Origin of the sequence: Hydrogenophaga sp. IBVHS2 (genome assembly GCF_002127215.1) — a bacterium.
In the GTDB taxonomy this organism is placed as follows: Bacteria; Pseudomonadota; Gammaproteobacteria; order Burkholderiales; family Burkholderiaceae_C; genus Hydrogenophaga.
The window spans coordinates 56,932-108,646 of record NZ_NFUT01000007.1 but is presented as its reverse complement, the minus strand read 5'-3'; the positions used below and the strand labels follow the sequence as shown (position 1 = coordinate 108,646).

Annotated in this window: 48 protein-coding genes and 1 pseudogene (1 of these 49 cut by a window edge); 22 read left to right on the top strand and 27 right to left on the bottom strand. The window is 69.0% G+C overall.

Features of this window, described 5'->3' with window-relative positions:
* Positions 1-188: pseudogene (locus CAP38_RS15095) on the top strand (AMP nucleosidase); the annotation flags it as partial.
* Between the two features lie 20 nt (positions 189-208).
* Positions 209-2,485 carry a xanthine dehydrogenase family protein molybdopterin-binding subunit gene (locus CAP38_RS15090; RefSeq protein ID WP_086122257.1) on the top strand — a complete coding sequence of 759 codons (2,277 nt, stop codon included), beginning with the start codon at positions 209-211 and terminating at the stop codon, positions 2,483-2,485.
* Between the two features lie 3 nt (positions 2,486-2,488).
* On the opposite strand, the gene CAP38_RS15085 is transcribed toward CAP38_RS15090, so the two are convergent.
* The 5 genes from CAP38_RS15085 to asd all read right to left on the bottom strand — a co-directional run bounded on the left by CAP38_RS15085 (position 2,489) and on the right by asd (position 6,633).
* Positions 2,489-3,196, bottom strand: coding sequence for an anti-sigma factor domain-containing protein (locus CAP38_RS15085; protein ID WP_086122256.1), 708 nt, complete (start codon positions 3,194-3,196; stop codon positions 2,489-2,491).
* Positions 3,193-3,789, bottom strand: a complete 597-nt coding sequence (locus tag CAP38_RS15080; RefSeq protein ID WP_086122267.1) for a sigma-70 family RNA polymerase sigma factor — start codon at positions 3,787-3,789, stop codon at positions 3,193-3,195. Before CAP38_RS15080 ends, CAP38_RS15085 begins: the two co-directional genes overlap by 4 nt.
* 48 nt (positions 3,790-3,837) lie before the next feature.
* Positions 3,838-4,380: a DUF3455 domain-containing protein gene (locus CAP38_RS15075; RefSeq protein WP_086122255.1), complete on the bottom strand. Its 543-nt coding sequence runs from the start codon at positions 4,378-4,380 to the stop codon at positions 3,838-3,840.
* A gap of 135 nt (positions 4,381-4,515) precedes the next feature.
* Positions 4,516-5,718, bottom strand: coding sequence for a formate-dependent phosphoribosylglycinamide formyltransferase (purT, locus tag CAP38_RS15070; protein ID WP_086122254.1), 1,203 nt, complete (start codon positions 5,716-5,718; stop codon positions 4,516-4,518).
* Positions 5,719-5,754: 36 nt separating this feature from the next.
* Entirely contained in the window at positions 5,755-6,633 is an 879-nt protein-coding gene (asd, locus tag CAP38_RS15065; RefSeq protein WP_218776587.1) for an archaetidylserine decarboxylase, read from the bottom strand.
* Positions 6,634-6,681: 48 nt separating this feature from the next.
* Between asd and CAP38_RS15060 the strand changes: the two genes are divergently transcribed.
* The gene (locus CAP38_RS15060; protein WP_086122253.1) at positions 6,682-7,617 is read left to right on the top strand and encodes an ATP-binding cassette domain-containing protein; all 936 of its coding nucleotides are present in this window, start codon (positions 6,682-6,684) and stop codon (positions 7,615-7,617) included.
* On the top strand, positions 7,614-8,450 hold the full coding sequence (locus CAP38_RS15055; protein WP_086122252.1) for an ABC transporter permease: 837 nt from the start codon (positions 7,614-7,616) through the stop codon (positions 8,448-8,450). Before CAP38_RS15060 ends, CAP38_RS15055 begins: the two co-directional genes overlap by 4 nt.
* 15 nt (positions 8,451-8,465) lie before the next feature.
* On the opposite strand, the gene CAP38_RS15050 is transcribed toward CAP38_RS15055, so the two are convergent.
* From CAP38_RS15050 to CAP38_RS15035, 4 genes are all read right to left on the bottom strand, one after another.
* Positions 8,466-8,723, bottom strand: a complete 258-nt coding sequence (locus CAP38_RS15050) for a hypothetical protein (RefSeq protein WP_143435844.1) — start codon at positions 8,721-8,723, stop codon at positions 8,466-8,468.
* 160 nt (positions 8,724-8,883) lie between these two features.
* A complete protein-coding gene (locus CAP38_RS15045) occupies positions 8,884-10,017 on the bottom strand; it encodes a YbdK family carboxylate-amine ligase (protein WP_086122250.1) in 1,134 nt (377 codons plus the stop codon).
* A gap of 3 nt (positions 10,018-10,020) precedes the next feature.
* A complete protein-coding gene (locus tag CAP38_RS15040) occupies positions 10,021-11,205 on the bottom strand; it encodes a cation:proton antiporter (RefSeq protein ID WP_218776586.1) in 1,185 nt (394 codons plus the stop codon).
* 135 nt (positions 11,206-11,340) lie between these two features.
* Positions 11,341-12,240: an SAM-dependent methyltransferase gene (locus tag CAP38_RS15035; protein WP_086122248.1), complete on the bottom strand. Its 900-nt coding sequence runs from the start codon at positions 12,238-12,240 to the stop codon at positions 11,341-11,343.
* A 38-nt stretch (positions 12,241-12,278) separates the two neighbouring features.
* On the opposite strand from CAP38_RS15035, the gene CAP38_RS15030 reads away from it, so the two are divergent.
* The 3 genes from CAP38_RS15030 to CAP38_RS15020 all read left to right on the top strand — a co-directional run bounded on the left by CAP38_RS15030 (position 12,279) and on the right by CAP38_RS15020 (position 14,344).
* A complete protein-coding gene (locus CAP38_RS15030) occupies positions 12,279-13,313 on the top strand; it encodes a serine/threonine protein kinase (protein WP_086122247.1) in 1,035 nt (344 codons plus the stop codon).
* A 79-nt stretch (positions 13,314-13,392) separates the two neighbouring features.
* Positions 13,393-13,851: a MarR family winged helix-turn-helix transcriptional regulator gene (locus CAP38_RS15025; RefSeq protein WP_086122246.1), complete on the top strand. Its 459-nt coding sequence runs from the start codon at positions 13,393-13,395 to the stop codon at positions 13,849-13,851.
* Between the two features lie 64 nt (positions 13,852-13,915).
* Positions 13,916-14,344 carry an organic hydroperoxide resistance protein gene (locus CAP38_RS15020; RefSeq protein WP_086122245.1) on the top strand — a complete coding sequence of 143 codons (429 nt, stop codon included), beginning with the start codon at positions 13,916-13,918 and terminating at the stop codon, positions 14,342-14,344.
* 9 nt (positions 14,345-14,353) lie between these two features.
* On the opposite strand, the gene CAP38_RS15585 is transcribed toward CAP38_RS15020, so the two are convergent.
* From CAP38_RS15585 to CAP38_RS14980, 8 genes are all read right to left on the bottom strand, one after another.
* Complete coding sequence (locus tag CAP38_RS15585; protein ID WP_086122244.1) at positions 14,354-14,707, bottom strand: hypothetical protein; 354 nt, start codon at positions 14,705-14,707, stop codon at positions 14,354-14,356.
* An 81-nt stretch (positions 14,708-14,788) separates the two neighbouring features.
* The gene (locus CAP38_RS15010; RefSeq protein WP_086122243.1) at positions 14,789-15,730 is read right to left on the bottom strand and encodes a response regulator; all 942 of its coding nucleotides are present in this window, start codon (positions 15,728-15,730) and stop codon (positions 14,789-14,791) included.
* Positions 15,731-15,746: 16 nt separating this feature from the next.
* Positions 15,747-16,913 (bottom strand): hybrid sensor histidine kinase/response regulator, encoded by a 1,167-nt coding sequence (locus tag CAP38_RS15005; protein WP_256924475.1) that lies wholly within the window; start codon positions 16,911-16,913, stop codon positions 15,747-15,749.
* 8 nt (positions 16,914-16,921) lie between these two features.
* On the bottom strand, positions 16,922-18,259 hold the full coding sequence (locus tag CAP38_RS15000; protein WP_086122241.1) for a sensor histidine kinase: 1,338 nt from the start codon (positions 18,257-18,259) through the stop codon (positions 16,922-16,924).
* Positions 18,259-19,662, bottom strand: a complete 1,404-nt coding sequence (locus tag CAP38_RS14995) for a class I SAM-dependent methyltransferase (protein ID WP_256924474.1) — start codon at positions 19,660-19,662, stop codon at positions 18,259-18,261. Before CAP38_RS14995 ends, CAP38_RS15000 begins: the two co-directional genes overlap by 1 nt.
* A gap of 176 nt (positions 19,663-19,838) precedes the next feature.
* Complete coding sequence (gene htpG, locus CAP38_RS14990; protein ID WP_086122240.1) at positions 19,839-21,713, bottom strand: molecular chaperone HtpG; 1,875 nt, start codon at positions 21,711-21,713, stop codon at positions 19,839-19,841.
* Between the two features lie 80 nt (positions 21,714-21,793).
* Positions 21,794-22,690, bottom strand: coding sequence for a pseudouridine synthase (locus tag CAP38_RS14985; protein WP_086122239.1), 897 nt, complete (start codon positions 22,688-22,690; stop codon positions 21,794-21,796).
* A 7-nt stretch (positions 22,691-22,697) separates the two neighbouring features.
* The gene (locus CAP38_RS14980) at positions 22,698-23,453 is read right to left on the bottom strand and encodes a Crp/Fnr family transcriptional regulator (RefSeq protein ID WP_086122238.1); all 756 of its coding nucleotides are present in this window, start codon (positions 23,451-23,453) and stop codon (positions 22,698-22,700) included.
* A 146-nt stretch (positions 23,454-23,599) separates the two neighbouring features.
* Here CAP38_RS14980 and CAP38_RS14975 point away from each other — a divergent pair, with 146 nt between their 5' ends.
* The 9 genes from CAP38_RS14975 (at position 23,600) to CAP38_RS14935 (ending at position 34,244) form a co-directional block, all read left to right on the top strand.
* Positions 23,600-25,546, top strand: a complete 1,947-nt coding sequence (locus CAP38_RS14975) for a long-chain fatty acid--CoA ligase (protein WP_086122237.1) — start codon at positions 23,600-23,602, stop codon at positions 25,544-25,546.
* An 8-nt stretch (positions 25,547-25,554) separates the two neighbouring features.
* Positions 25,555-26,352: an ABC transporter ATP-binding protein gene (locus CAP38_RS14970; RefSeq protein ID WP_086122236.1), complete on the top strand. Its 798-nt coding sequence runs from the start codon at positions 25,555-25,557 to the stop codon at positions 26,350-26,352.
* A 17-nt stretch (positions 26,353-26,369) separates the two neighbouring features.
* Positions 26,370-27,299: a branched-chain amino acid ABC transporter permease gene (locus CAP38_RS14965; RefSeq protein ID WP_086122235.1), complete on the top strand. Its 930-nt coding sequence runs from the start codon at positions 26,370-26,372 to the stop codon at positions 27,297-27,299.
* A gap of 12 nt (positions 27,300-27,311) precedes the next feature.
* Positions 27,312-28,388: a branched-chain amino acid ABC transporter permease gene (locus CAP38_RS14960; RefSeq protein WP_086122234.1), complete on the top strand. Its 1,077-nt coding sequence runs from the start codon at positions 27,312-27,314 to the stop codon at positions 28,386-28,388.
* A 56-nt stretch (positions 28,389-28,444) separates the two neighbouring features.
* Complete coding sequence (locus CAP38_RS14955; protein ID WP_086122233.1) at positions 28,445-29,782, top strand: ABC transporter substrate-binding protein; 1,338 nt, start codon at positions 28,445-28,447, stop codon at positions 29,780-29,782.
* Positions 29,783-29,939: 157 nt separating this feature from the next.
* Positions 29,940-30,749 (top strand): ABC transporter ATP-binding protein, encoded by an 810-nt coding sequence (locus CAP38_RS14950; RefSeq protein WP_086122264.1) that lies wholly within the window; start codon positions 29,940-29,942, stop codon positions 30,747-30,749.
* A 28-nt stretch (positions 30,750-30,777) separates the two neighbouring features.
* On the top strand, positions 30,778-32,025 hold the full coding sequence (locus CAP38_RS14945; protein WP_086122232.1) for a phenylacetate--CoA ligase family protein: 1,248 nt from the start codon (positions 30,778-30,780) through the stop codon (positions 32,023-32,025).
* A 143-nt stretch (positions 32,026-32,168) separates the two neighbouring features.
* On the top strand, positions 32,169-33,152 hold the full coding sequence (locus CAP38_RS14940; protein WP_086122231.1) for a tripartite tricarboxylate transporter substrate-binding protein: 984 nt from the start codon (positions 32,169-32,171) through the stop codon (positions 33,150-33,152).
* Between the two features lie 81 nt (positions 33,153-33,233).
* A complete protein-coding gene (locus tag CAP38_RS14935) occupies positions 33,234-34,244 on the top strand; it encodes a tripartite tricarboxylate transporter substrate binding protein (protein WP_086122230.1) in 1,011 nt (336 codons plus the stop codon).
* Positions 34,245-34,474: 230 nt separating this feature from the next.
* Here the strand turns inward: CAP38_RS14935 and CAP38_RS14930 are convergent, their stop codons facing one another.
* The 4 genes from CAP38_RS14930 to CAP38_RS14915 are packed head-to-tail and all read right to left on the bottom strand — an operon-like array spanning position 34,475 to position 38,037.
* Positions 34,475-34,987, bottom strand: coding sequence for a YcnI family protein (locus tag CAP38_RS14930; protein ID WP_086122263.1), 513 nt, complete (start codon positions 34,985-34,987; stop codon positions 34,475-34,477).
* A gap of 11 nt (positions 34,988-34,998) precedes the next feature.
* Positions 34,999-37,290, bottom strand: coding sequence for a TonB-dependent receptor (locus CAP38_RS14925; RefSeq protein ID WP_086122229.1), 2,292 nt, complete (start codon positions 37,288-37,290; stop codon positions 34,999-35,001).
* Between the two features lie 46 nt (positions 37,291-37,336).
* A complete protein-coding gene (locus tag CAP38_RS14920; RefSeq protein WP_086122228.1) occupies positions 37,337-37,723 on the bottom strand; it encodes a hypothetical protein in 387 nt (128 codons plus the stop codon).
* The gene (locus tag CAP38_RS14915; protein WP_086122227.1) at positions 37,711-38,037 is read right to left on the bottom strand and encodes a DUF1840 domain-containing protein; all 327 of its coding nucleotides are present in this window, start codon (positions 38,035-38,037) and stop codon (positions 37,711-37,713) included. Before CAP38_RS14915 ends, CAP38_RS14920 begins: the two co-directional genes overlap by 13 nt.
* 93 nt (positions 38,038-38,130) lie before the next feature.
* Between CAP38_RS14915 and CAP38_RS14910 the strand changes: the two genes are divergently transcribed.
* Genes CAP38_RS14910 through CAP38_RS14885 form a run of 6 tightly spaced genes read left to right on the top strand, consistent with a single transcriptional unit; the run spans position 38,131 to position 45,115 of the window.
* Complete coding sequence (locus CAP38_RS14910) at positions 38,131-40,512, top strand: bifunctional salicylyl-CoA 5-hydroxylase/oxidoreductase (protein ID WP_086122226.1); 2,382 nt, start codon at positions 38,131-38,133, stop codon at positions 40,510-40,512.
* Entirely contained in the window at positions 40,509-41,030 is a 522-nt protein-coding gene (locus CAP38_RS14905; protein ID WP_086122225.1) for a MarR family winged helix-turn-helix transcriptional regulator, read from the top strand. Before CAP38_RS14910 ends, CAP38_RS14905 begins: the two co-directional genes overlap by 4 nt.
* Positions 41,031-41,032: 2 nt before the next feature.
* The gene (locus tag CAP38_RS14900) at positions 41,033-41,884 is read left to right on the top strand and encodes an enoyl-CoA hydratase family protein (RefSeq protein WP_086122224.1); all 852 of its coding nucleotides are present in this window, start codon (positions 41,033-41,035) and stop codon (positions 41,882-41,884) included.
* Positions 41,884-43,068, top strand: coding sequence for an acyl-CoA dehydrogenase family protein (locus tag CAP38_RS14895; RefSeq protein WP_086122223.1), 1,185 nt, complete (start codon positions 41,884-41,886; stop codon positions 43,066-43,068). Before CAP38_RS14900 ends, CAP38_RS14895 begins: the two co-directional genes overlap by 1 nt.
* Positions 43,065-44,720 carry an AMP-binding protein gene (locus tag CAP38_RS14890; RefSeq protein ID WP_086122222.1) on the top strand — a complete coding sequence of 552 codons (1,656 nt, stop codon included), beginning with the start codon at positions 43,065-43,067 and terminating at the stop codon, positions 44,718-44,720. The genes CAP38_RS14895 and CAP38_RS14890 overlap by 4 nt, the downstream gene beginning before the upstream one ends.
* The gene (locus tag CAP38_RS14885) at positions 44,717-45,115 is read left to right on the top strand and encodes a RidA family protein (protein ID WP_086122221.1); all 399 of its coding nucleotides are present in this window, start codon (positions 44,717-44,719) and stop codon (positions 45,113-45,115) included. Before CAP38_RS14890 ends, CAP38_RS14885 begins: the two co-directional genes overlap by 4 nt.
* Before the next feature lie 12 nt (positions 45,116-45,127).
* Here CAP38_RS14885 and CAP38_RS14880 read toward each other — a convergent pair whose 3' ends face one another.
* The 6 genes from CAP38_RS14880 to CAP38_RS14855 all read right to left on the bottom strand — a co-directional run.
* Positions 45,128-47,134 carry a PAS domain-containing protein gene (locus CAP38_RS14880; protein WP_179188567.1) on the bottom strand — a complete coding sequence of 669 codons (2,007 nt, stop codon included), beginning with the start codon at positions 47,132-47,134 and terminating at the stop codon, positions 45,128-45,130.
* Between the two features lie 125 nt (positions 47,135-47,259).
* Positions 47,260-49,209: an ATP-binding protein gene (locus tag CAP38_RS14875; protein ID WP_086122219.1), complete on the bottom strand. Its 1,950-nt coding sequence runs from the start codon at positions 49,207-49,209 to the stop codon at positions 47,260-47,262.
* A complete protein-coding gene (locus CAP38_RS14870; RefSeq protein ID WP_086122218.1) occupies positions 49,175-49,882 on the bottom strand; it encodes a response regulator transcription factor in 708 nt (235 codons plus the stop codon). Before CAP38_RS14870 ends, CAP38_RS14875 begins: the two co-directional genes overlap by 35 nt.
* The gene (locus CAP38_RS14865; RefSeq protein WP_086122217.1) at positions 49,879-50,694 is read right to left on the bottom strand and encodes a 2OG-Fe(II) oxygenase; all 816 of its coding nucleotides are present in this window, start codon (positions 50,692-50,694) and stop codon (positions 49,879-49,881) included. Before CAP38_RS14865 ends, CAP38_RS14870 begins: the two co-directional genes overlap by 4 nt.
* A gap of 53 nt (positions 50,695-50,747) precedes the next feature.
* The gene (locus CAP38_RS14860; RefSeq protein WP_373271421.1) at positions 50,748-51,368 is read right to left on the bottom strand and encodes a flavin reductase family protein; all 621 of its coding nucleotides are present in this window, start codon (positions 51,366-51,368) and stop codon (positions 50,748-50,750) included.
* A gap of 19 nt (positions 51,369-51,387) precedes the next feature.
* A protein-coding gene (locus tag CAP38_RS14855) for an ABC transporter substrate-binding protein (RefSeq protein ID WP_086122215.1) crosses the window boundary here: on the bottom strand, positions 51,388-51,715 show its 3' portion. 821 nt of this gene lie beyond the right edge of the window; the window shows 328 of its 1,149 coding nt (coding positions 822-1,149); its start codon lies beyond the right edge, outside the window; the stop codon is at positions 51,388-51,390.

Here is a 51,715-nt window from a genome sequence, read left to right as displayed (position 1 = left end):
TGTGCGTGAGCGACAAGCCGCTGCACGGCGAGATCAAGCTGCCCGGCATGGCCAACCATTTCTACCGCGAGCGGGTCGACCAGCACCTGCGCATCGGCATCCGCGCCATGGAGCTGCTGCGCCAGGGCGGGGTCGACCAGCTGCACAGCCGCAAGCTGCGCAGCTTTGCCGAGGTGGCCTTCCAGTAACCCTGCTCCCGACACCGCCCATGACCACCCGCCGCCGCTTCATTCTGGGAACCCTCGCCGCCGGTGGCGCGCTGGTGCTGGGCTGGACCGCCCTGCCCCCGCGCCAGCGCCAGCAGACCGCCACGCCCCTGCCCGTCGTCGCCGGTGAACATGCCTTCAATGGCTGGGTGAAGATCGGCGAGGACGACCGCATCACCGTGGTGCTGGCCCGCAGCGAGATGGGTCAGGGGGTGAGCACCTCGCTGGCCCTGCTGCTGGCCGACGAGCTCGATGCCGACTGGGCACAGGTGCAGGTGCAGGCCTCCGGCATCGACGGCATCTACAACAACCTGGCCACGGTGGTGGACGGCCTGCCCTTCCACCCGGAGGCCGCCGGCGTGCTGGTGGATGCGGCCCGGTGGCTCACCGCCAAGACCATGCGCGAGATCGGCGTGATGATGACCGGCGGCTCCTCCAGCGTGAAGGACCTCTGGCTGCCCATGCGCCAGGCCGGCGCTGCCGCACGGCAGATGCTGGTGGAGACCGCCGCCAGCCGGTGGGGGGTGACGGCGGCCGACTGCCGGACCCAGGCCGGCACGGTGGTGGCGCCGGATGGCCGCACGCTGCGGTATGGCGCGCTGGCCGCCGAGGCGGCCACCCGCGCGGTGCCCAGCCGCCCGCGCCTGAAGACGCCCGAGCAGTTCCGCCTGATCGGGCGGCCCACGCCCCGGCTGGATGCCGCGGCCAAGACCGATGGCAGCGCCCGATTCGGCATCGATGTGCAGCTGCCCGGCCTGCTGCATGCCGCCATCCAGTTCTGCCCGACCCGGCTGGGCCGGGTGCAGGCCTGCGACGAGGCCCCGGCCCGTGCCCTGCCCGGCGTGCAGGCGGTGGTGCGGCTCGATCCCATGGCCGGCGGCAGCGGCGGCATGGCGGTGGTGGCGACCCGCTGGTGGCAGGCGCGCCAGGCGGTGGAGGCGCTGCAGGTGCAGTGGGACCACGGACCGCTGGCCGGTTTCGACAGCGACACCGCCCTGGCCGGCCTGGCGGGCCTGCTCGATCGGGAAGACGGCTTTGCCTTCCACCGTGAGGGCGATGTGGATGCGGCCCTGGCAAGCGCCACCCGGCGCATCGAGGCCGAGTACCGGGCCCCCTGGCTGGCCCACAGCACGCTCGAACCCATGAACTGCACGGTGCAGCTGGCCGAGGACGGCCGCAGCGCCACCGTGTGGGCTCCCACCCAGGTGCCGGGGCTGGCCCGGCGCGCGGCCGCGCAGGCGCTGGGCCTGGACAGCGATGCGGTCACGGTGCATGTGACCTTGCTGGGCGGCGGCTTCGGCCGCCGGCTGGACGTCGATTTCGTGGCCCAGGCCGCCGCCATCGCCAGGGCCGTGCCGGGCCGCCCGGTGCGCACGCTCTGGACCCGCGAGCAGGACATGCGGCACGACTTCTACCGCCCGGCCTGCGTGGCCCGCTTCAGTGCCGGGCTGGATGCCTCGGGCCGGCTGGTGGCCTGGAAGAACACCAGCGCCGGCCAGGCCATCGTGCCGCAGGTCCTGGGCCGGATCTTCGGCCTGCCCGGCGGCGGTCCGGACAAGACCACGTCCGAGGGCGCCTTCGACCAGCCCTACGAATGGCCGGCCGCCCGCATCGCCCATGTGAACGCCGACCTGCCCCTGCCGGTGGGTTTCTGGCGCGCGGTGGGCCATTCGCACCAGGCCTTCTTCAAGGAATGCTTCCTGGACGAGGTGGCCCATGCCGCCGGCACCGACCCGCTGGCGCTGCGCGAATCGCTGCTGCAGGACCATCCGCGCGAGCGCGAGGTGCTGCAGACCGCCGCGCGGGCGGCCGGCTGGGGCACGCCGGCACCCGCTGCACCCGATGGGGCGCCGGTGGCCCGGGGCCTGGCCCTGCACCGCTCGTTCGGATCGACCGTGGCCCAGGTGGCCGAGGTGTCGCTCGGGCCCGACCGCAGCATCCGGGTGCACCGGGTGGTGTGCGCCATCGACTGCGGTTTTGCGGTCAACCCGGCGGGCGTGAAGCAGCAGATGGAAAGCGGCATCGTCTTCGGCCTGAGCGCGGCGCTGTACGGCCAGGTGGACATCCGCAACGGCCAGGTGCAGCCGGGCAACTTTCACGAACAGCCGGTGCTGCGGCTGACCGAGATGCCGGCGGTGGAGGTGCTGATCATGCCCAGCCACCATGCGCCCGAAGGCGTGGGCGAACCGGGCCTGCCGCCGCTGGCGCCGGCCGTGGCGAATGCGGTGTTTGCGCTGACCGGGCAGCGGCTGCGCAGCCTGCCGCTCCAGCTGGCCTGAAGCTCAGGTGTTGAGCTTGACCGAGCGCCCGATGTAGAGGATGGGCCCGGTGGGCTTGCCGGTGGGCGAGCCGTTGTAGGGCTCCAGCGTGATCTCGAACAGCTGGTTGGGCTGCAGCGGCGGCAGTTGGTCCAGCGGCACCTCCAGCGGCTGCCCCGGCTGCACCAGACCCAGCGAGAGCGGTGCGGCCCAGCCGTCGGCCTTGGTCCAGAACTGCAGTGAGCGCTCCTGCGGCACCTCGGTGCTGGACAAGGGCTGCAGGCGCAGGGTGCGCTGGCCGCTGGTCTGCACCACCCAGCCCGGCGCGGTGTTGTTGGGCGCCACCAGCACCACCAGGTACTGGCTGCGCGGGGCGGCGGTGTTCATGGGCACGGCGGCCAGGAAGACGGCAGCGGCCACACCGGCAGCCGCCACACCCCGCCACAGGGCCAGGTTGTTCCACAGGGCACGCCAGCCGGTGGCCACCGGTGCGGCCGGCACGGCGGCGCGGCGCGGGGCCACGCTGGCCTCGATGCGCGACCAGAGTTCGGGCGAGGGCTGCACCGGCTCGACCAGATCGGTCAGCGGCTGCAGGCGCTGCTCCCAGAACTGCACCGCCTCACGCAGGGCGGCATCGTGCGGCAGGCGCTGCTGCACCTCGGCGCGGCGGCTGGCACTCAGGGTGCCCAGCACATAGTCGGACGCAAGCTGCTGGAGGGCTTCGGGTGTCATGCCAGACACTCCTTGAGCGAGGCCACACCGCGCCGTATCCAGGCCTTGACCGAGCCCAGCGGGGCTTGCAGGCGCTCGGCGATCTCCACATGGGTGCAGCCGTCGAGGTATGCGAACAGCACGCAGTTGCGCTTGGCCACGTCCAGGCGGGCCAGGCATTCGTCCAGGCGGCCCAGCGAGGCGCGCAGGGCGAAAGCATCCGTCATGTCGGGGGCGACGCCGGCTTCGGCGTCCTGCAGGTGTTCAAGGGTTCCGTCGTCCACGTCGACGTGGCGCTGGCGGGAACGCATCAGGTCCAGCGCGCCATGACGGACGATGCTGCACATCCAGCCCCGACCGTTGCCCCGGGCGGGGTCGAAGCTGCCGGCCTTGGTCCAGATGGCCACGAAGGCATCGTGCAGCACGTCTTCGGCCAGGGCGCGGTCGCGCACGATGCGCAGGGCCACACCCAGCAGGAAACGGCTCTCCTGCTGGTAGAGCCGGTTCAACGCGGCCTGGTCGCCGCGTGCGCAGGCGGCCAGGTCGGCGTTGTGGTCGTAGGTCTGGGGCGGTCGGGCGGTCACGGGACGGTGGGCGGACACGCCGGGGAGCATCCCGGCGGCGGCCATGTTAACCGAGCCCATGGCGCCCGCCCCGGGCCATCACATGGCCTTGTAGAAGATGTAGTCGGACTTGTACTGCACGATCTGCTTCTGGCCCTTGGTGGCCGGGGTGCAGGGAGCGGCCGGGGCCACGCCGCCGGCGGTGGCCACGCGCTGGATGTAGGTGATGCCGGTCATGGCGCCGTTGCCGGTGGCCGGGTTGGCCTTGACCAGCTGCAGCGGGATGTTGCCGGCGCCGCCCGGGGCGATGGCCAGCTGGGCACCGGTCACCTTGGAGCCGTCGTTGGCTTCCCAGGTGGCGGGCGGGCCGTAGTACTTGCCGACCTGCTTGCCGGCGCGGTCCAGCAGCTTGGCGTCGGGGCCGACGAACACCCACTCGGTCTGGCCGGCGGCGTCCTTCTTGTCGCGGCACTCATAGGTGATCTCGCCCACACCCACGGTCTCCAGGACCACCTTGTGGCCGGCCGGCACCTTCACGGCATCGGGCAGGCTGGCCTGCGAGAACATCGGTGCGGGGGCGGTGGAAGCGCAGGCGGCCAGGGTGAGGGCAGCAGCTGCGGCCAGGGCGGACTTGATGAACATCGTGTGACTCCTGAATGGAATGGATCGGGTGATGAAGGCAGCGGCATCGATCGACGCCACTGCCTGCATTACTCGCCAGGAGCGCAGATGGATGCAGCCGGATGCGGCCCGGCTGCAAAAAAATGTTTCAGCCGCTCAAGCGCGGCGCGGCCGCACCTTGGCCGCCGCCCGCTTGGCCACCACCCGGGCCTGCTCCACGTCGGCATCGAAGGCCAGGGCCACGCCCATGCGGCGCTTGGCAAAGCTCTCGGGCTTGCCGAACAGGCGGATGTCGGTGTTGGGCTCGCGCAGGGCTTCGTCCACGCCGTCGAAGGCGATGCCGGTGGCGTCCATGCCGCCATAGATCACGGCGCTGGCCCCCGGGCTCTTGAGCGCGGTGTTCACCGGCAGACCCAGGATGGCGCGGGCATGCAGCTCGAACTCGTTCTGCCACTGGGTGATCATGGTCACCATGCCGGTGTCGTGCGGGCGCGGGCTGACCTCGCTGAACCACACCTGGTCGCCCTTGACGAACAGTTCCACCCCGAACAGGCCCTGGCCGCCCAGGTTCTCGGTGACGGCGCGGGCGATGTCGCGGCTTTTCTGGAGCGCGGCCGGGCTCATGGGGTGCGGCTGCCAGCTCTCCACATAGTCGCCGCTCACCTGCACATGGCCGATGGGATCGCAGAAATGGGTCTCGATGGCGCCGGTGGCACCCTTGGCGCGCACGGTGAGCTGGGTGATCTCGTAATCGAAATCGATGAAGCCTTCGACGATCACGCGGCCGTGGCTGACCCGGCCGCCGGCCATGGCGTAGTCCCAGGCCTTCTGCACATCGGCCGGCCCGTCGATCTTGCTCTGGCCCTTGCCCGAGCTGCTCATCACCGGCTTGACGATGCAGGGGTAGCCGATGCCCTGGTCGATGGCGGCCTGCAGCTCGGCCAGCGAATCGCAGAACCGGTAGGGGCTGGTGGGCAGGCCCAGGGTCTCGGCGGCCAGACGGCGGATGCCTTCGCGGTCCATGGTCAGGCGGGCGGCGCGGGCGGTGGGGATCACCGTGACCACGCCGGCGGCTTCAAGCTCCTGCAGGGCCGGGGTGGCAATGGCCTCGATCTCGGGCACCACCAGGTGCGGCCGCTCCGATTCGATCAGGGCCTTGAGCTGGGCCGGGTCGCTCATGGCGATCGTGTGCGCGCGGTGGGCCACCTGGTGGCCGGGCGCGTTCTCGTAACGGTCGACCGCAATCGTCTCCACCCCCAGGCGCTGCAGCGCGATCAGCACCTCCTTGCCGAGCTCGCCGGAGCCGAGCAGCATCACCTTGGTGGCGGAGGGAGACAGGGGCGTGCCGAGGGTGGTCATGGCGGAATCCTTGAAGGCGTTGGAAAGGTGGGAGGGTCAGGCCATGTCGCGCGTGGTTTCGCCCATGGCCTCGCCCAGCCGCACCGGCGCACCGGGCGCCCAGTGCGGATTGAAGGCGATCACGTCGTGCGGCCACAGCATGACCACGGTGGAACCCAGCAGGAAGCGGCCCATCTCGGCGCCACGGTCCAGCCGGATGTCCTGGTCGTCGTAGCGCCACTCGCGCACCGCGCCCGGGCGCGGCGGGTTGACCACGCCGTGCCAGGTGGTGGCCATGCTGCCGACGATGGTGGCACCCACCAGCACCAGCACGAAGGGCACGGTGCCGCCCTTGTGCGGCATGTCGAACACGCACACCACCCGCTCGTTGCGGGCAAACAGACCGGGCACGCCGCGCGCCGTGGCCGGGTTGACCGAGTACAGGTCGCCCGGCACATGGATCATGCGGCGCAGCCGGCCGGCCACCGGCATGTGGATGCGGTGGTAGTCGCGCGGGCTGAGGTAGATGGTGGCAAACGAGCCGTTGTCGAACGGCGCGGCCAGCTCGGCGTCGCCGCCCACCAGGGCGCGGGTGCTGTAGAGGTGGCCCTTGGCCTGGAAGATCTGGTCGCCCGCGATCGGACCGAACTGGCTGATGGCGCCGTCCACCGGACAGACGAAGCCGGCGTCGGCCAGCGGCCGGGCACCCGGCTTGAGCGCGCGGGTGAAGAAGTCGTTGAAGCTGGCGTAGGACGTTATGTCCGGGTTGGCCGCCTCATTCATGTTGACCTGATAGCGCCGCACGAAGCGGCGGATCATGGCGTGGGTGATGGCGCCGGCCTGGGCACGGGCGATACGCCCGGCCAGTTCGGTCAGGGCGCGCTGGGGCAGCCAGTGCTGCAGGGTGACGGATAGGGGTGTGGACACGGGGCGCATTGTAGGTGGCACCCCTGCCCCGGCAGGGTGGGCAGGCACAATCCCGGGATGCTTCAACCCCTGTTTTCGGTCCAGCACCTGGTCAAGCGCTACGGCGACGCCACGGTGGTCAACGACCTGAGTTTCGACATCCAGCCCGGCGAGTGCCTGGGCGTGATCGGGCCGAACGGCGCCGGCAAGACCACCACCATCCGCATGTGCCTGGGCCAGACCGCCCCCGACGGCGGCCGCATCGACGCCTTCGGACTGGACATGCCGCGCGACGCGCTGGCCATCAAGGCCCGGCTGGGCGTGGTGAGCCAGATGGACACGCTGGACCCCGACTTCACCTGCGCCGAGAACCTGCTGGTGTACGGCCGCTACTTCGGACTGAAGGACCGCGACATCCGCGCCCGCGTGCCGCAGCTGCTCGAATTTGCCGCCCTCTCGCACAAGGCCGGTGCCAAGCCGGGCGAGCTCTCGGGCGGCATGAAGCGGCGCCTGTCGCTGGCCCGGGCCCTGGTCAACGACCCGCAGCTGCTGATGCTCGACGAGCCCACCACCGGCCTGGACCCGCAGGCCCGCCACCTCATGTGGGAGCGCCTGCAGCTGCTGCTGCAGCAGGGCAAGAGCATCCTGCTGACCACCCACTTCATGGACGAGGCCGAGCGCCTGTGCAGCCGCCTGCTGGTGCTCGACCACGGCCGCAAGATCGCCGAGGGCAAGCCCCGCGAACTGATCGCGCAGCACCTGGAGCCCGACGTGGTGGAGGTGTACGGCCCCGGCGCGCTCGATCTGGCCCAGGCCGATGCCCATGCCGGCCTGCGCGCCCTGGCCGCCCGGGTGGAGATCAGCGGCGAGACCGTGTTCTTCTACACCGAGCAGGCCGCGCCGCTGCTGCAGGCCCTGGGCCACCACCCGGCCCTGCGCACGCTGCACCGTCCGGCCAACCTGGAAGACCTTTTCCTCAAGCTCACCGGTCGCCAGATCCGGGAGGACGCATGAACACCCGCACCCTCAACACCCCGAATGCAGCGTCGCACTGGTCACGCCCCCGCCTCTCGCTGCGCTGGTGGCCGGTGTTCCAGCGCAACCTGCTGGTCTGGCGCAAGCTGGCTGTGCCCAGCCTGGTGGGCAACATCGCCGAGCCGCTGATGTGGCTGGTGGCCTTCGGCTACGGCATGGGCGCCCTGGTGGGCGAGGTCAAGGTCATGACGCCCGAGGGGCAGCTGGCGGTCCCCTACATCCTGTTCCTGGCCAGCGGCAGCATCTGCATGAGCGCCATGAACGCCGCCACCTTCGAGGCGCTGTACTCGGCCTTCTCGCGCATGCATGTGCAGAAGACCTGGGACGGCATCATGAATGCGCCGGTGGCGCTGGACGATGTGGTGCTGGCCGAGATGCTGTGGGCATCCTTCAAGTCGCTGTTCACCGTGACCGCCATCCTGGGCGTGATGCTGGGCCTGGGCATCTCGCACTCGCCCCTGCTGCTGATGGCCTGGCCGGTGCTGTGGCTGGTGGGCATCACCTTCTCGTGCATTGCCCTGGTGTTCAATGCCCTGGCCAAGGGCTATGACTTCTTCACCTACTACTTCACGCTGTTCCTGACCCCGATGATGTTCCTCTCGGGCGTCTTCTTCCCCCGGGAACAGCTGCCGGGCTTCGTGCAGTCGGTGGCGCAGTGGCTGCCGCTGTCGCACGCGGTGGACCTGGTGCGGCCCCTGTTCATGAACCAGTGGCCCGATCGCCCCTGGCTGCACCTGGCGGTGCTGGTCGGCTATGCGGTGGTCGCTTTCTGGATCGCGCTGGCGCTGACCCGCAAGCGTTTCGCCCGCTGACCCGGTTGCCCGGGATCAGTGCATGCGCTGCTGGACGGCGGGCTGGGCATCGGCGTAGAGCTCGATGCCGCTGTCCATGAAGGCTTCGCTGTCGATCTGGGCGTCGAAGTCGCGGGCGCTGTCGAACAGCTTGGGGATCAGCGGCTTGTCCAGCGGGCGGCAGACACGGCCGCGCAGCTGGCGCAGATCGACGCTGGCCTCCATGGCATTGATGACGGTTTCCGGGTCGAGCATCAGCACGAAGGGATTGAGGCGGGTGGCGGTGGTTTTCATGGCGGGTTCCTGGGTGTGTGGCATGGTGACAAGTCCGTTGTCGATGAAACAAACTGTATCGATCCTGTTTCAAGCGGTTAAGTCGGCGCCTTGCCATTCGCCTTGTAGGAAGTTGCCTGACAGCCCTTCCGATCCACCTACACGCCCGGCGTGACGTCGGTCACGGCAGGCCGGCGCCATGCCGCAGGGCCTCGACCGCCGAACGCACCACCGACTGCACGCTGCCGCTCTGCTGGTAACGCTGGCGCAGGAAGCTGGCGTGGTTGCCGGCCCGCGCGGCGGTGCGCTCGATCTCGTCGATGGCGGCCATCGACCCCAGGCTCTGTGCGTGCGGCGCGATCTTGCGCAGGGTGGCCAGCACGTCCTCGCGGATGCTGATCTGCTCGCGGGTCTTGGGGTTGACCATCATCCCGTCCAGGCCGAAGCGGCAGGCCTGGAAGCGGTTGTAGGTGTAGACGAGGTAATCGTCCTCTTCCGGCGGCGGCTCGTTGCGCTCCAGCAGGTGGCGACAGAGTGCCTGCAGGTAGCAGGCCAGCGCGGCGGCACGCTCCACCGTCAGCGGCGTGTCGCACACCCGCAGCTCGATGGTGCCGTACTCCGGCTTGGGCCGGATGTCCCAGTAGAAGTCCTTCATCGACTTCACCACCCCGGTGCTCTCCATCTTGGTGAAGTAGACGTTGGCGAACTCGTCCCACTTCAGCACGAAGGGCGCGCGGCCCGACAGCGGAAAGGCAAACACCGAGTTCAGCCGGGCCGAGTCGAACAGCGTGTCCACCCCCTGCGAGAACGGCGACGAGGCCGAGAGCGCAATGAAGTGCGGCACATAGCGGTTGAGCGAATGCAGCAGGAACAGCGCCTCGTCCGGCGAGCTGCAGCCCACGTGCACATGCTGGCCGAACACGGTGAACTGCTTGGCCAGGTACCCGTAGAGGCCCGAGAGCTCCTGGAAGCGCGGCTTGGAGAAGATGCGCTGCTCGAACCAGCGCTGGAAGGGGTGCGTGCCGCCGCCTGCCAGTTCGATGTTGAGCCGGTCACCGGCCTGCACCAGGGTGTCGCGGATGGCCTGCAGCTGGGCCAGCAGCGGCCCGTGCTCGCGCTGCACGTCGGTGGCGATCTCGATCATGCTCTGCGTCATCTCGGGCGTGACCACACCGGGAAAGGGCTTGCGGCGCAGGAGTTCGAGCAGGTCGTTGGCGCTGCTGGAGAGGTCGTAGTCGTAGCTGTTGACCAGCTGCAGCTCCAGCTCCACACCCAGGGTCAGCGAATCGGAGGCCTTGAAGGTTTCCAGCGGCATGCGTCACTCCTTGGTCACATGGGTTTCCTGCGCCGCCATCAGGGCGCGCTGGGTCACCACCGGACCCAGCAGCTCCTGCAGCAGCATCATGGCGGCGATCGCTGCCAGCACCTGCGCCGCCGGCTCGAAGCCGTACAGGCGGGACTGATCGAGCAGCAGGATGGCAAAGGCCGACATGGGCGTGAGCGCCAGACCGGTCAGCAGGCCCTTGCGTTCGGTGATGCCCGACAGCCGCGCGGCCGCCACATTGCAGACCGCCTTGGACGCCCCGCGCACCGCGATCAGGGTCAGGCCCAGCAGCAGGCCGGCGCCCACGGTCGCCCACTCCAGCAGCGAGGCGATGTAGACGAACAGGAACACCGACAGCAGATCGCCGGCGGTGCCGAAGTCGCGCTGGGCATTGGTCAGGTGCACGCGGCGCTCGCGCGCCACGATGCCGAAGCTCAGCGCCGCCAGCAGGGGCGAGAGGCGGAAGCCGAAGGCCGCGGTGGTGAGCAGCAGCACCGACAGGGCAAACACCACGGTCACGCCCCGCTCGGGGGTGCTGCGCAGGCGCAGCAGCCAGGGCACGGCCACACCCAGCAGGCCGCCCACCGCCACCGAGGTGAGCAGCACATGGATGCTGCCGAAAGCCGCCAGCACCAGATCGCCCGAGGTGCTGAGGTACCAGTAGCCGATGACCAGCTTGAGCGCGGCCACCGCCATCAGGCAGTTGATGGCGCACAGGTGCAGCACCCGCTCGGTCACCTGACCGGCGCTGCGCAGTTCGTTGGCCACCCGCACCACGCCGGCGGGCGAGGCCGACACCGACAGCGCCGCGATGATCAGGCGCTGGTCTTCCGGCAGAGCGAAGAAGCCGGTGACGACGTAGATGGCGCCGAAGGTGATGGCCGACTCCACCACGCCCAGCGCCAGCACCCAGGGGTTGTGGCGGAACCAGCGCAGGTTGATGCGGTAGCCCAGCTCGAACAGCACCAGCGAGAGCGCCACGTTGGCCAGGAAGGGCAGGCCCTGGATGTCGGTGGTCAGGCCCGGCAGGTTCACCAGGCCCCCCAGCAGACCCACGGCCACATACGTGCTGACCCGGGGCACGCGCCAGCGCTCGTGCGCCAGCTCGCCCAGGAACCAGGCGATCAGCAGCACCAGTGGCCAGGCGATGGCTTGCAGCAGAAAGGCGATGTTGTTCACCACGGCGGAGCTCCTGTGAGGTGCCTGGGCCACAGCCTCCGACACGGGGCGGGAGGCCAGGGACGCAAGGCGGGTCAGCCCCTCGGCGGGGGCTGGCGGTTCAACAGACAGGCGGCCGCTGGGGCCACCGCGCGTTCAGGCCGCGAAACGGGCCTGGAGGGCTTGCAGGCCGAACTCGTCGAGCACCTGCAGCAACCGCTGGCGGGCGCGTTCGCGGCCGCCAGCTCGGTCGTCGGTCATTCTACGTGCCAGGATGAGTTCGTTTTTCATGGAATGTTCCCAGCCCACGAGCTCGGTCACCGTCACTTCGAAGCCATGGGCTTCGAGCTGCAGGCAGCGCAGCACATTGGTGATCTGGCTGCCGAACTCGCGCGTGTGCAGCGGATGCCGCCACAGTTCGGCCAGGGCGGTGCGCCGCAGGTTCAGCGCCTTGTGCCGGCGCATGGTGGCGGCCACCTCGGCCTGGCAGCAGGGCACCAGCACCATGGCCTGTGCGTGGCGGGCCAGGCCAAAGGCGATGGCGTCGTCGGTGGCGGTGTCGCAGGCGTGCAGCGCGGTCACCACGTCGATGCGCTCGGGCAGGTCGGGGTGGGCAAAGGCTTCCTGCACCGTGGTGGCCACGAAGTCCATGCGCTCGAATCCCAGACGCCGGGCCAGTTCGCGCGACCGCTCCACCAGCTCGGCGCGCACCTCGACACCGATCACCCGCCCCTCGGACAAGGCCTGGAGCACCAGGTCGTACAGGATGAAGCCGAGGTACGACTTGCCGGCCCCGAAGTCCGCCATGGTCACGCGGCCCTGGACCGCATGCACCTGCTGCAGCAGCGGCTCGATGAACTGCACCAGGTGATGGACCTGCTTGAGCTTGCGCCGGGTGTCCTGGTTGAGGCGGCCGTCGCGCGTGAGGATGTGCAACTCCTGCAACAGACCGATGGATTGCCCCGGACGCAGCTCGGGCAGCTGCTGGCGCAGCAGGGCTTCGGGCGAGGCGGCGGGTGCAGGGGAGCGGGGGCTGGATCGGTCGCGGCGGGGCATCGGTCGATGGTAGCCCACACACCCGGCGACAATCCGCCATGGACCACGCCACCCCCGACCACCCCTACAACGCGCTCACGCCGGATGTCGTCATGGACGCTCTGTGGGCCGTCGGCCTGCAGCCCGATGGCCGTCTGCAGAGCCTCAACAGCTTCGAGAACCGCGTCTATCAGGCGCACCTGGACGAGCCGGTGCTGGGCCACCGGCAGGTGGTGGTCAAGTTCTACCGGCCCGAGCGCTGGACCGAGGCGCAGTTGCTGGAGGAGCATGCCTTCGCACAGGACCTGGCCGAGGCCGAGGTGCCGGTGGTGCCGCCCCTGCCACTGCAGGGGGGCACCCTGCACCGCCACGGCGACTTCCATTTTTCGGTCAGCCCTCGGCGGGGAGGCCGCCGGCCCGAACTCGACGACTTCGAGGTGCTGGAATGGATCGGCCGCTTCCTGGCCCGCATCCACACCGTGGGCGCTGCGCGTGCGTTCGCGCATCGACCGGGCCTGCACGCCGGCACCTTCGCGCACGAACCGCGCGACTGGCTGCTGGGGCACGACGCCGTCGCGCCCGAGGTGCGCACCGCGTGGTCGCGCACCCTGGATGAGGCGCTGCAGATCATCGAAGGCCATGCCGTGCTGCGCGCCGACACGCAGGCGACTCCGGCCATGAGCACGGTCCGGCTACACGGCGACTGCCACCCCGGCAACGTGCTCTGGACGCCGGAGGGCGAACCCGGGGCCGGTCCGCATTTCGTGGATCTGGACGATGCGCGCAGCGGCCCGGCGGTGCAGGACCTGTGGATGCTGCTCAGCGGCGACCGCCGCCAGCAGACCCAGCAGCTCTCGGCCCTGCTGGAGGGCTACGAACAGTTCCGGTCCTTCGACCGCCGCGAGCTGGCCCTGATCGAGCCGCTGCGCACGCTGCGGCTGGTGCATTACAGCGCCTGGATCGCGCGCCGCTGGGACGATCCGGCCTTCCCCATCAACTTCCCCTGGTTCGGCAGCCGCGACTACTGGCAAGGCCAGGTGGACATGCTGGTGGAGCAGATCGAGGCCATGCAGGAGCCCCCCCTCAACGTCTGAGGCCAGCGCGCGGCTGACGGACCAACGGGTCCGCCGATTTGTATTGCACGCAATTCAATTGTTCGTCATAATTTGCCCCATGCCCACCGCACTCCGATCCACCGATGCCCTGCGCCTGGACCACCAGCTCTGCTTTGCGCTGTACTCCGCGTCGCTGGCCATGACCAAGCTCTACAAGCCCCTGCTCGAGCCCCTGGGTCTGACCTACCCGCAATACCTGGCCATGCTGGCCCTGTGGGAGAACGACGGCCTGACCGTGAGCGAGCTGGGCGAACGCCTGTTCCTCGATTCGGGCACCGTCACACCCCTGCTCAAGCGGCTGGAAAGCGCCGACCTGGTGCTGCGCCAGCGCGACGCCCAGGACGAGCGCCGGGTGCTGGTCTGGCTGACCGATGCCGGCCGTGTCCTGCGCCGGAAAGCCGCCAGCGTGCCCGGCTGCGTGCTCGACGCCAGCCAGTGCCAGGTCGGTGAGGTGCTGGCCCTCACCCGCCAGGTGCAGACCCTGCGCGACCGGCTGCACCAGGCCATCGGCCACTGAGCGCCGTCGCCGCCCCCTGTTTCACCCCCCGCCTGCCCGCAGGCCTTTCGATCCGGAGATCACCATGCCCACCACGCTCGACAAAGTCATCTACACCGCCCGCGCCACCACCACCGGTGGCCGCGAAGGCAGCTCGCGCAGCGACGACGGCCTGCTCGACGTCAAGCTGAGCCCGCCCAAGGCCATGGGGGGTGCCGGCACGGCCACCAACCCGGAACAGCTGTTTGCCGCCGGCTACTCGGCCTGCTTCATGGGCGCCATGAAGCACGTGGCCGGCCTCAAGAAGATCGCGGTGCCGGCGGAGGCCACCATTTCGGCCGAGGTCGACATCGGCCCCATCCCGCAGGGTTTCGGCATCGCCGTGCGCATGACCATCAGCCTGCCGGGCATGGACCGTGCCGTGGCCCAGGACCTGGTCGACACCGCGCACCAGGTCTGCCCGTACTCCAACGCCACCCGGGGCAACATCCCGGTGACGCTGACGATCGCCTGATCGGGCGGATCAGCGCGACGGCGCGTCGGGGTCGTGGATCACGGTGCTGGTCCCGACCCCCACCCCCACCCGGGCCTTGCTGTCGCCCACCGGGGCGCTGACGCCCACACCGGCACCGGCACTCACCTGCCCGCGCTGGTTGACCCCCACCCCCACGCCCACCGGGCCCACGCCGGTGCCCACACCCAGGCTCACGCCGTTGTTGCTGGCCCCCACACCGATGGTCACCGGGCCGATGGGCACACCCACGCCCACGCCCACCGTGTTGCAGCCCGCCAGCAGCAGGCCGACACCCAGGGCCAGGGTGGCCGTGGCACAGCGCAGGGCGGATGGGCGGACAAAGGTGTCGGGCAGCAGACTCATGGCGTTCTCCGGTGGAATCCGCGGCGAAGGCGGATCTGCCCATTGTGACCGGACCGGGGCTGGGAGGGTTCCCCGACGGATTCAGTCCGGCAACGGACCGAACCGTTCGATGGTGGCCGCCAGCCAGTCGGCCGGCCGGGCTGCCGGCTCGGACCGCACGATGCGCCAGCCCGTCCCGTCGGCCTGCACCCGCGCGCCACCGCCCTGCCACAGCAACCAGGCCAGCCAGGCCGCGTCGGCGGTGGTGACCTCGCTGCCGGCCGGACCGTGCAGCAGCCGGCTGATGGGCTCGGCGCGATCCAGCACGATGGCATCGCCCGCCATCGGCACCTGCCACGCCTGTGCCAGCACGGCCAGCGGGTCGGCCGAGGCACCGTTCCAGGCATTCAGCCAGTGGGTCATGCCCTGGGCCGCCTGCACCACCCGCCGGGCTTCGGCCTGCAGCAGGTCGGCATGGTCCCAGCGGCGCCAGTCGACCTCGGGTGACGGCGCGTTCACCGCCATCGCGCCGGTGGCCCAGGCATGCAGGGCCGCCTCGGCCCGGTCGGACCGGATCACCGATGCCACGCCCAGCAGCTGGCACAAGCGACTGCCCATGAGCTGGCCCTGATGGGCCAGCATCTTTTCACGCATCAGACCGTCGCGCTCGCGCCGCAGCTCGGCCAGCTCCAGCGCATTCTTGAGGTCGGCACGCAGGCTCTCCAGCGCCCAGGGCTTGCTGATGTAGCGGTAGATCTCGCCGGAGTTGATGGCCTCGATGGCCTCCCCCAGTTCGGAATACGCGGTGGTCAGCATGCGCACGATGCCCGGGTGGTGTTCGCGGGCGTAGCTCAGCAGCTCGTTGCCGCGTTCGCCGGGCATGCGCTGGTCGCTCACCAGCACGCCGATCTCGGCCCCGTGCAGGCGCAGCATCTCGCGGCCTTCTTCGACCGAGGTGGCCGTGATGACCGGCGCCAGCGGACTGACCAGCCGCTCGAAATACTTCAGCGCCATCGCCTCGTCATCGACATACAGAATTTTCATGGCAGCAGGGCGCCTCCTATGCGCTGGAACCAGTCAATGGAAAACAAAGGGTGACCGCCGTGCCCTCGCCCGGGGTGGATGCCACCGTCACGGCACCGCCCAGCGAGGTCATGACACGGCGGCAGAACACCAGCCCCATGCCATGCCCGCCCCGGTCGGAGCGGGTGGTGAGCGGCTCCAGGGTGAGCCGATGCAGGACATCGCCGGCGATGCCGGGACCGTTGTCGACCACCTGGATGGCGTGCCAGGCGTGACCGCCCTGCGGACCGGGCATGGGCAGCAGCCGCAGGCGGACCTGCGGCGACGGGGTACGGGCCTCGCGCAGCGCCTGCAGCGCGTTCTTCAGCAGGGTCGACACCACCAGAAACACCAGGTCATGGCGGCCGGGAAGCCCGAAGTCATGGCCATCGTCGATGCGCACCCAGTCGGCCTCGCCGGGGTGGTAGGGGAAGTGCTCGCACACCGAACGCACCAGCGCCGACGCGGCCGGCTGCGGCACGGCATGGGCGGCATGGGCCTCGCTGGCCGACTGCACGAAACGGCTCACCAGGGACTGTGCGTACCGGGTGCGCTGGCGCGCCGCCTCCAGCATGGCCCGCACGTCGCCGGGGCGGCCTTGTGCGATGCGGGCCTCGGCCTGCGAGGGGTCGGGGCTTTCGGCGTGCCGGTCCTGCAGGGCCGAGAGATACCCCTGCACCGTGGCCAGGGGCGTGGTGACTTCGTGGGCCAGCAGGCCCAGGGTGTCGCGCAGCATGGCCGACCGATGATCCAGCTGCTCACGCTCCAGGCGACGCGCCGTGAAGAGCGACACCGCATCGCGCAGGGCCTGACGGGTCAGGCCCTCGTCCAGCGGCTTCTCCAGGATGAATTCGACATGACCGTGGTTCACCGCCTGCATGGCCACGTCCTTGTCGGCATAGGCCGAGACCAGCACCCGGATCACCGCCGGGTGCAGCCGGCTGGCTTCGCGCAGCAGATCGACCCCGTGGCGACCGGGCATTCGGTAGTCGGTCAGCAGCACCGCCGCCTCGGCACACGGACCGGCCAGACAGGCCAGCGCCTGATCGACACCCAGGGCCGTGTGGACCTCGAATTCGTCGCCATAGACCCGCTGGAACCATTTGCAGGCCTGGGCTTCGTCGTCGACCATCAGCACCATGGGACGAACCGGATCGAGGGGCATGCGATCGCTCATGCGGGCCTCGGCAGATCGAAGCTGAACTCGGTCCAGGCGCCGAATTCACTGGCCACCGACAGCACGCCGCCGTGCCGCTGGATGATGCCGTAGCTGATGCTCAGGCCCAGCCCGAGGCCGGAGCCGACGTCCCGGGTGGTGAAGAAAGGCTCGAAGACCCGGTCGATGTTCTCGGGCGCTATGCCCTGGCCGTTGTCGCGCACCCGCACCCACAGGCGGTCGTTGCGGTGCTCCGCCTTCACCTCGATGCGCGGCGCCGACCGTGCGGCCGCATGCACCGCCTTGGCCGCGTTGCTGAACAGGTTGATGAGCACCCCGATGAGCGCCGGTTCGTCACCCGTCACGTGGGTATCGGGGGGCAGGTCCACCACCACCTCGATGCCCTTGAGCTCGAAGCCGGCCAGACGCTGTGCCGAGCGGATCGCCTTCTCCATCAGGAAGATGCGCTGGCTGTCGGTGCCGGGCTTCTGGTACGCGAAGGTCTTGAGATCGGTGACGATGTTCTGCACCCGCTGCATGCCTTCGCGGGCATCGATCAGGCTTTCCTTGAGCATCGGGTCCTGGTCGGCCGCCGGCAGCGACAGGCCCATGTTGATGGCCATGAGGCTGTAGTTGACCGGGTTGTTGACCTCGTGCATCAGACCGGCCGAGAGGGTGCCGATGGCGGCCATCTTCTCGCGCTGCAGCAGCTGGCCTTTGACTTCGGCCAGGGCCCTGTTGATCTCGACCAGTTCGAGGTTCTGCGCATCGACCTGCTCACGCAACCGGAACAGCTTGACCCGGCTGAGTTCGTTGAAGTAGGTGCAGCCGGTGGAAATGATGGCCGCAAACGCGGTGAAGATCGAGTGGGCCACGAACTCCTGACCGTCCCCCAGGCCGGAGGGGTGCAGGTAACAGGCCACGAAGTACACGGCGATGGTGAACAGGCCGAAGGCCATGCTCTCCAGATAGCTGATCGGCACCAGCAGGCCCACGCCGAACAGGGCCAGCTGCAGGCCGACGAAGTAGATGGAGGACACGCCATCGGTCTGGAAGATCATCCAGGAGATCATGATCTGCGGCAGCACCAGCCAGGCCAGGGTGAGCCACTGCACCTGGTGCCGACCCACCTGCGTCATGAGCGCGGCCATGATCAACAGGGTGAGGGTGGCCGTGATCAGCCGCAGCACGAAGAATTCGCCCACACGATCCGGATAGGTGGCCAGATCCAGCCCGAACCCCAGAACGATGAGGGAGGCCGATATGAACGCACCGATCTTGCTGAAGCGCAGCCGGACGTCGAGCACGTCGTCCTGCAGACGCAGCGGGCCGGCGGAGCGGAGATCGGCGGGCATCAATGCTCCGGCGTGAGGAATTCCGCGAACACATTGACCCCGGTCGGATCGGTGTAGATCTGCTCGGGTTGCCGGGGCGACGGCAGGATGGCCACCATGCCGGCCTCGTCACGGTAGATCAGGTGCCACTCCAGCAGGTGCTCCATGACGCCGCGCTGGCGGTTGCTGGAATGCACATTGGTCACCAGGATGCGCCCGCCGGGCCGGGTCCGGGCCTTGAGGTATTCCAGCAACCGGGCACAGACCTTGTCGGACAGGTAGTCGAACAGCCCGGCGCAGTACACGAAGTCGAAGCTGGCCTGGGCGGGGTCCTGGGTCTCCTTGCTGGCCCGCTTGAGCAGGTTGTGGACCGAGTCCTGGTGGAACTCGATGTCCACCCGCTGACCGACATCGCTCATCGCCTTGTTCAACCGATCCCGGGTGTAGTCGAGCGTCTCCTGGCTGAAGTCGATCAGCCTGAACCGCAGCCGGTCCAGGTTCTTGCCGGCCCGTATGAAGCGTTCGATCTCCTGGGCGGGGCCACACCCGATGTTCAGGACCGAATGCACACGGCCCGCCGCTGCCGCTTCCTCGGCCGCCCGCGCCATGGACCGTTCCAGGATGTCGATCCGGTTGCGGTGCGCCTCGGCCACCGGTGAGGCCAGGAACAGCGCATTGATGATCTGGAAATAGGTGGACGGGCCCTGCTGCACATCCGACAGGATCTGGTTGACCATTTCGTAGTCCCCCGCGTACCCCAGCGGCTTGGCAAAGGTCCGGTACACGAAGGGCGCCCGCAGGATCAGCGGATGGATGGCGTTCTGGGCGAAACGGCGGCTGCCGTCCTGATCGACATCGATGACCGAGGCAATTTCGCACTCGAGGTCGGCAAAGTAATCGGCCGCCGCCGTGATGACCGGCGTGGCGAGTTCCATGAACACGTCCGACCGCAGGCTGCCCCCCTCGGCTCGGGGCAGGGCGCTGGACAGATCGGCCTGATCGGTCCAGCGCGCCACCTCGGCCAGGAAGGCGCGGATCTTGCCGACCGCCACCATGTAGCCCTCGCTGATGCGGAACCGCTCCATCCAGCCGTCCACGAACTGGCGGGCCTCGTCACCGATGCGGGCCTGACCGGCGCCGTAGACCCCCAGTTCGGACCATTCGTCGATCAGCGCCACCGACACCACCGCCATCAGGCCGGTGTTCATGAGGCTGACGACCACGGCCTTGCCCTTGTAGATGGTGTGGGTGCCCGACCGGATGGTCAGGTCGCTGAGCACTTCACTGACCTGGACGATCGAGTACGGGTTGTAGACCTCCATCACAAGAGAGCGGCGCTGCAGGCTGGTGATGGTGCCGCGCGCGGCCTCGCCCTGGCTGTTGCGAAATGTGACGACCGGTTCGAAGGGGTGCTGTAGATACACGGTGTTCGTCTTGCGGTGGTTCGGTTCGATGAAGCGAGAGATCGGCCGGGCGAGTGTATTCGGCGATGAAGACCCATGCAGCCAAACCTGCTGCCTGACTTCGCAACGCCGCCCCCGTCGGGCCGGACCAGCACCGGGGTGCTGGCGCTCGGCAGACCGTGCTCACCGCAATCGCGTCACACCAGCAACGCGTTCACCCGCTTCACATACCCCGCCGGGTCTTCCGGCAATCCACCCTCGGCCAGCAGGGCCTGGTCGAACAGGATGTGGGCCAGGTCGTCGAAGTGGGCGGAGCCCTCCAGCTTCTTCACCAGGGCGTGGCCGGCGTTCACTTCCAGAATGGGCTTGATCTCCGGGGCCTGCTGGCCGGCCTGCTTGAGCAGGCGGGCCAGCTGGGTGGAGTACTCGCCGTCTTCCACCACCAGGCAGGCGGGCGAGTCGACCAGGCGCGAGGTGACGCGCACGTCGCGGGCCTTGTCCTTGAGGCTTTCGCGCAGCTTCTCCAGCACCGGCTTGAAGTGTTCGGCGGCTTCCTCGGCGGCCTTCTTTTCGGCCTCGTCCTGCAGGTCGCCCAGGTCGACGGCGCCCTTGGCCACGCTCTGCAGCGGCGTGCCGTCGAACTCGGGCAGGAAGGACAGGGCCCACTCGTCCACCCGGTCGGTCATCAGCAGGACTTCGATGCCCTTTTTGCGGAACACCTCGAGCTGCGGGCTGTGGCGGGCGGCGGCCTCGGTGTCGGCGGTAATAAAGTAGATGGCCTTCTGGCCCTCCTTCATGCGGGCCTTGTAGTCGGCCAGGGAGGTGATGCCCTCCTGGTTGCTGCTGGCAAAACGCAGCAGCTTCGCGATCTTCTCGCGGTTGGCAAAGTCCTCGCCCAGGCCTTCCTTGAGCACGGCACCGAAGGCCCGGTAGAAGCCCTCGTACTTGTCGGCGTCCTTGGCCAGATCGTCCAGCAGCGAGAGCACACGGCGGGTGTTGCCGTCGCGGATGGCCTTGACGTCGCGGCTTTCCTGCAGCAGTTCGCGGCTGACGTTGAGCGGCAGGTCGCTCGAATCCACCACGCCCTTGACCCAGCGCAGGTAGGCGGGCATGAGGCTCTCGGCCTCGTCCATGATGAACACGCGCTTGACGTACAGCTTGATGCCGGCCTTGCGGTCGCGGTTCCAGAGGTCGTGCGGGGCCTTGGCCGGGATGTAGAGCAGCTGGGTGTATTCGGTGCTGCCCTCCACCCGGTTGTGGCTCCAGGCCAGCGGCGCTTCGGTGTCGTGGCTGATGGTCTTGTAGAACTCGGTGTACTGCTCGTCGCTGATGTCCTTTTTGGCTCGGCTCCACAGGGCATTGGCCGAGTTCACGGTTTCCCACTCGTCCTTGAGCACGTACTCGCTCTTCTCGCTGTCCCACTCCTCCTTCTGCATGCGCACCGGCAGGCTGATGTGGTCGGAGTACCGGGCGATGATGGACTTGAGCTTCCAGTGGTTGAGGTATTCGGTCTTGTCCTCGCGCAGGTGCAGGATGACGCTGGTGCCGCGCGCACCGCGCTCGATGGCCTCGACCTCGAAGTCGCCGCTGCCGCCGCTGGTCCAGCGCACGCCCTCGGCCGGGCTCAGACCGGCGCGGCGGCTTTCCACCACGATGCGGTCGGCGACGATGAAGCCCGAATAGAAGCCCACGCCGAACTGCCCGATGAGCTGGCCGGTCTCCGAGGCCTGCGATTTCTGGTCGCCGCTGAGCCGGCTCATGAAATCGCGGGTGCCGCTCTTGGCAATGGTGCCCAGGTGGTCGATGGCCTCCTGCGCGCTCATGCCGATGCCGTTGTCGGTGATGGTGATGGTGCGGGCCTCGCGGTCGAAGGCCACCTGCACCTGCAGCTCGGGCGCTTCTTCCAGCCAGTCCGGGTGGGCCAGCGACTCGAAGCGCAGCTTGTCGCAGGCGTCCGAGGCGTTGGACACCAGCTCGCGCAGGAAGATGTCCGGGTTGGAGTACAGCGAGTGGGTGACGAGGTGCAGCAGCTGGGCGACTTCGGCCTGGAAGGAGTGGGTCTGTTTGCTCATGGTCGATGGGGAAGAGAAAAAGAAACCGGCCGGGAGATGGGGCCGGCCGGTCGGGGTTTCAAGGGGAGGTGTGATCGGGCTCAGAACTGCTCGTCCGGCCCCAGGTAGCGCCACTGCCCCACCGGCAGCTGGCCCAGCACCACCCGGCCGATGCGCACCCGCTTGAGGCCCACCACATGCAGGCCCACGGCCTCGCACATGCGGCGGATCTGGCGCTTCTTGCCCTCGGTCAGCACGAAGCGCAGCTGCTCCGGGTTCTGCCAGGTGACCTCGGCCGGCTTGAGGCGCTGGCCGTCCAGGCTCAGCCCGTGGCGCAGCAGGGCCAGACGCTCGCGCGGCAGCACCGACTGCACGTCCTGCGCCACCGCACCGGCGCCCTGCGGGCCGTTGGGCGCCCACTGCACCCGCACCAGGTACTCCTTCTGGATGCCGCTGTCCTCGCCGATGAGCTGGCGGGCCACGCGGCCGTCCTGGGTCAGCACCAGGATGCCGGTGGAATCGATGTCCAGGCGCCCGGCCGGCGCCAGGCCGCGCAGCTGGGCCCCGTCGAAACGGCGCGGGCTGCGGTCGTCGCGCCAGCGGTTGCGGGCCTGCACCAGGGTCACGGCGGCCTCGTGGCCGTCTTCGGGCTGGCCGCTCACGTAGCCCACCGGCTTGTGCAGGATCACCGTCACCTGGCTGCCCTGCTGCTGGCGAGCGCGCGGGTCGATGTCGATGTCCGCATCCACCCGCACCGGCTGGCCGATGACGGCCGGTGCGCCGTCCACCTTCACCCAGCCCTGCTCGATCCAGGCGTCGGCCTCGCGGCGCGAGCACAGGCCGCGCTCGGCCAGCAGCTTGTTCAGGCGCATCAGTCCGTCGGGGCGTGCGGGGGTCTGGGCCGGCGGGGCGGGCCGGGCGGCGGCGCGCACCCGGGTCGGGGCGGGCTGCAACCGCAAGGTGCCGGGTTTCGGCGGAGGGCGGGATCGGTCGGTCATCGGGCGATCATCCCAGAGATGCGCCGGGTGCCGGCGGCTCGATCTGCCCGCTGCGCAGGGCCTGCAGGTCCAGCACCTTCACGCCGCCGTACTCCACCCGGATCCAGCCCAGCCGCTCCAGGGTGGACAGGGCCTCGTTGGTGCGCTGACGCGACAGGCCCACCAGGTAGGCCAGTTCCTGCTGGGTGATGCGCAGCGAGCCGCCCACGCTGGGCGAGAGCAGCGGGTGGAACAGGGCGGCCAGGTTGCGGGCCACGCGCAGGTCGGGGTTGTTCAGGCGGTCGATCTCGCGCGCCGCAATGAACTGGCCCAGGCGTTCATTGAGCTGCAGCATGACGAAGCGGTTGAAGCCCAGCGAGTGGTCGATCAGCCAGTCGAAGGTGGCCACCGGCAGCCCCGCCACCCGGCTGCGGCGCAGGGCCTGGATGTTGTAGCGGTACTGCTCGTGCTTGAGCACCGTGCCCTCGCCGAACCAGCCGCCGGGGGCCACGCCGGTGAAGGTGATGGCCGGCCCCTGGGACTCGTCGTTGCTCATCTTGAGCAGGCCGTCCACCAGCCCGAACCAGTAGGTCACCGGCCGGCCGATGCGGCAGATGTAGTCGCCCGGCTCGGCCTCGCCCACCACCAGCGCGTCCAGGGCGCGTTCGCGCTCGGCATCGGTGAGGCGGTGCAGCCAGGGAATCTCGCGCAGCTCGTCCGGCGTGGCCTGGCGGGCCGAGTCGCGCAGCACGGCGGCGGAGCGGCGGGCGGTGAAAGCGGTCATGTCGTGCGTTCTAGGGAAAGTCCCAGGCAGGGTAGACCCGAAATTGTCGTCGGACCGACAACATGACGTCAAACACCCGCCTACCATGCGCCCACATGTCCCACGAGGGACAAATGCCGGCGTCGGCCGGCCACAGGAGACATTCGATGGAAACCACCTTCCCCCGGCTGATGCTGGAGCACGCGCAGCGCCGCCCCGACGCGCCCGCCCTGCGCGAGAAGGCCTACGGCATCTGGCAGACCACCACCTGGGCCGACCTCGCCCGGCTGGTCGAGGCGCTGGCCTGCGGCCTGCACCAGGCCGGCCTGCGGCGCGGTGAACACCTGGTGGTGATCGGCGCCAACCGGCCGCGCCTGTATGCCTCCATGCTGGCCGCCCAGTCGCTGGGCGCCATTCCGGTGCCGCTCTACCAGGACGCGGTGGCGGCCGAGTGCGTGTTCCCCATCAACAACGCCGAGGTGCGCTTCGTGGTGGTGGAAGACCAGGAACAGGTCGACAAGATGCTCGAGATCCGCGAGCAGTGCCCGCAGCTCGGCCACATCTTTTTTGACGACCCGCGCGGCCTGCGCAACTACGACGAGCCTGGCCTGCAGAGCCTGGACGCGCTGGTGGCCGCCGGCCAGGCCCATGCGGGCGAGCACCCGCAGCGCTTCGCCCAGGAGGTGGAACAAGGCCGGCCGGACGACGTGGCCGCCATGTTCTTCACCAGCGGCACCACCGGCCAGCCCAAGGGCGTGGTGCACACCCACCGCACGCTCATCGACCGGGCCGACGTCGGCGCCCGCTTCGACCGCCTGACCCCGGCCGACGAGGTGCTGGCCTACATGCCGCCGGCCTGGATCGGCCAGAACATCTTCAGCTACGCCCAGTGGCTGGTGGCGGGCTATGTGGTGAACTGCCCGGAATCCGGCGGCACGGTCACCATCGACATGAAGGAGGTCGGCCCCACCTACTACTTCGCGCCGCCCCGGGTGTTCGAGGGCCTGCTGACCAGCGTGATGATCCGCATGGAAGACGCCGGCAGCCTCAAGCGCCGCATGTTCCACCACTTCATGGACGTGGCCCGGCGCGTGGGTCCGGCCCTCATGGACGGCAAGAGCGTGGGCCTGGCCGACCGGCTGGCCTATCGGCTGGGTGACTGGCTGGTGTATGGCCCGCTGCGCAACAACCTGGGCATGAGCCGGGTGCGCGTGGCCTACACCGCCGGCGAGGCCATCGGCCCCGACCTGTTCAGCTTCTACCGCTCCATCGGCATCAACCTCAAGCAGCTCTACGGCTCCACCGAGACCGCCGTGTTCGTCTGCCTGCAGCCCGACCACGAGGCCCGCGCCGACACCGTGGGCGTGCCCTGCGAAGGCGTGGAGATCAGGCTGTCGGAGACCGGCGAGATCCTGGTGAAGTCGCCCGGCCTGCTCAAGGGCTACTACAAGAACCCCAAGGCCACCGAGGAAGTGCTCACCGCCGACGGCTGGTACCACACCAGCGATGCCGGCTTCATCGACGCCTCGGGCCACCTGAAGATCATCGACCGCGTCAAGGACGTCGGCCGGCTCATGGGCGGCCCGTTCGACGGCGCCATGTTCGCGCCCAAGTACGTGGAGAACAAGCTCAAGTTCTTCTCGTTCATCAAGGAGGCGGTGGCCTTCGGCGACAAGCGCGAGAAGGTCTGCGTCATGGTCAACATCGACTTCGACGCCGTGGGCAACTGGGCCGAGCGCCGCAACCTGAGCTACGCCGGCTACACCGACCTGGCCCAGAAGCCCGAGGTGTACGAGCTCATCCGCGACTGCGTGGAGAAGGTCAATGCCGACCTCTCGCGCGACGAGCTGCTGGCCGGCAGCCAGATCAGCCGCTTCCTGGTGCTGCACAAGGAGCTCGACGCCGACGACGGCGAGCTCACCCGCACCAACAAGGTCCGCCGCGGCTTCATCGGCGACCGCTACGGCGTGCTGGTGGACGCCCTCTACGGCGGCAAGAGCGAGCAGTACATCGAAACCCAGGTGAAGTTCGAGGACGGCCGCACCGGCAGCGTGAGCGCCACGCTCAAGCTGGCCGACGCCAAGACCTTCGCTCCCGTCAAGGCCGCAGCCTGAGTAGCCCCATGACCCAGAAAAAGATCGGCGACGTCATCCTCGACGTCAAGAACATCAGCCTGCGGTTCGGCGGCGTCAAGGCGCTGACCGACATCAGCTTCAATGTGCGCGAGCACGAGGTGCGGGCCATCATCGGCCCCAACGGCGCCGGCAAGAGCTCCATGCTCAACTGCATCAACGGCGTCTACACCCCGCAGGAAGGCTCCATCACCTTCCGGGGCCAGACCTTCAAGCACATGAACAGCCGGCAGGTGGCCGAAATGGGCATTGCCCGCACCTTCCAGAACCTGGCGCTGTTCAAGGGCATGAGCGTGATCGACAACCTGATGAGCGGGCGCAACCTGCGCATCAGGAGCGGCCTGCTGGCCCAGGCCTTCCGCAACCCGTTCGGCATCGGAGGGGCACAGAAGGAAGAGGAAGAGCACCGCGCCTTCGTCGAACGCATCATCGATTTCCTGGAGATCCAGGCCTACCGCAAGACACCGGTGGGCACCCTGCCCTACGGCCTGCAGAAGCGGGTCGACCTGGGCCGTGCTCTGGCCATGGAGCCGCAGATGCTGCTGCTCGACGAGCCCATGGCCGGCATGAACCTGGAGGAGAAGCAGGACATGAGCCGCTTCATCCTGGACGTGAACGACGAGTTCGGCACCACCATCGTGCTGATCGAGCACGACATGGGCGTGGTCATGGACATCTCCGACCGCGTGGTGGTGCTCGACTACGGCAAGAAGATCGGCGACGGCACCCCCGACGAGGTGCGCAACAACGAGGAGGTGATCAGCGCCTACCTCGGCACTTCCCACTGAAGCCGGAGACCCACGACATGGCTTTCTTTCTTGAAGCACTCATCGGCGGCCTGATGGCCGGCATGCTGTATTCCCTGGTGGCCCTGGGCTTCGTGCTCATCTTCAAGGCCTCGGGGGTGTTCAACTTCGCGCAGGGCGCCATGGTGCTGTTCGCAGCCCTGGCCATGGCGCGCTTCTCCGAATGGGTGCCCGGCTGGCTGGGGCTGGAGAACAAGCTGCTGGGCAACATCATTGCCTTCGTTCTGGCGGCCGCCCTCATGGCGGTGCTGGCCTGGTGCATCGAGCGCTTCGTGCTGCGCCACCTGGTCAACCAGGAAGGCGTGACCCTGCTCATGGCCACGCTGGGCATCACCTACTTCCTCGATGGCCTGGGCCAGACCATCTTCGGCTCGGATATCTACCAGATCGATGTCGGCATGCCCAAGGACCCGGTGTTCCTGTTCGATTCGGTGTTCGAAGGCGGCATCCTGATCAACCTGGAGGACGTGTACGCCGCCTGCGTGGCCGCGCTGCTGGTCGCCGTGCTCTCGCTGTTCTTCCAGAAGACCTCCACCGGCCGCGCGCTGCGCGCCGTGGCCGACGACCACCAGGCCGCGCAATCCATCGGCATCCCGCTCAACCGCATCTGGGTGATCGTGTGGTTCGTGGCCGGCATCACCGCACTGGTGGCCGGCATCATCTGGGGCTCCAAGCTGGGCGTTCAGTTCTCGCTGACCACCGTGGCCCTGCGCGCGCTGCCGGTGATCATCCTGGGCGGCCTCACCTCGGTGCCGGGCGCCATCATCGGCGGCCTGATCATCGGCGTGGGCGAGAAGCTCTCCGAGGTGTACCTCGGCCCCTATGTGGGCGGCGGCATCGAGATCTGGTTCGCCTATGTGCTGGCCCTGGTGTTCCTGCTGTTCCGGCCGCAGGGTCTGTTCGGCGAAAAGATCATCGATCGCGTGTAAGGAGACCAGAACATGTTCTATCGCGAAAACGGTCAGTTCAAGACCTCCTACCGCACCGACCAGCAGATCTTCCCGATCGCGCAGGACCGCTGGGTCATCCTGGCCCTCATCGCCTTTGCCTTCGTCGGCGTGCCGCTGCTGGTCGACGAATACATGTTCCGGGCCATCCTGATCCCGTTCCTGATCCTGTCGCTGGCGGCCATCGGGGTGAACATCCTGGTGGGCTACTGCGGCCAGATCTCGCTGGGCTCGGGCGCCTTCATGGCGGTGGGCGCCTACATGGCCTACAACACCTATGTGCGCATCGAGGGCATGCCGCTGATCGTGGCGCTGCTCTCGGGCGGCTTCTTCGCCACGCTGGTGGGCATGTTCTTCGGCATCCCCAGCCTGCGGGTCAAGGGCCTGTACCTGGCGGTGGCCACGCTGGCCGCGCAGTTCTTCTGCGACTGGGCCTTCCTGCGCATCGGCTGGTTCACCAACAACGCCTCCTCGGGCTCGGTCTCGGTGTCCAACCTGTCGGTGCTGGGCTGGACCATCAACACCCCGCACGAGAAGTACCTGTTCTGCCTGGGCTTCGTGGTGGTGTTCGCCCTGCTGGCCAAGAACCTGGTGCGATCGGCCATCGGCCGCGAGTGGATGGCCATCCGCGACATGGATGTGGCGGCCTCGGTCATCGGCATCCGGCCCATGTACGCCAAGCTCAGCGCCTTTGCGGTCAGCAGCTTCATAATCGGTGTGGCCGGCGGCCTGTGGGGCTTCGTGCACCTGGGTTCGTGGGAGCCGGCGGCCTTCTCCATCGACCGCTCGTTCCAGCTGCTGTTCATGGTGATCATCGGCGGCATGGGTTCCATCATGGGCAGCTTCTTCGGCGCGGCCTTCATCGTGGTGCTGCCCATCTTCCTGAACCAGTTCCTGCCGGCCCTGGGCGATCTGGTGGGCGTGACCATCTCCACCGCCGCGGTCTCGCACACCGAATTCATGATCTTCGGGGCGCTGATCGTGTGGTTCCTGATCGTGGAGCCGCACGGCCTGGCCAAGCTGTGGAGCACCGCCAAGCAGAAGCTGCGCCTCTGGCCCTTCCCCCACTGATCCCCTGCCGTTCCGTTTTTTGTGTGAGTGACGACCCTTCCTATAGGAGACAAGCGATGAAAGTGCACAACCTGGTTCTGTCCGTCTCGGTGGCTTGCGCCGCCTTGTCGGCCACCCTGATCCCCGCCACTGCCACGGCGCAGGCCAAGGAGCAGTTCTTCCCGGCGCTGGTGTACCGCACCGGCCCGTATGCGCCCAACGGCGTGCCCTTCGCCAACGGCTATGTGGACTACCTCAAGCTCACCAACGCACGCGGCGGCATCAACGGCGTGAAGGTCAGCTGGGAAGAGTGCGAGACCGGCTACGCCACCGACCGTGGCGTGGAATGCTATGAGCGCCTGAAAGGCAAGAACGGTGGCGCCACCGTGTTCCAGCCGCTGTCCACCGGCATCACCTTCGCCCTGACCGAGAAGGCCCCGATCGACAAGATCCCGCTGATCACCGCCGGCTACGGCCGCAGCGAGTCGGCCGACGGCGGCGTGTTCAAGTGGAACTTCCCCCTGGCCGGCACCTACTGGCAGGCCGCCGACGTGATCATCCAGCACATCGGCAAGAAGGAAGGCGGCCTGAACAACCTCAAGGGCAAGAAGATCGCCCTGGTCTACCACGACAGCCCGTTCGGCAAGGAAGCCATCCCGCCGCTGCAGGAACGCGCCGCCATGCACGGCTACCAGCTGAGCCTGCTGCCGGTGCCGCACCCCGGTGTGGAACAGAAGGCCACCTGGCTGCAGATCCGCCGCGACCGCCCGGACTACGTCATCAACTGGGGCTGGGGCGTCATGAACTCCACCCTGCTCAAGGAAGCCCAGGCCACCGGCTACCCGCGCGAGAAGATCTACGGCGTGTGGTGGGCCGGTGCCGAACCCGATGTGAAGGACATCGGCCAGGGCGCCAAGGGCTACAACGCCATCACCATGCAGCACGGCACCGAGAAAGGCTCGGACATCGCCAAGGAAATCATCGCCAAGCTGCACGACAAGGGCCAGGGCACCGGTCCGAAGGACGAAGTGGGTGAAGTGCTCTACATGCGCGGCCTGATCAGCGCCATGTTCGCCGTCGAAGGCGTGCGGGCCGCCCAGGAGCGCTTCGGCAAGGGCAAGGTCATGACCGGCGAGCAGGCCCGCTGGGGTTACGAGAACCTCAACCTGACGCAGGCCAAGCTCGATGCCCTGGGCTTCAAGAACGTGCTGCGTCCGGTCTCCACCAGCTGCCAGGACCACGTGGGCGCCAACTGGGCCCGCATCCACACCTGGGACGGCGCCAAGTGGGTCTTCAGCAGCGACTGGCTGCAGGCCGACGAGCAGATCATCAAGCCGATGGTCAAGGCTGCGGCCGACAAGTACGCGGCTGAAAAGAAGATCACCCGCCGCACCGGCCAGGACTGCCAGAGCTGATCCACCCCCGCGCGCTTCGCTTGCCCCCTCAAGGGGGCGCTGCCGACGGACCGGCTGAGCCGGATCCGTGGCAGCCCTGGGGCTCGTCCCCAGGTACTCGAGGCGACATCGGTCAGGGCGGCGCGCTGCCCTGATCCATGGTTCTCAAGGAATGTTCATGAGCACAACGCAACCCGTCATCCACGTCAACGGCATCGAGGTCATCTACAACCACGTGATCCTGGTGCTCAAGGGCGTCTCGCTCACCGTGGCACAGGGGCAGATCGCGGCCATCCTGGGCGGCAACGGGGCCGGCAAGACCACCACGCTGCGCGCCATCTCCAACCTGCTCAAGGCCGAGCGCGGCGAAGTCACCAAGGGCAGCGTGGAGCTGCGCGGCGAACGCATCGAGCACCTCACGCCGGCCGATCTGGTGCAGCGCGGCGTGGTGCAGGTCATGGAGGGCCGACACTGCTTCGCCCACCTGAGCATCGAGGACAACCTCATGACCGGCAGCTACACCCGCAAGGACAAGGCGGAAGTGGCGCGCAACCTGGAGAAGGTCTACACCTACTTCCCGCGCCTGAAGACCCGCCGCACCAGCCAGGCGGCCTACACCTCCGGCGGCGAGCAGCAGATGTGCGCCATCGGCCGGGCGCTGATGGCCAACCCCAGCGTGGTGCTGCTGGACGAGCCGTCCATGGGCCTGGCGCCGCAGATCGTGGAAGAGGTGTTCGAGATCGTGAAGGACCTCAACCAGAAGGAAGGCGTGACCTTCCTGCTGGCCGAGCAGAACACCAACATGGCGCTCAAGTACGCCGACTACGGCTACATCATGGAGAGCGGCCGCATCGTCATGGACGGAGCCGCTGCCGACCTGCGCAACAACGAGGACGTCAAGGAGTTCTACCTTGGCATGGGCGGGGGCGAGCGCAAGTCGTTCAAGGACGTCAAGAGCTACAAGCGCCGCAAGCGCTGGCTGGCCTGACACCCCCACTTCTCACCGGGACACATCCATGAGCGAATTCTTCGACGGGCTCGAGACCCGCAGCGCCGACCAGCGCGACGCCGAACAGATGGCCGCCCTGGCCCGCCAGGTGGCCCATGCCCAGGCGCACAGCGCCGCCTTCGGCGAGATCCTTCGGGGCGTGGACGCTGCCGCCGTGACCAGCCGGGCCGCACTGGCCAGGCTGCCGGTCACCCGCAAGAGCGAGCTGCTGGAACGCCAGAAGGCCCAGCGGTCCACCGACGCCTTCGGCGGCTTTGCCGCCGTGGTGCGCGGCCCGAAGATGCAGCGCATCTTTGCCTCCCCCGGCCCCATCTACGAACCCGAAGGCACGGCGCGCGACTACTGGCGCACCGGGCGTGCGCTGTTCGCGGCCGGCTTCCGCAGCGGGCATCTGGTGCACAACGCCTTCAGCTACCACATGACCCCGGGCGCCTTCATCCTGGAGGCCGGTGCGCTGGCCGTGGGTTGCACCGTGTTCCCGGCCGGCACCGGCCAGACCGAGCAGCAGCTGCAGGCGATGGTCGAGTTGCGGCCCGACGCCTACACCGGCACGCCGAGCTTCCTGCGCATCCTGCTGGAGAAGGCGGTGGAGACCGGCACCGACATCCGCAGCCTGCAGCGTGCCTCGGTGGGCGGCGAAGCCTGCCCGCCCAGCCTGACTGCCTGGTTCCGCGAGCAGGGCGTCGAAGTGTTCCAGACCTATGCCACCGCCGACCTCGGCCTGGTGGCCTACGAGACCGCCTCGCGCCAGGGCCTGGTGCTCGACGAGGGCGTGATCGTGGAGATCGTGCGGCCCGGCACCGGCGACCCGGTGCCCGAAGGCGAGGTGGGCGAGCTGGTGGTGACCACCCTCAACCCGGACTACCCCCTGATCCGCTTCGGCACCGGCGATCTGTCCGCCGTGCTGCCCGGCAGCTGCCCCACCGGCCGCACCGCCCCGCGCATCAAGGGCTGGATGGGCCGGGCCGACCAGACCACCAAGGTGCGCGGCATGTTCGTGCACCCGGGCCAGGTGGCCGACGTGGCGCGCCGCTTCCCCGAGGTGGGCCGCGCCCGTCTGGTGGTCAGCGGCGAGATGGCCAACGACCGCATGTGCCTGCGGGTGGAGACGGCCGGCGGCAGCGACGGCCTGCGCAGCGCCATCGAAGCCGCCGTGCGCGACGTCACCAAGCTGCGCGCCGACGTGGAGCTGGTGGCGCCGGGCAGCCTGCCCAACGACGGCAAGGTGATCGAGGACGCCCGCAGCTACCAGTGAGGGCCTGCCGGGGCACGCCGGGCTCGGGGTTTTCCAGCACCCATGCCCGGAAAGACCCCACGCTACGTGTTTCCCGCGATACGGGGGAGGGTCGGGCCGAACTACCATCCGCGCTCCTCACCCCCATCCTGCGGAGACAGCACATGAAAAAACTCCTCGCCCTGGCCCTGACGGCCGCCGTCTCGGTCGGCGCACAGGCCCAGGCCTACCCCAACAAGCCGATCACCTTCGTGGTGCCCTTTGCCGCCGGTGGCCCGACCGACCTGGTGGCCCGCCAGCTGGCCGAAGCCATGCGCAAGCCCCTGGGCGGCGCCAACATCGTGGTGGAGAACGCAGCCGGTGCCGGCGGCACCATCGCCGGCACCAAGGTGGCCCGCGCCACCCCGGACGGCTACACCCTGCTGGTCTGGCACATCGGCATGGCCGCCACCACCAGCCTGTACCGCAAGCAGCAGTTCAAGCCCATGGAGGACTTCGAGTTCCTGGGCATGATCAACGATGTGCCCATGACCCTGCTGGGCAAGCCGCAGCTGCCGGCCAACACCTACCGTGACTTCGAGGCCTACATCCGCGCCAACGGCGGCAAGCTCAACCTGGCCCACGCCGGCCTGGGTTCGGCATCGCACCTGTGCGGCCTGATGTGGCAGTCGGCCGTGAAGCTGGACAAGTCCATGACCACCATCGCCTACCGCGGCACCGGCCCGGCCATGAACGACCTCATCGGCGGCCAGGTCGACGTGATGTGCGACCAGACCACCAACACCACCGCCCAGATCGAGGGCGGCCGGGTGAAGGCCTTTGCCGTGACCACCGCCAAGCCGCTGTCCAAGCACAAGCTGCTCAAGGACTACCCCACCCTGCAGGAAATGGGTCTGAAGGACTTCAACCTGACCATCTGGCACGGCCTGTACGCCCCCAAGGGCACCCCGCCGGAGATCACCAAGAAGCTCAATGACGCCCTGAAGGTGGCCCTGAAGGACCCCGAGTTCATCAAGAAGCAGGAAGACCTGGGTGCCCTGGTGGTGACCGACAACCGCGTCACCCCGGAAGGCCACAAGGCCTTCGTGGGCGACCAGGTGAAGAAGCTCAAGGCCGTCATCGACGCCGCCGGGCAGTTCGCCGACTGACCTGCGCCATGCGCTGACGACCGCACAGGCCGCCCCATGGGGCGGCCTTTTTTCTTTGACCACAACAACAGGAGACAAGGCATGACACACCCCACTTCCCTCGATCGGCGCCGCGCCCTTGGCGCCATCGGTGCGCTCGGTCTGAGCACCACCCTGCCGGCCTGGGCACAAGGCGCCTGGCCCGGCGGCAAGCCGGTGCGCATCGTGGTTCCGTTTGCCCCTGGCGGCACCACCGACATCCTGGCCCGGGTGATCGCGCCCGAACTGAGCAAGGCCTTCGGCCAGAGCTTCGTGGTGGACAACCGGGCCGGTGCGGGCGGCAACATCGGGGCCGAGATCGTGGCCAAGGCCCCGGCCGACGGCCACACCCTGCTCATGGGCACGGTGGGCACCCACGGCATCAACAAGGCCCTGTACGCGAAGCTGCCCTACGACCCGCAGAAGGACTTTGCACCGGTCACGCTGGTCGCCGGCGTGCCCAACGTGATGGTGATGAACACCCAGCGCGCCAAGGCCCTGGGCATCAACAACGTGGCCGACTTCGTGCGCTACGCCAAGGCGAATCCGGGCAAGCTCAACATGGCCTCCAGCGGCAACGGCACCTCCATCCATCTGGCGGGCGAGCTGTTCAAGTCGCGCAACGGCATCTTCATGACGCACATCCCCTACCGGGGCTCCGGACCGGCCATGACCGACATGCTGGCCGGCGCCATGGACGTGATGTTCGACAACCTGCCGTCGGCCATGCCGCACATCCAGGCCGGCAACCTCAAGGCGTTTGCAGTGACCAGCGCGGTCCGGTCGGCCGCTCTGCCGGACGTGCCCACCGTGGCCGAGGCCGGCAACCTGCCGGGCTTCGAGGCCAGTTCGTGGTTCGGGCTGCTGGCACCGGCCGGCACGCCACCCGACATCGTGAGCCGGCTGCAGCAGGAAACCGCCAAGGCACTGAACAGCCCGGCGGTGAAGGAGCGGCTGCTGGCCCAAGGCGCCATTCCGGGCGGCAACACGCCGGCGGAGTTTGCCAGCCTGATCGATGCCGAGATCACCAAGTGGGCGGCGGTGGTGAAGGTCTCCGGCGCCCGGGTGGACTGAGACCCGACCGGGTCGAAAAAAACGGGGTGGTACAGCAGGCACCGGGCCTGTTGCACCACCCCGCCCAATGGAGCGGTCCGCCGATCCGCTCCGGGACTTGACCCCCTGCCCGACGGGAGCGACGGTCCGGCTGTTGCCACCCGGGCCGCCCACCCCCATCGGTCAGGCGGAGCGGATTGTGGTGATGTCCTTGTGGGAAGTCTTCACCGATTCCTGTTCATTCCATGCCCTCAGCGCACCTCGAGCACGGCGGCCGGCGCGGTGAGCGTGTCGAAGGGCTTGCCCGGGCCGGGCACCTCGGTCCAGTCCAGGCGCCCCCGCTCGCACAGCTGCGTCACGGGCCAGTACAGGGTGCCCGCCTGGTCGGGCATTGAAGCCACCACCACGAACTCGTCGTAATGGGCCGATGCCAGGGCGTCGTCGGGCGTGCGGGCGGTCCAGCGGATGCGGGTGGCGTCCTCGGTGACGGTGCGGCCGTGGCTCTGGTAGGGCTGGGCCAGCGGCTCGCGCAGCACCTCCAGCTTCCAGCCCGGCTTGGGCATGGGGCGTGCACCGCGCACCCCGGGCGGCAGGGTCACGTCCACCACCACGGTGGGCGAGCCGCTGCAGCCGTGGGTCACCTTCAGCACCGCCTTGTAGCGGGCCCCCGGGGCGGCCTGCGGCTGTTCCAGGGTCACATGGGCCAGGGCGCCGGCACTGGCGAAGGCCATGGCAGCGCAGAACGGAATGTGGCGAAGTTTCATCATGGTGGTGCTCACAGGCTGGTCTTGAATTCGAGGTGGAAGGTGCGCTGCGGGTACGGGTGGAAGGCCCAGTACTGGTAGTTGTTCAGGTTGTCGATGCCGAAGGCCAGGGTGCTCTTGGGCGAGACATTGTAAGTGACCCGCAGATCGGTGGTGAAGTAGCGGCTGGAAGCGAAATAGGCAAAGCCGTTGATGTCGCTGTTGTCCAAGGTGCTGAACTGCTCGCCGCTGTAACGCGCGCCGAAGGTGTAGCTCCAGCGGTCGTCCGGCCGCCAGGTGACCGCTCCGGTGGCACGCCATTCGGGCACCCGGATCTGGCGCTTGCCCACGCTGGCCGGGAACTTGTCGTTGCGCTGGACCCTGGAGTCGGCCCAGGTGACGCTGCCCAGCAGGTCGATGCCGCGCGTGAACACATCGTTGGCCTGGTAGGCCACTTCCAGGCCCTGGGTGTTGATGCGGTCCACGTTCTGGATGGTCGCGGTGGTGATGCCGGACAGCACGTTGACCTGCGAATACAGGGCGTCCTGGGTGCGCTCGAAGAAGCCGGTGAAGCGCAGCAGGCCGTTGCCCAGGTCGCGCTCGGCCATCAGCTCGGTGGTCCAGGATTTTTCCGGTCGCAGGTTGGGGTCGTTCAGGGTGGCCTGGCCCAGGTTGTTCACACCACCCTGGTAGAGCTCGCTGACCGTGGGCACGCGGATGGCGCGGCCGGTCGAGGCCTTGAGCACCCACTGCGGTGCCGCCTGCCACGACAGTGCGGCCTTGGGCGAGAAGTAGTTCTCGGACCGCTCGGCATAGGCCACCGAGGCGTTGCCGGCGATGCGGAAACCCTTGTCGGTCTGCCAGTTCTCCAGTCGCCCGCCCAGCACGGCCTTCCAGTCCTTGGCCAGGCGCCAGGTGTCCTGGGCCCAGAGGCTGGTCAGGGTGCTGTCGCCACCGAAGGCGGCGGTCAGCGCGCCCGGTGCGCCGGTGATCCAGTTGCTGGTGGCGTTGTCGCGGGTGCGCAGGGTGTGGTGGTCGCGCTGCACGCCCATGTCGACGATGTGCGTGCCGCCGATGCCCTGCGGACGCCAGGTGCCGCGCAGGTCCAGCGTGGTCCAGCCGGTGCCCTCGCTGTCCACGATGGTGCCGGCGCCGCCGGTGAAGGCGCCCGGCAACACGGTGGTGTTGCGGCGCAGCTCGTCGGTGGCGTAGTCGTACTGGCTGACCGAGGCGGCCCAGTCCCAGGTGCCCTGGGTCCGGGTCTTGAGGGTGAAGCCATGCATCACATGCGTGATGTCCTCGCGGGTCTGGCCGAACAGCGGCGTGGCACCGTTGAGGTTGAAGCTGCGCCCGGCGATGTTGACCGTGCCGCTGTACACCGGGTTGCCGGCGGCATCCCGCAGGTAGGTGGCCGCCCGGCCATCGGCACGGTTGTTCCACAGGCCCAGGGTGTACTGCGCCTTGAGGGTGCTGCTGATGTCGTAGGCCAGCTTGAGCTTGAAGACGTTCTGGGTGGTGGTGTATTCGGTACCGGTGCCCAGCAGGTACCAGGGCTGGTTGGTGCGGTCCAGGTCCAGCACGGCACCTGTCACCGGCGTGCCGGTGTTGCCCACCGCGCCCTGGGCCAGGGTGCGGGTGGCAAAGGTCAGCGGCTGGCCTTCGCTGCGGGTCTGGGTCAGACTGAAGAACCACGACCAGTCGCCGGCCTTGTTGCCGGCTGAGGCGCCGATCTGGCAGCCGTTGTAGGTCTCGTCGGTGTTGTAGAGCTTGAACGGCTGGTGCTGGAAGCTGACCTTGCCGTGGGCCTCGAAGGTCTGGGGCATGCGGGTGACATAGTCCACCACCGCACCCACCGAGTTGCCCGGGTAGGCGGCCGAGAACGGGCCGTACAGCACATCGACCCGGTCGATTTCCTCGGGCGCCACCAGCATCCAGCGCGGGGCGTTGGTGGGGCCGTTGCCCAGGTAATTGGACAGCAGGATGCCGTCGGCAAACACCATGGAGCGGGCCGGGTTGCCGGTGCCGGAGGCGCGCGTGGACAGCACCGCGTGGTTGTAGTCGCCGATGTAGCGCTTGCGCACCAGCAGGCTGGGCAGGTACTTCAGCGCATCCTGGCTGTCGGTGGCGTTGATGCTGCGGCCGATCTGCTCGGCAGTCACCCCTTCGATGGTGGTGGGGATCTGGGTGGGCAGCGAGGTGGGCTGGCCACCGGTGATGGTGACGGTGCCCAGCTCGCGCTGGGGGGCTTCGGTCTGGGCCTGGATGGCGGCCGACGCGAGCGAACAGGCGGCCGCGATGGCGGCCCGCCGGACGGGAACGGACATGAAAGTCTCCTGACGGACGAATGAGGACAGGCCCGCCGGCGTGGACTCACGCAGCGGGCCGGGAGCCCCCTTGCAGGGGGCGTTCGTCAGACGGAGATGGGGGGCCTCGGGCGGGCGGCGGCGCGGCCGCCTGCTGGGGCTGGTGCGGGCCGTCGCCAGGGTCGGCCACGCTGCGGCGGGCCACCGGCAGCGGCGGCTCGACCGGGGTCGGGGGTTCGGGCAGCCAGGCCGCGCACAGGGAGCATTCGCCCATGGCCATGGGCGTCTCGCCGCCCGGGGGCTCGTCCAGCGAGACATAACGCAGCTGCCCGGATGGCGAGCAGACCAGCGTGGCGCTGGCCGGATGCACGATCGCGCCCAGCAGCGACAGCGCCAGCGACAGGAAGAAGCTGGCGAGCACCCCGCGGGCGACGAACCGCTTCAGACGCCCCACACGATCTCCACGCCCGCCTGCTGGCAACGCTGCAGCATCTCGATGAAGGGCACGCTGCGCATGCGCAGGCTGACCGCATCGAAGTGCGGTGGCGGTTCGCCCCGGGCGGCCGCCTCCTCGGTCAGGCGCTGGAGTTCGGCTTCCTCGGCCGCGATGGCCTGCCGGATGGCGTCGATGGCGCCGGGCATCTGCTCGGGCAGCACGATGCCGGGGCCTGACGGGTCCTTGCCCAGGATCTCCAGCAGGCGCTTGCCGTGCTCGGAGGTCATGACCAGATCGCCGGTCTCGCGGGACTTGAAACGGTAGAGGGCCATGGCGTGCTTCGGGTCAAAACCGGATTCTGACACCGTGTGCCATCCGGGAATACCCGATTGGATCTGAATTATTCAGGTCTAAACTAAATTCCCATGAACCCACGCACCACCCCCCCGGCCGGACTGCAGCGCATCCTGTGCATCGGCGGCGGCCCCGCCGGCCTGTACTTCGCGCTGCTCATGAAACGCCGCCACCCGGCGCTGGAGGTCACGGTGGTGGAGCGCAACCGGCCTTTCGACACCTTCGGCTGGGGCGTGGTGTTCTCGGACGCCACCCTGGTCAACCTGCGGCGGGCCGACCCCGAGAGCGCCCGGCTGATCGGCGACGCCTTCAACCACTGGGACGACATCGAGGTCTTCTTCAAGGGCCGCAGCGTGCGCAGCGGTGGCCACGGCTTCTGCGGCATCGGCCGCAAGCGGCTGCTCAACATCCTGCAGGACCGCTGCCTGGCGCTGGGGGTGAAGCTGGTGTTCGAGACCGACGTGACCGACGACCAGGCCCTGGCCGAACAGTACCGGGCCGACCTGGTGATCGCCAGCGACGGCCTGAACAGCCGCATCCGCACCCGCTACGCCGACACCTTCCAGCCCGACATCGACACCCGCCAGTGCCGCTTCGTGTGGCTGGGCACCAAAAAGACCTTCGACGCCTTCACCTTCGCCTTCGAACAGACCGAGCACGGCTGGTTTCAGGCCCATGCCTACAAGTTCGACGCCGACACCTCGACCTTCATCGTCGAGACACCGGAATCGGTCTGGAAGGCGCACGGGCTGGACACCATGGAGCAGGCCGAGGCGATCGCGTTCTGCGAGCGCCTGTTCGCCCGCCACCTCGATGGCCATGCGCTGCTGAGCAATGCGTCGCACCTGCGCGGCTCGGCCATCTGGATACGGTTTCCCCGTGTCATCTGCCAGAACTGGATTCACCAGGACGGCGTGCAGGCCCCCATCGTGCTCATGGGCGATGCAGCCCACACCGCCCATTTCTCGATCGGCAGCGGCACCAAGCTGGCGCTGGAAGACGCCATCGACCTGGCCGACACCTTCGACGCCGAGGCCGGCCACGATCTGACCACCGCGCTGCAGGCCTACCAGGCCCGGCGCAGCGTGGAGGTGCTCAAGATCCAGAACGCCGCGCGCAACTCCACCGAATGGTTCGAGCATGTCGACCGCTACACCGGCATGGAGATCGAGCAGTTCGCCTACTCGCTGCTCACCCGCAGCCAGCGCATCAGCCACGAGAACCTGCGCCTGCGCGACGTCGCCTGGCTGGAGGGCTACGAGCGTTACCTGGAGCGCCAGGTCCGCCCGGATGCCCCGGCCCGCTCCCGCCCCACGCCGCCCATGCTGCTGCCCTTGACCGTGCGCGGCGTGACACTGAAGAACCGCATCGTGGTCTCGCCCATGGCGCAGTACATGGCGCAGGACGGCGTGGTGGGCGACTGGCACCTGGTGCACCTGGGTGCGCGGGCCACCGGCGGCGCCGGACTGGTGATGGTGGAGATGACCAGCCCCACGCCCGAGGGCCGCATCACCCCCGGCTGCCCCGGCCTGTGGAACGACGCCCAGCGCGATGCACTCCAGCGCGTGGTGGACTTCGCCCACACCCACGGGCAGACGCACATCGGCATCCAGATCGGCCACAGCGGCCCCAAGGGCTCCACCCGCGTGGGCTGGGAAGGCACCGACGAGCCGCTGCCCGAGAACAACTGGCCGCTGGTGTCGGCCAGCGCCGTGCCCTACGGCGAGCAGAACCAGACGCCGCGCGCCCTGACCCGCGCCGACATGGATGCGCTCACCGCCGCCTTCGTGGCCGCCACCCGGCGTGCTGCGGATGCCGGCTTCGACTGGCTGGAGCTGCACTGCGCCCACGGCTACCTGCTCTCGGCCTTCATCTGCCCGCTCACCAACCGGCGCACCGACGATTACGGCGGCTCGCTGGAGAACCGCTGCCGCTGGCCGCTGGAGGTGTTTGCCGCCATGCGGGCCGTGTGGCCGGCCCACCGGCCCATGAGCGTGCGCATCTCGGCGCACGACTGGGCCCCCGGCGGCAACACGCCGGACGACGCGGTGGCCATGGCGCGGCTGTTCAAGGCCGCCGGCTGTGACGTGATCGACGTGTCGTCCGGCCAGACCACGCGGGCCGCCCGGCCGGTGTACGGCCGCATGTACCAGACGCCGTTCGCCGACCGGGTGCGCAACGAGGCCGGCATCCTGACCATGGCGGTGGGCGCCATCAGCGAGGCCGACCATGCCAACAGCATCATCGCCGCCGGCCGGGCCGACCTGTGCGCCGTGGCCCGCCCGCACCTGGCCGACCCGGCCTGGACGCTGCACCAGGCCGCGAAGCTGCAGACCCGTGCCATCGCCTGGCCTCGCCCCTACGAGAGCGGGCGCGACCAGCTCTACCGCGAAATCGCGCGCGAACAGGCCATGAGCGGTGCTGCGGCCGTGCCGCCCGAGGAGGCCGCATGAGCACCACCCGCCCCGAGCCCGCCGTGCTCGACCTCGAAGCCCGTGCCCACAGCGAGCACGCGCGCGAGCTGCGGCTGTGGCTGCGCCTGCTGGCCTGCTCGCAGCTGATCGAGAAACGGGTGCGCGCCGGCCTGCGCGAGCAGTTCGACACCACCCTGCCCCGCTTCGACCTGATGGCCCAGCTCGAACGCCATCCCGAGGGCCTGAAGATGAAGGAGCTCTCCCACCGGCTCATGGTCACCGGCGGCAACGTGACCGGCATCACCGACCAGCTGGTGGCCGAAGGGCTGGTGGAACGCGTGGGCGTGGACGGCGACCGCCGCGCCTTCCGGGTGCGCCTCACGCCCCAGGGCCAGGCCGCCTTTGCGGCCATGGCCGAGCAGCACGAGCAGTGGATCGTGGAAGCCTTTGCCGACCTCCCGGCCCGCGACGTGGACCAGCTGCACCGGCTGCTGGGCCGGCTCAAGCAGAGCCAGATCGAGATCAACCGCCGGCTGCAGACCGACGAACTGGAATGAGCATGAAACACCCCATCCCCGACCACAACCCCATGCGCGGCCAGTACGGGCCGGCACCGGCACGGCCGCAGCACTTCGCCCTGAGCCTGCAGGACGGCGTGGCCACGCTCAGCCTGAACCGGCCCGAGCGCAAGAACCCGCTGACCTTCGACTCGTATGCCGAGCTGCGCGACTGGTTCCTGGCGCTGCCGAAATCCACCGACGTGCGTGCCGTGGTGCTGACCGGGGCCGGCGGCAACTTCTGTTCGGGCGGCGACGTGCACGAGATCATCGGCCCCCTCACCCGCATGACCATGCCCGAGCTGCTGGCCTTCACCCGCATGACCGGCGCCCTGGTGGCGGCCATGCGGGCCTGCCCGCAGCCCATCGTCGCGGCCATCGACGGCGTGTGCGCCGGGGCCGGCGCCATGATGGCCCTGGCCAGCGACCTGCGCCTGGGCACACCGGCCACCAGCACCGCCTTCCTGTTCACCCGGGTGGGCCTGGCCGGCGCCGACATGGGCGCCTGTGCCCTGCTGCCGCGCATGATCGGCCAGGGCCGCGCCAGCGAGCTGCTGCTGACCGGCCGCAGCATGACGGCGCAGGAGGGCCACGCCTGGGGCTTCTTCAATGCCCTGCACGAGAGCGCCGAGCTGCTGGCCGCTGCGCAGAAGCTGGCGGCCTCGCTGGCCCAGGGCCCGACCTTCGCGCACGGCATGACCAAAACCATGCTGCACCAGGAATGGGCCATGACGCTGGACCAGGCCATCGAGGCCGAGGCCCAGGCCCAGGCCATCTGCATGCAGACGCAGGACTTCCGCCGCGCCTACGAGGCGTTCGCGGCGAAGCAGCGACCGGTCTTCGAGGGCGACTGATGAACACCCCGCCGCTGCGTCCCGCGCAGGACCACCTCGACCTGCCCTTCTTCGACGACCACCACCGCAGACTGGCGGCCGAGCTGCAGGCCTGGGCGGCCGAGCAGCGGGTGGACGAGAGCGACGACCGCGCCGCCTGCCGCGAATGGGTGCGCCGCCTGGGCGATGCCGGCTGGCTGCGCTGGTGCGTGCCGGCCGCACACGGCGGCGCGCTGGAGAAGCTCGATTCGCGCGCCCTGGTCATCCTGCGCGAGACCCTGGCCTTCCACTCGCCCCTGGCCGACTTTGCCTTTGCCATGCAGGGCCTGGGCAGCGGCGCCATCACGCTGGCCGGCACGCCGGGGCAGCAGGCTCAGTACCTGCCGGCGGTGGCCAGGGGGCACAAGATCGCGGCCTTTGCGCTCAGCGAACCCGAAGCCGGTTCGGACGTGGCCTCCATGGGCACCCGGGCCACGGCAAAGGCGGATGCCTGGCAGCTCGACGGCACCAAGACCTGGATCAGCAACGGCGGCATGGCCGATTTCTATGTGACGTTCGCGCGCACCCGCAGCGACGGCGGCGCGCGCGGCATCAGCGCCTTCATCGTCGACGCCGACCGGCCCGGGCTGGACGCCAGCGAGCACATCCATGTGATGGCCCCTCATCCGCTGGCCACGCTGCGGTTCGATGGCTGCCGGCTGCCGGGCGATGCCCTGCTGGGCGAGGTGGACGGCGGCTTCAAGCTCGCCATGCAGACGCTCGACATCTTCCGGCCTTCGGTGGCGGCCGCCGCGCTCGGCATGGCCCGGCGTGCCATGGCCGAGGCCGTGGCCCATGCCAAGAGCCGCCACATGTTCGGCCAGACCCTGGCCGACTTCCAGCTCACCCAGGTGAAGCTGGGCGAAATGTCGGCCCTGCTGGATGCGGCCACGCTGCTCACCTGCCGTGCCGCCTGGCAACGCGACTGCAGCCCGACCCGCGGCGCGGGCACGCCGGCCTACACCGCCGCTGCCGCATCGGCCAAGCTCACGGCCACCGAAAACGCGCAGAAGGTGATCGACATGGCGCTGCAGATGTTCGGCGGGCGCGGCGTGCAGGTGGGCAACCCGGTGGAACACCTCTACCGCGACATCCGGTCGCTGCGCATCTACGAAGGCGCCAGCGAGGTGCAACTGCTCATCCTGGGAAAGGCCGCACTGCGATGACCCCTGCCGACACCTCGGTCCAGACCGACCGCTTCGTGCACGACCGGCTGCCACCGCGCGCAGCCTGGCCACAGCAGCCCCACGACACGCCCGAGCTGCAGGCCCTGCCGCGGCAGGTGAACCTGGTGGCCGCCCTGTTCGAGCGGGCCCGCGCGGCAGGACACGCCGATCGCCCCTTCCTGCGCAGCGACGCCCGCACCCTCACCTACGCCCAGGCGCACGACGAGGTGCAGCGCCTGGCCGCCGCCCTGGTGCGGGCGCACGGCCTGGTGCCGGGCCAGCGGGTGCTGCTGCGCGGGGGCAATTCGGTGGCCATGGCCCTGGCCTGGCTGGCCGTCGTGCATGCCGGTCTGGTGGCGGTGGCCACCATGCCGCTGCTGCGCGCGCAGGAGCTGGGGGCCATCATCGACAAGGCCCGACCCGCGCTGCTGCTGTGCGACGCCGCGCTGGTGGCCGAGCTGGAGCCGGTGCGGGGCGCCTTGCCCCTGGTGCGGTTCAACACCACGGACACCGACGGCATGGAAGCCCTGGCAGCGCGGCAGGTGCTGCGCGCCAAGCCCTGCCCCACGTCGGGCGACGATGTCGCCCTGCTGGCCTTCACCTCCGGCACCACCGGCACGCCCAAGGCCGCCGTGCACACCCACCGCGAGGTGCTGGCCGCCTGCGAATGCTGGCCGCGCCACGTGCTGCGCGCCACCCCGGACGATGTGGTCATGGGCTCACCGCCGCTGGCCTTCACCTTCGGCCTGGGCGGTCTGCTCATCTTCCCCATGTGGGCCGGCTGCTCGGTGTATTTCCCGGCGATCGGCTACACGCCCGAGGCCATGGTGAAGCTCATGATCGAACAGGGCGCGACCATCTGCTACACCGCGCCCACCTTCTACCGGCAGATGGCGCCGTTCGCCCGCACGCTGGGCGTGGGCCGGCTGCGCATCAGCGTGAGCGCCGGTGAAGGACTGCCCGACGCCACCCGCCAGCTCTGGAAGGAGGCCAGCGGGCTGGAGATGCTGGATGGCATCGGGGCCACCGAAATGTTCCACATCTTCATCTCGTCGCCGCCCGAATCGGTGCGCCGGGGTGCGGTGGGGCAGGTGGTGCCCGGCTACCGCGCGCGCATCGTCGACGAGCAGGGCCATGAACTGCCCGATGGCCAGGTGGGCCGGCTGGCGGTGATCGGCCCCACCGGCTGCCGCTACCTGGACGACGCCCGCCAGGGCCAGTATGTGCAGCACGGCTGGAACTTCCCCGGCGACGCCTTCGTGCGCGACGCCGACGGCTACTTCTTCTACCAGGCGCGCACCGACGACATGATCATCACCGCCGGCTACAACGTGGCCGGCCCCGAGGTGGAAGCGACCCTGCTGCAGCACCCGGCGGTGGCCGAATGCGGCGTGGTGGGCCGGCCCGACGAGGAGCGCGGCCAGATCGTGCTGGCCTTCGTGGTGCTGCACCCCGGCCATGCCGGCGATGCCGCGCTGGTCAAGGCCCTGCAGGACCATGTGAAGCACACGCTGGCCCCCTACAAGTACCCGCGCGAGGTGGTGTTCACCGACCGCCTGCCCCGCACCGGCACCGGCAAGCTGCAGCGCTTTGCGCTGCGCCAGCTGGCCGTTGCCCGAACCCTGCCCGAGACACCGAAAGCCACCCCATGAAGCACCTGCAACCGCCCGGATGGGCCACCCCCAAGGGCTATGCCAACGGCATCGCGGCACGCGGCACGCTGGTGTTCGTGGGCGGCCAGATCGGCTGGAACGCCCAGCAGCAGTTCGAGAGCGACGACTTCATCGACCAGACCCGCCAGGCGCTGCAGAACGTGCACGACGTGCTGGCCTGCGCCGGCGCCGGGCCCCAGGACATGGTGCGCATGACCTGGTACATCACCGACCGGGTGGAATACAACGCCCGCCTGCGTGAACTGGGCGAGGCCTACCGCAGCGTCATGGGCCGGCACTTTCCGGCCATGACCTGCGTGGAGGTGAGCGCGCTGGTGGAGGAACGAGCCCGGGTGGAGATCGAGGTCACCGCCGTGGTGCCCGATCAGACCTGAACGGGTGCCGCGTCAGAGCGTGTCGACCGCGCCGAAGCGGCTGTCGCCGGCCTCTTCGCCCTCGAACGGCAGCGTGAACAGGAAGCTGCAACCCTGACCCACGGCGGTCTCGCACCAGATGCGACCGCCATGACGCTCGACGATGCGCTGGGCCAGCGCCAGGCCGGTGCCCAGGCCCTCAAAGTCCATGGAGTGGTGCTGGCGCTGGAACATGACGAACAGGTTGGCCGCTTTCTGCAGGTCGAAGCCGACCCCGTTGTCCCGCACATGGAAGGTGCGCACGCCCTGCTCGCTCACCGTCCAGCCGATCTCGACCCGGGCCTGTGCCGTGCGGCCGGTGAACTTGACCGCGTTCTCCAGCAGGTAGGCGAACAGCTGGGCCAGCATCATCGGGTCGCCCCGGGCCACCGGCAGGTCGGACTCGATGTCCCAGGCGATGTCCCGCAACGGATGCTCGGCCTTGAGGTGCGCCACCACGCCCTGCACCAGCGTCAGCAGCGGCACCGGCTGGTATTCCACCGTGATGCGCCCCAGACGGGCGTACTCCAGCAGCCCCTCCACCATGCCGGCCATGCGGCGCGCCGAGCGCGAGATGGCGCTCTCGTACTGCAGCAGCTGCGGATCGCCCTGCTCGCCCAGCTGCTCGCGGATCAGGCCGGCAAAGCTGCCGATGTGGCGCAGCGGTGCGCGCAGGTCGTGCGAGATGGTGTGCGAGAAGACATCCAGGTCCTTGTTGGCCGCCACCAGCTGGCGGGTGCGCTCTTCCACGCGGCGCTCCAGCTCCTTGTTCAGGTCGTTCATCACGTCCTCGAGCTGCTTGGCCGCCGTCATGTCGCGCTCGATCACCGAGATGCCCTGCAGCTCGCCGGCGGGGTTGCGCAGCGCCGTCAGGCTCACATGGGCAAAGAAGCGCGAACCGTCGGCCCGCAGGCGCCAGCCCTGGGTGTCGGCATGACCGTGGTCCACCGCCTGGTGCACCAGCACCTCGGGCTGTTCGGGGTCGAGCGCCAGATCGACCCCCTCGTCGGGCGGCAGCAGCATGGCCAGCGGACGGCCCAGCACCTGCACCCGGTCGAAGCCGTGCAGGCGCTGTGCACTCTCGCTCCACTCGACGATGAAACCCTCGGCATCGACGAAGTAGATGCAGCTGTCCCGCACCGCATCGACCATCAGCCGGAAGCGCTGCTCGCTGGCATGCAGCTCGGCGGTGCGCTGCTGAACGCGTTCCTCCAGTTCGAGGTTGGCCCCCAGCACGATGTCTTCGGTGCGGCGGCGTTCGGTGATGTCGTTGAGCTCCATGAAGATGCCCACCACCTCGCCGTGCTGCAGGTCGGGCACGTAGTGCACCTCGTGCCAGGACGGCTGGCCGTCGGCGTCGGTGCCGTCCGCCTCGAAGGTCTGGGCCTCGCCGGCCAGCGCACGCGTCACGCGGGCCATGACGCGGGGCAGATGGGGAGCCGGCACCAGCTCGCTCAGGTGCACACCCACCATCTGCTGCGGCGTGCGGCCGTACCGGTCGGCCTGGGCCCGGTTGGCAAAGCGGCAGACCAGATCACGGTCGAAATAGGTCAGGCGCGATGGCGTGCGGTCGGTGAGGGAACTGAGGAATTCCACCTGGGCCGCCAGCCGCTGCTCCAGCACGCGGCGCTCGCCCACATCGAGCAGCGACACCAGCAGCCGCTGCACCTGGCCCGAGGCATCGGGCACCGCACCGAGGGAGAGCTGCAGCACATGGATCTCGCCGGAAGGCAGCCGCACCCGCAGCTCCAGCGGAGGCACGTCGACGGCCGGGCGGACCAGCGCCAGATGGGACGGCAGCAGGGACTCCCCGGGCGAGCCTTCCAGCCGCAGCAGCACCGACAGGTGCCGACCGGCCAGTGGGTCCTGGTCGGACCAGGCCAGCATCTGCCGGCCGGCCCGGTTGATGCGCAACACCAGGCCGGCAGGATCCAGCTCGATCAGGGCACAGGGTGCAAGCTCGAAAGCGGGATCGGCGGAGGGGGTGGTTGGCGAACTCATGGGGGGCGACAGATCGATCGTGGCAGGCGGGGTCGGGTCAATATAGGCGGGTGTCGACGTGCGCGCCACCCCTGAATGCATATCGGCAACCCGGAGCGACTCTGCAGTCCCCAGAGCAGGGGACATCAGCCCGGCTGACGCTGCAACGGCAGACTCAGCGAGAAGCGCGTGCCCTGCGCCAGCCGCTCCCAGCGGGCCTGTCCCTGCAGCTGCGCGGTGCGGCGCAGCAGGTTGCCCAGGCCCTTGCCGCGCGGAGGCGATGTGACATCGGTCACGGGCAAGGGCATGTCGAAGCCCACGCCGTTGTCCTCCACCGTCACGGTGACCTGCGTGTCGTCGTGGGAGGTGCGCACCGTGATCCGGCTGGCGCGGGCGTGCTTGATGATGTTGGTCAGCACCTCCTGGAAGATGCGCAGGATGTGCAGTGCGCTGCGGGGCTCCAGCCACGCCAGGCGCGGCACGTCGTCCACCGCCCAGTCCAGCGTGAGGCCGCTGCCCTGCAGGCGCGGCGCCAGCCGGAAGCGCAGCGTGGCCAGCAGCAGCAGCAGGTCGGTCTGCACCGGCTCCAGCGAGTCGATGGCCAGCTTCATGTCGTCGATGCATTCGCGCAGCACCTGGGCCACCTCGGCCTCCGACATCTGCCCGGACTCCACCGCATGCAGCGCGCTCATGAGCGAGGAGCCCAGACCGTCGTGCATGTCCTGCATGAGCCGCTGGCGCTCGTGGGCCAGCATCTGCACCTGCTCGGCGCTGCGCAGCTTCTGGTAGCTCAGCGACAGCTCCTGCTCGCGCTCGGCCAGGCGCTGCTGCAGCTGCCTGCGCGCCTGTTCGGCCTCGGTGACGGCGCCCACATAACGCTGGAACACCACACCCATGAACAGCACGAACAGCCCCATGCCGGTGTAGGGCAGCAGGTACAGGCTCTCCACGCTGATGAGCATGTTCTGCAGCATCCAGTCGTGCACGCCGATGGGTATGTTGGTGACGTTCCAGCCCGCCATGACCAGCGCCGCGCGGTTGCCGCTGCGGCGCGCCGCCCACAGGGCCACCACGGTGACCACCACCATGACCAGCAGCTGCAGCAGATAGGCCAGCGGGGCCAGATCGGCCACCGGCGCGAGCCAGCCCAGCGGCGGCAGGGTGATCAGGGTGGTGAGTCCCATGACGACCAGCACCGCACGCTCCAGCCAGACGTAGCGCACCGGGTGCAGCCGGAAGGTGAAGAAATACACGCTCACCAGCAGCCAGCCCAGGCTGTTGACGGTGATCCAGCCGAACCACTCCTCGGGCACGAGCGGCCGGCGATCACCGCTGTAGTAGTGGATGCAGCGCAGGAAGAACAGCGCCGACGACACGAAGAACAGCAGGTAGGCGGTCTCTGATCGGCGCCGGCTCCACACCGCCAGCGAGAACAGGCCGATGGCCAGGAAGGCCGCGCTGGCCATGAACGGGATGTTGGCCTGCAGCGCCTCGCGAAGGCGGTGCTGCCAGATCAGGGTTTCGCGGGGACCGATCCAGAGGCTGGAGAGACCGGCGCCGGCGTCCACCGGGCTGACCAGCCGCACCAGGATCTGCTGCGGCGGCGGTTCGTCCTGGGTGATGTTGAGGGGCAGCCACAGGGGCAGGTTGAAGCCGTTCCACACCGGACCACCGCGCGAGTGGTAGACCAGCCGGCCATCGGCGTAGATGGTGATGCGTCCGATGGTCTGCCAGCGGGGCAGGTACAGGACCTCCTCGCCCTCCAGGCCGGGTGGCAGGTCGATGCGGAACCAGCGGGTCATGGTGCCACTGTCGGCCAGCGGATCGGCGTCCAGCGCCCGGGGCGCCATGAAGGGGAGCGGCACGTCCTTCCATCCCGTGCCCAGGGTGCGCACATCGACGGTGGCGGCCGGCTGCGCTTCCATGTCGCCGCCCTGCTGCTCCAGCAGCCAGGCACGGTTCTGGTGGACAGGGGCATGACCGGCCCAGGCGGGCCAGACCAGGAAGGTCAGCCACCACAGGAGCAGGCAGCCCGCCAGCGATCGCCAGCGGCGCCGGACCTCAGGGCCCGAGCAGGCCCTGCTGGCGAGCGGCATTGATCGCCTCGATCTTGGAGCCCACTTCCAGCTTGGCGTAGATGCGCCGCACGAAGGTCTGCACCGTGTGGCGCGTCACGCCGAGCTTGCGGGCGATCTCTTCGTAGGTGAAGCCTTTGGTGATGAGCTCGAGCACCTCGGTCTCGCGCCGCGACATGCTCACGCCCGGCTTGCCGTCGTGGGGCTCGGCCGGTCCGGCGGTCGGCAGGGCCGGGCGCAGGCGCCCCAGCACCAGGCGGGCGATCAGCGGGCTGATGGGGCTGCCGCCTGCCCGCAGGAGGCGGATCTCTTCGGCGATGGTGCCGGAGGGGCTGTCCTTGAGCAGGTAACCGTGGGCACCGGCCTCGATGGACTGCAGCACGTGGGCCTCGTCGCCGAAGATGGTGCAGACCATGACGTCGCAGCGCGGCAGGCGGTCGTGGGCTTCGCGGATGACGTCGATGCCTGAGCCGTCGGGCAGACCCAGGTCGACCAGCAGCACGTCCACCGGCGAGCGCGCCAGTGCGGCCAGCGCCGCCGCACGGGTGGTCTCGGACCAGGCCAGCTGCATGTCGGCGGCCTGGTTCACCGCGGCACCCAGTGCCTGGTTGACGCGCAGATCGTCCTCGACGATGCCCACCCGGATGGGGGCGATGGTCACCGGCGGCGCGCTGGCCAGCACATCGGCGTTCATGCGGACTCCTCCTGATACATCACATTGATGCGGGCCACGTACTTGGGCACCTCACCGCTGACCCGACGGCCCTCATGCACCACCGACGCCGGTCCGAAGCCATGGCGGAAGAACAGCGCCGAGCCCTTGGCCGGCGTCACGTCCACGGTGCGCCCCTGGCGGGTGAACAGGCGGGTCTGACCGCCCTGCACCCCGTCGGCCGGCCCGTTGAGGTAGAGCAGCATGGTGAGGGCCGAACGCAGTCCGCGCCACTCCAGCAGGGTCCGGCGCTGCGGGTCCAGGCTGTAGCCCGGCCAGTCGCCGTCGGTGTGGCGGTTGAAGACGTCGCTGTCGTCGTAGCGGTACATGTTGAGCCGGTGGCTGAGCTGCGGGAACAGCGCACGGCCGTCGATGCGGGGCGGCAGCAGGTGCGCGATGCGGTCCATGATCGGACCGAGCAGGGCGCTGTCGGCCAGCCAGTGCACCGACTTGTTCATGCGCATGCCCGGCGGCGTGGCAATGCCCGGGGCCTCGGGACGAAAGCCCATGTGCTCGGAGGCCGCCACCAGGGCATCGGCCTCGGCCGGCGTGACCACGTCGCTGATCTCGAACGCCAGCAGGCCGTCCAGATCGATGTCCCGTCGCCGGGGATTCAGCCCCGCCTGCGGGTCAAGGCGCAGGTTCTCGGGTGTCTGCGCAAAGGCATGCACCGGGGTGTCGGGCACCACTCCCCCCAGGGGCAGGGAGCCGGGCAGCAGGGCCACGGCCCGCACGTCCGGCCAGCCGGTCTGCGGGGCATGTGGCGGCACTACGGGTTGGGGTATGTCGGTCATGCGCCGAGGTTACCTCAGGAGTCCGCTGCCCTGCAGCGGCATCCCACGGTCGCTCAGGCCCTTGTGCCCTGCTCGGGGGACACGACCGGCTCGCCGATGGCGTAGTAGTGGCCGCCGGCCACGTGGTGCAGGGTGCGCAGGGCCGGATCGGCCGTCTCGAAATGCCAACGCCCGCCGTGGAACACACGCTCGTCGGCCCAGGCCTGTTCGATCTCGGCCAGGAACAGGTCGTGCGCCTGCTGCACCGCGGGCTGCGGCAGCACACGGCACACCATCCAGGCCACACAGCCTTCGATCAGCGGCAGGCCGTCCGTGCCGGGCACCGGGCGCCAGCGCAGGCCGGCATCGCGCTGCACGCGCGCCATCTTGTCGGGCACCTCCACCGCACTGGTGGTGCCGAGTGCAGTGACCAGCGAGGCCTGCGCCACACAGGGCAGGGCCACGGTGAAGCGGGCATGGCCGTCGGCCTCGCCGGCCTCGATCAGCGCGCGGGTGCGGGTGGCCTTGTCGAGCACCACGGTCAGCTTGGGCGGCATGAAGTCGAGGGCACAGGCCCAGGCGGCCGCCATGGCATTGGTCTGGCCGGCATGGTGCGCGCCCACCAGCACGGTGGGGCCGTGGTTGAGCAGCCGGTAGGCGCGATCGAGCGGCACCTCGCGGGCGTGCGCCGGCAGCCCCGGGGGCAGGGTCATGTCAGGTGCGGACCTTGCCGTCGCCGGTGAGCATGGACAGCTCGGCGAAGCTGGAGGCCACATGGTCGGTGGACGACAGCGACAGGTTGAAGCCGCCCATGGACATGTCGCCGATGGCCTCCAGCCCGCCGATGAAGCTGTCGCGCGTCACGCGGCCACCGGCGCGCCGGATGCCTTCGGTCACCATGCGGGCGGCCATGAAGCCCTCCATGCTGGAGAAGTTGGGCTGGACCTTGTTGCCGCCTTTGGCGATCACGTCCAGGAACTCGCGGGTGATGGGACGGGTGGTGCTGAACGGGTTGGGCACCACCTGCGACACGACCACGCCG

What these genes read in the sequence shown, in the direction of transcription:
- CAP38_RS15090 (WP_086122257.1), top strand. Translation starts at nt 209, where the DNA reads ATGACCACCCGCCGCCGCTTCATTCTGGGAACCCTCGCCGCCGGTGGC.
- CAP38_RS15085 (WP_086122256.1), bottom strand. Translation starts at nt 3,196, where the DNA reads ATGACACCCGAAGCCCTCCAGCAGCTTGCGTCCGACTATGTGCTGGGC.
- CAP38_RS15080 (WP_086122267.1), bottom strand. Translation starts at nt 3,789, where the DNA reads ATGCTCCCCGGCGTGTCCGCCCACCGTCCCGTGACCGCCCGACCGCCC.
- CAP38_RS15075 (WP_086122255.1), bottom strand. Translation starts at nt 4,380, where the DNA reads ATGTTCATCAAGTCCGCCCTGGCCGCAGCTGCTGCCCTCACCCTGGCC.
- purT (WP_086122254.1), bottom strand. Translation starts at nt 5,718, where the DNA reads ATGACCACCCTCGGCACGCCCCTGTCTCCCTCCGCCACCAAGGTGATG.
- asd (WP_218776587.1), bottom strand. Translation starts at nt 6,633, where the DNA reads ATGCGCCCCGTGTCCACACCCCTATCCGTCACCCTGCAGCACTGGCTG.
- CAP38_RS15060 (WP_086122253.1), top strand. Translation starts at nt 6,682, where the DNA reads ATGCTTCAACCCCTGTTTTCGGTCCAGCACCTGGTCAAGCGCTACGGC.
- CAP38_RS15055 (WP_086122252.1), top strand. Translation starts at nt 7,614, where the DNA reads ATGAACACCCGCACCCTCAACACCCCGAATGCAGCGTCGCACTGGTCA.
- CAP38_RS15050 (WP_143435844.1), bottom strand. Translation starts at nt 8,723, where the DNA reads ATGAAAACCACCGCCACCCGCCTCAATCCCTTCGTGCTGATGCTCGAC.
- CAP38_RS15045 (WP_086122250.1), bottom strand. Translation starts at nt 10,017, where the DNA reads ATGCCGCTGGAAACCTTCAAGGCCTCCGATTCGCTGACCCTGGGTGTG.
- CAP38_RS15035 (WP_086122248.1), bottom strand. Translation starts at nt 12,240, where the DNA reads ATGCCCCGCCGCGACCGATCCAGCCCCCGCTCCCCTGCACCCGCCGCC.
- CAP38_RS15030 (WP_086122247.1), top strand. Translation starts at nt 12,279, where the DNA reads ATGGACCACGCCACCCCCGACCACCCCTACAACGCGCTCACGCCGGAT.
- CAP38_RS15025 (WP_086122246.1), top strand. Translation starts at nt 13,393, where the DNA reads ATGCCCACCGCACTCCGATCCACCGATGCCCTGCGCCTGGACCACCAG.
- CAP38_RS15020 (WP_086122245.1), top strand. Translation starts at nt 13,916, where the DNA reads ATGCCCACCACGCTCGACAAAGTCATCTACACCGCCCGCGCCACCACC.
- CAP38_RS15585 (WP_086122244.1), bottom strand. Translation starts at nt 14,707, where the DNA reads ATGAGTCTGCTGCCCGACACCTTTGTCCGCCCATCCGCCCTGCGCTGT.
- CAP38_RS15010 (WP_086122243.1), bottom strand. Translation starts at nt 15,730, where the DNA reads ATGAAAATTCTGTATGTCGATGACGAGGCGATGGCGCTGAAGTATTTC.
- CAP38_RS15005 (WP_256924475.1), bottom strand. Translation starts at nt 16,913, where the DNA reads ATGCCCCTCGATCCGGTTCGTCCCATGGTGCTGATGGTCGACGACGAA.
- CAP38_RS15000 (WP_086122241.1), bottom strand. Translation starts at nt 18,259, where the DNA reads ATGCCCGCCGATCTCCGCTCCGCCGGCCCGCTGCGTCTGCAGGACGAC.
- htpG (WP_086122240.1), bottom strand. Translation starts at nt 21,713, where the DNA reads ATGAGCAAACAGACCCACTCCTTCCAGGCCGAAGTCGCCCAGCTGCTG.
- CAP38_RS14985 (WP_086122239.1), bottom strand. Translation starts at nt 22,690, where the DNA reads ATGACCGACCGATCCCGCCCTCCGCCGAAACCCGGCACCTTGCGGTTG.
- CAP38_RS14980 (WP_086122238.1), bottom strand. Translation starts at nt 23,453, where the DNA reads ATGACCGCTTTCACCGCCCGCCGCTCCGCCGCCGTGCTGCGCGACTCG.
- CAP38_RS14975 (WP_086122237.1), top strand. Translation starts at nt 23,600, where the DNA reads ATGGAAACCACCTTCCCCCGGCTGATGCTGGAGCACGCGCAGCGCCGC.
- CAP38_RS14970 (WP_086122236.1), top strand. Translation starts at nt 25,555, where the DNA reads ATGACCCAGAAAAAGATCGGCGACGTCATCCTCGACGTCAAGAACATC.
- CAP38_RS14965 (WP_086122235.1), top strand. Translation starts at nt 26,370, where the DNA reads ATGGCTTTCTTTCTTGAAGCACTCATCGGCGGCCTGATGGCCGGCATG.
- CAP38_RS14960 (WP_086122234.1), top strand. Translation starts at nt 27,312, where the DNA reads ATGTTCTATCGCGAAAACGGTCAGTTCAAGACCTCCTACCGCACCGAC.
- CAP38_RS14955 (WP_086122233.1), top strand. Translation starts at nt 28,445, where the DNA reads ATGAAAGTGCACAACCTGGTTCTGTCCGTCTCGGTGGCTTGCGCCGCC.
- CAP38_RS14950 (WP_086122264.1), top strand. Translation starts at nt 29,940, where the DNA reads ATGAGCACAACGCAACCCGTCATCCACGTCAACGGCATCGAGGTCATC.
- CAP38_RS14945 (WP_086122232.1), top strand. Translation starts at nt 30,778, where the DNA reads ATGAGCGAATTCTTCGACGGGCTCGAGACCCGCAGCGCCGACCAGCGC.
- CAP38_RS14940 (WP_086122231.1), top strand. Translation starts at nt 32,169, where the DNA reads ATGAAAAAACTCCTCGCCCTGGCCCTGACGGCCGCCGTCTCGGTCGGC.
- CAP38_RS14935 (WP_086122230.1), top strand. Translation starts at nt 33,234, where the DNA reads ATGACACACCCCACTTCCCTCGATCGGCGCCGCGCCCTTGGCGCCATC.
- CAP38_RS14930 (WP_086122263.1), bottom strand. Translation starts at nt 34,987, where the DNA reads ATGAAACTTCGCCACATTCCGTTCTGCGCTGCCATGGCCTTCGCCAGT.
- CAP38_RS14925 (WP_086122229.1), bottom strand. Translation starts at nt 37,290, where the DNA reads ATGTCCGTTCCCGTCCGGCGGGCCGCCATCGCGGCCGCCTGTTCGCTC.
- CAP38_RS14915 (WP_086122227.1), bottom strand. Translation starts at nt 38,037, where the DNA reads ATGGCCCTCTACCGTTTCAAGTCCCGCGAGACCGGCGATCTGGTCATG.
- CAP38_RS14910 (WP_086122226.1), top strand. Translation starts at nt 38,131, where the DNA reads ATGAACCCACGCACCACCCCCCCGGCCGGACTGCAGCGCATCCTGTGC.
- CAP38_RS14905 (WP_086122225.1), top strand. Translation starts at nt 40,509, where the DNA reads ATGAGCACCACCCGCCCCGAGCCCGCCGTGCTCGACCTCGAAGCCCGT.
- CAP38_RS14900 (WP_086122224.1), top strand. Translation starts at nt 41,033, where the DNA reads ATGAAACACCCCATCCCCGACCACAACCCCATGCGCGGCCAGTACGGG.
- CAP38_RS14895 (WP_086122223.1), top strand. Translation starts at nt 41,884, where the DNA reads ATGAACACCCCGCCGCTGCGTCCCGCGCAGGACCACCTCGACCTGCCC.
- CAP38_RS14890 (WP_086122222.1), top strand. Translation starts at nt 43,065, where the DNA reads ATGACCCCTGCCGACACCTCGGTCCAGACCGACCGCTTCGTGCACGAC.
- CAP38_RS14885 (WP_086122221.1), top strand. Translation starts at nt 44,717, where the DNA reads ATGAAGCACCTGCAACCGCCCGGATGGGCCACCCCCAAGGGCTATGCC.
- CAP38_RS14880 (WP_179188567.1), bottom strand. Translation starts at nt 47,134, where the DNA reads ATGAGTTCGCCAACCACCCCCTCCGCCGATCCCGCTTTCGAGCTTGCA.
- CAP38_RS14875 (WP_086122219.1), bottom strand. Translation starts at nt 49,209, where the DNA reads ATGCCGCTCGCCAGCAGGGCCTGCTCGGGCCCTGAGGTCCGGCGCCGC.
- CAP38_RS14870 (WP_086122218.1), bottom strand. Translation starts at nt 49,882, where the DNA reads ATGAACGCCGATGTGCTGGCCAGCGCGCCGCCGGTGACCATCGCCCCC.
- CAP38_RS14865 (WP_086122217.1), bottom strand. Translation starts at nt 50,694, where the DNA reads ATGACCGACATACCCCAACCCGTAGTGCCGCCACATGCCCCGCAGACC.